52 protein-coding genes, 1 tRNA gene, 1 rRNA gene and 1 pseudogene are annotated in these 52,689 nt (G+C 65.5%); 43 read left to right on the forward strand and 12 right to left on the reverse strand.

Annotated features, from left to right (window positions below):
• Nucleotides 1-164 precede the first annotated feature (164 nt).
• Nucleotides 165-281 (forward strand): 5S ribosomal RNA (rrf, locus tag BLR03_RS19355).
• A gap of 137 nt (nucleotides 282-418) precedes the next feature.
• Nucleotides 419-1,033 (forward strand): TetR/AcrR family transcriptional regulator, encoded by a 615-nt coding sequence (locus tag BLR03_RS19360; RefSeq protein ID WP_091255752.1) that lies wholly within the window; start codon nucleotides 419-421, stop codon nucleotides 1,031-1,033.
• Between the two features lie 22 nt (nucleotides 1,034-1,055).
• On the opposite strand, the gene BLR03_RS19365 is transcribed toward BLR03_RS19360, so the two are convergent.
• From BLR03_RS19365 to BLR03_RS24980, 3 genes and pseudogenes are all read right to left on the reverse strand, one after another.
• On the reverse strand, nucleotides 1,056-1,301 hold the full coding sequence (locus BLR03_RS19365) for a family 43 glycosylhydrolase (protein ID WP_091255753.1): 246 nt from the start codon (nucleotides 1,299-1,301) through the stop codon (nucleotides 1,056-1,058).
• Between the two features lie 28 nt (nucleotides 1,302-1,329).
• On the reverse strand, nucleotides 1,330-1,740 hold the full coding sequence (locus BLR03_RS24520; RefSeq protein ID WP_091255755.1) for an alpha-L-rhamnosidase C-terminal domain-containing protein: 411 nt from the start codon (nucleotides 1,738-1,740) through the stop codon (nucleotides 1,330-1,332).
• Nucleotides 1,741-1,760: 20 nt separating this feature from the next.
• A pseudogene (locus tag BLR03_RS24980) lies at nucleotides 1,761-2,087 on the reverse strand (MFS transporter); the annotation flags it as partial.
• A gap of 359 nt (nucleotides 2,088-2,446) precedes the next feature.
• Here BLR03_RS24980 and BLR03_RS24985 point away from each other — a divergent pair.
• From BLR03_RS24985 to BLR03_RS19435, 13 genes are all read left to right on the forward strand, one after another.
• On the forward strand, nucleotides 2,447-4,399 hold the full coding sequence (locus BLR03_RS24985; protein WP_091255834.1) for a hypothetical protein: 1,953 nt from the start codon (nucleotides 2,447-2,449) through the stop codon (nucleotides 4,397-4,399).
• A 4-nt stretch (nucleotides 4,400-4,403) separates the two neighbouring features.
• On the forward strand, nucleotides 4,404-5,393 hold the full coding sequence (locus tag BLR03_RS19380) for an HAD-IIA family hydrolase (protein ID WP_091255756.1): 990 nt from the start codon (nucleotides 4,404-4,406) through the stop codon (nucleotides 5,391-5,393).
• 9 nt (nucleotides 5,394-5,402) lie between these two features.
• Nucleotides 5,403-5,777, forward strand: coding sequence for a hypothetical protein (locus BLR03_RS19385; RefSeq protein WP_091255758.1), 375 nt, complete (start codon nucleotides 5,403-5,405; stop codon nucleotides 5,775-5,777).
• The gene (locus BLR03_RS19390; protein ID WP_254788597.1) at nucleotides 5,774-6,586 is read left to right on the forward strand and encodes a TlyA family RNA methyltransferase; all 813 of its coding nucleotides are present in this window, start codon (nucleotides 5,774-5,776) and stop codon (nucleotides 6,584-6,586) included. The genes BLR03_RS19385 and BLR03_RS19390 overlap by 4 nt, the downstream gene beginning before the upstream one ends.
• A 22-nt stretch (nucleotides 6,587-6,608) precedes the next feature.
• Nucleotides 6,609-7,634 (forward strand): NAD kinase, encoded by a 1,026-nt coding sequence (locus BLR03_RS19395; protein ID WP_091255761.1) that lies wholly within the window; start codon nucleotides 6,609-6,611, stop codon nucleotides 7,632-7,634.
• A 3-nt stretch (nucleotides 7,635-7,637) separates the two neighbouring features.
• Complete coding sequence (gene recN, locus BLR03_RS19400) at nucleotides 7,638-9,374, forward strand: DNA repair protein RecN (RefSeq protein ID WP_091255763.1); 1,737 nt, start codon at nucleotides 7,638-7,640, stop codon at nucleotides 9,372-9,374.
• Nucleotides 9,375-9,461: 87 nt separating this feature from the next.
• Nucleotides 9,462-11,261 (forward strand): CTP synthase, encoded by a 1,800-nt coding sequence (locus tag BLR03_RS19405; protein WP_091255764.1) that lies wholly within the window; start codon nucleotides 9,462-9,464, stop codon nucleotides 11,259-11,261.
• A gap of 27 nt (nucleotides 11,262-11,288) precedes the next feature.
• Nucleotides 11,289-11,954, forward strand: a complete 666-nt coding sequence (locus tag BLR03_RS19410; protein ID WP_091255766.1) for an NUDIX domain-containing protein — start codon at nucleotides 11,289-11,291, stop codon at nucleotides 11,952-11,954.
• A complete protein-coding gene (gene xerD, locus BLR03_RS19415; RefSeq protein ID WP_302846604.1) occupies nucleotides 11,951-12,985 on the forward strand; it encodes a site-specific tyrosine recombinase XerD in 1,035 nt (344 codons plus the stop codon). Before BLR03_RS19410 ends, xerD begins: the two co-directional genes overlap by 4 nt.
• 67 nt (nucleotides 12,986-13,052) lie before the next feature.
• A complete protein-coding gene (locus tag BLR03_RS19420; protein WP_091255770.1) occupies nucleotides 13,053-13,541 on the forward strand; it encodes an 8-oxo-dGTP diphosphatase in 489 nt (162 codons plus the stop codon).
• A 66-nt stretch (nucleotides 13,542-13,607) separates the two neighbouring features.
• Nucleotides 13,608-14,117, forward strand: a complete 510-nt coding sequence (locus BLR03_RS19425) for an RNA polymerase sigma factor (protein ID WP_091255772.1) — start codon at nucleotides 13,608-13,610, stop codon at nucleotides 14,115-14,117.
• Nucleotides 14,110-15,444, forward strand: a complete 1,335-nt coding sequence (locus BLR03_RS19430; protein ID WP_139184603.1) for a RodZ family helix-turn-helix domain-containing protein — start codon at nucleotides 14,110-14,112, stop codon at nucleotides 15,442-15,444. Before BLR03_RS19425 ends, BLR03_RS19430 begins: the two co-directional genes overlap by 8 nt.
• 179 nt (nucleotides 15,445-15,623) lie before the next feature.
• On the forward strand, nucleotides 15,624-16,535 hold the full coding sequence (locus tag BLR03_RS19435; RefSeq protein WP_091255775.1) for a hypothetical protein: 912 nt from the start codon (nucleotides 15,624-15,626) through the stop codon (nucleotides 16,533-16,535).
• Between the two features lie 84 nt (nucleotides 16,536-16,619).
• Here BLR03_RS19435 and BLR03_RS19440 read toward each other — a convergent pair whose 3' ends face one another.
• The 4 genes from BLR03_RS19440 to BLR03_RS19455 form a co-directional block, all read right to left on the reverse strand.
• Nucleotides 16,620-17,759 carry a bifunctional 2-methylcitrate synthase/citrate synthase gene (locus tag BLR03_RS19440; protein ID WP_091255777.1) on the reverse strand — a complete coding sequence of 380 codons (1,140 nt, stop codon included), beginning with the start codon at nucleotides 17,757-17,759 and terminating at the stop codon, nucleotides 16,620-16,622.
• 62 nt (nucleotides 17,760-17,821) lie between these two features.
• A complete protein-coding gene (prpB, locus tag BLR03_RS19445) occupies nucleotides 17,822-18,724 on the reverse strand; it encodes a methylisocitrate lyase (protein ID WP_091255778.1) in 903 nt (300 codons plus the stop codon).
• The gene (locus tag BLR03_RS19450) at nucleotides 18,724-20,244 is read right to left on the reverse strand and encodes an MmgE/PrpD family protein (RefSeq protein ID WP_091255780.1); all 1,521 of its coding nucleotides are present in this window, start codon (nucleotides 20,242-20,244) and stop codon (nucleotides 18,724-18,726) included. The genes prpB and BLR03_RS19450 overlap by 1 nt, the downstream gene beginning before the upstream one ends.
• Before the next feature lie 10 nt (nucleotides 20,245-20,254).
• Nucleotides 20,255-20,896, reverse strand: coding sequence for a GntR family transcriptional regulator (locus tag BLR03_RS19455; protein WP_091255782.1), 642 nt, complete (start codon nucleotides 20,894-20,896; stop codon nucleotides 20,255-20,257).
• A gap of 189 nt (nucleotides 20,897-21,085) precedes the next feature.
• On the opposite strand from BLR03_RS19455, the gene BLR03_RS19460 reads away from it, so the two are divergent.
• A complete protein-coding gene (locus BLR03_RS19460) occupies nucleotides 21,086-22,984 on the forward strand; it encodes a propionyl-CoA synthetase (protein ID WP_091255784.1) in 1,899 nt (632 codons plus the stop codon).
• Between the two features lie 157 nt (nucleotides 22,985-23,141).
• Here BLR03_RS19460 and BLR03_RS19465 read toward each other — a convergent pair whose 3' ends face one another.
• Nucleotides 23,142-23,876, reverse strand: coding sequence for a response regulator (locus tag BLR03_RS19465; protein ID WP_091255786.1), 735 nt, complete (start codon nucleotides 23,874-23,876; stop codon nucleotides 23,142-23,144).
• Nucleotides 23,873-25,570, reverse strand: coding sequence for a sensor histidine kinase (locus BLR03_RS19470; RefSeq protein ID WP_091255788.1), 1,698 nt, complete (start codon nucleotides 25,568-25,570; stop codon nucleotides 23,873-23,875). The genes BLR03_RS19465 and BLR03_RS19470 overlap by 4 nt, the downstream gene beginning before the upstream one ends.
• Before the next feature lie 136 nt (nucleotides 25,571-25,706).
• Here BLR03_RS19470 and BLR03_RS19475 point away from each other — a divergent pair, with 136 nt between their 5' ends.
• From BLR03_RS19475 to BLR03_RS19520, 10 genes are all read left to right on the forward strand, one after another.
• Nucleotides 25,707-27,065: a cation:dicarboxylate symporter family transporter gene (locus tag BLR03_RS19475; protein WP_091255790.1), complete on the forward strand. Its 1,359-nt coding sequence runs from the start codon at nucleotides 25,707-25,709 to the stop codon at nucleotides 27,063-27,065.
• A 322-nt stretch (nucleotides 27,066-27,387) separates the two neighbouring features.
• A complete protein-coding gene (locus tag BLR03_RS19480; RefSeq protein ID WP_018772307.1) occupies nucleotides 27,388-28,287 on the forward strand; it encodes a ParA family protein in 900 nt (299 codons plus the stop codon).
• Nucleotides 28,288-28,331: 44 nt separating this feature from the next.
• The gene (locus BLR03_RS19485) at nucleotides 28,332-29,210 is read left to right on the forward strand and encodes a segregation and condensation protein A (protein WP_254788598.1); all 879 of its coding nucleotides are present in this window, start codon (nucleotides 28,332-28,334) and stop codon (nucleotides 29,208-29,210) included.
• A 137-nt stretch (nucleotides 29,211-29,347) separates the two neighbouring features.
• Nucleotides 29,348-29,950 (forward strand): SMC-Scp complex subunit ScpB, encoded by a 603-nt coding sequence (locus BLR03_RS19490; protein ID WP_368086984.1) that lies wholly within the window; start codon nucleotides 29,348-29,350, stop codon nucleotides 29,948-29,950.
• Nucleotides 29,951-30,067: 117 nt separating this feature from the next.
• The gene (locus BLR03_RS19495; protein WP_091255792.1) at nucleotides 30,068-31,303 is read left to right on the forward strand and encodes a pseudouridine synthase; all 1,236 of its coding nucleotides are present in this window, start codon (nucleotides 30,068-30,070) and stop codon (nucleotides 31,301-31,303) included.
• Between the two features lie 2 nt (nucleotides 31,304-31,305).
• On the forward strand, nucleotides 31,306-32,415 hold the full coding sequence (locus BLR03_RS19500; protein ID WP_091255793.1) for a prephenate dehydrogenase: 1,110 nt from the start codon (nucleotides 31,306-31,308) through the stop codon (nucleotides 32,413-32,415).
• Nucleotides 32,415-33,188: a (d)CMP kinase gene (gene cmk / locus BLR03_RS19505; RefSeq protein ID WP_254788599.1), complete on the forward strand. Its 774-nt coding sequence runs from the start codon at nucleotides 32,415-32,417 to the stop codon at nucleotides 33,186-33,188. Before BLR03_RS19500 ends, cmk begins: the two co-directional genes overlap by 1 nt.
• A gap of 73 nt (nucleotides 33,189-33,261) precedes the next feature.
• Complete coding sequence (locus BLR03_RS19510; RefSeq protein ID WP_091255796.1) at nucleotides 33,262-33,942, forward strand: lysophospholipid acyltransferase family protein; 681 nt, start codon at nucleotides 33,262-33,264, stop codon at nucleotides 33,940-33,942.
• A complete protein-coding gene (gene der, locus BLR03_RS19515; protein WP_091255797.1) occupies nucleotides 33,939-35,489 on the forward strand; it encodes a ribosome biogenesis GTPase Der in 1,551 nt (516 codons plus the stop codon). Before BLR03_RS19510 ends, der begins: the two co-directional genes overlap by 4 nt.
• A gap of 148 nt (nucleotides 35,490-35,637) precedes the next feature.
• Nucleotides 35,638-35,714 (forward strand) — tRNA-Pro (locus tag BLR03_RS19520).
• Nucleotides 35,715-35,773: 59 nt separating this feature from the next.
• Here the strand turns inward: BLR03_RS19520 and BLR03_RS19525 are convergent.
• Together BLR03_RS19525 and BLR03_RS19530 are read right to left on the reverse strand one after the other, a co-directional pair.
• The gene (locus BLR03_RS19525) at nucleotides 35,774-37,018 is read right to left on the reverse strand and encodes a tyrosine-type recombinase/integrase (RefSeq protein ID WP_175460623.1); all 1,245 of its coding nucleotides are present in this window, start codon (nucleotides 37,016-37,018) and stop codon (nucleotides 35,774-35,776) included.
• Nucleotides 37,008-37,736, reverse strand: coding sequence for a helix-turn-helix transcriptional regulator (locus tag BLR03_RS19530; RefSeq protein ID WP_139184604.1), 729 nt, complete (start codon nucleotides 37,734-37,736; stop codon nucleotides 37,008-37,010). Before BLR03_RS19530 ends, BLR03_RS19525 begins: the two co-directional genes overlap by 11 nt.
• 143 nt (nucleotides 37,737-37,879) lie before the next feature.
• Here BLR03_RS19530 and BLR03_RS19535 point away from each other — a divergent pair, with 143 nt between their 5' ends.
• The 15 genes from BLR03_RS19535 to BLR03_RS24535 all read left to right on the forward strand — a co-directional run bounded on the left by BLR03_RS19535 (nucleotide 37,880) and on the right by BLR03_RS24535 (nucleotide 49,302).
• Nucleotides 37,880-38,101: a helix-turn-helix domain-containing protein gene (locus tag BLR03_RS19535; protein ID WP_091255803.1), complete on the forward strand. Its 222-nt coding sequence runs from the start codon at nucleotides 37,880-37,882 to the stop codon at nucleotides 38,099-38,101.
• The gene (locus BLR03_RS19540; protein ID WP_139184605.1) at nucleotides 38,098-38,346 is read left to right on the forward strand and encodes a hypothetical protein; all 249 of its coding nucleotides are present in this window, start codon (nucleotides 38,098-38,100) and stop codon (nucleotides 38,344-38,346) included. Before BLR03_RS19535 ends, BLR03_RS19540 begins: the two co-directional genes overlap by 4 nt.
• A gap of 124 nt (nucleotides 38,347-38,470) precedes the next feature.
• A complete protein-coding gene (locus tag BLR03_RS19545; protein ID WP_091255807.1) occupies nucleotides 38,471-38,746 on the forward strand; it encodes a hypothetical protein in 276 nt (91 codons plus the stop codon).
• A gap of 181 nt (nucleotides 38,747-38,927) precedes the next feature.
• Entirely contained in the window at nucleotides 38,928-39,200 is a 273-nt protein-coding gene (locus BLR03_RS19550; RefSeq protein ID WP_139184606.1) for a hypothetical protein, read from the forward strand.
• Nucleotides 39,197-40,282, forward strand: coding sequence for an AAA family ATPase (locus BLR03_RS19555; protein WP_139184607.1), 1,086 nt, complete (start codon nucleotides 39,197-39,199; stop codon nucleotides 40,280-40,282). Before BLR03_RS19550 ends, BLR03_RS19555 begins: the two co-directional genes overlap by 4 nt.
• A gap of 313 nt (nucleotides 40,283-40,595) precedes the next feature.
• The gene (locus tag BLR03_RS19560) at nucleotides 40,596-40,796 is read left to right on the forward strand and encodes a hypothetical protein (RefSeq protein WP_091255813.1); all 201 of its coding nucleotides are present in this window, start codon (nucleotides 40,596-40,598) and stop codon (nucleotides 40,794-40,796) included.
• Nucleotides 40,796-40,978: a hypothetical protein gene (locus tag BLR03_RS19565; RefSeq protein ID WP_091255815.1), complete on the forward strand. Its 183-nt coding sequence runs from the start codon at nucleotides 40,796-40,798 to the stop codon at nucleotides 40,976-40,978. Before BLR03_RS19560 ends, BLR03_RS19565 begins: the two co-directional genes overlap by 1 nt.
• A gap of 16 nt (nucleotides 40,979-40,994) precedes the next feature.
• Nucleotides 40,995-41,273 (forward strand): hypothetical protein, encoded by a 279-nt coding sequence (locus BLR03_RS19570; protein ID WP_139184608.1) that lies wholly within the window; start codon nucleotides 40,995-40,997, stop codon nucleotides 41,271-41,273.
• A 71-nt stretch (nucleotides 41,274-41,344) separates the two neighbouring features.
• Nucleotides 41,345-41,767: a hypothetical protein gene (locus tag BLR03_RS19575; RefSeq protein ID WP_091255820.1), complete on the forward strand. Its 423-nt coding sequence runs from the start codon at nucleotides 41,345-41,347 to the stop codon at nucleotides 41,765-41,767.
• A gap of 103 nt (nucleotides 41,768-41,870) precedes the next feature.
• Nucleotides 41,871-43,250 carry a terminase large subunit domain-containing protein gene (locus tag BLR03_RS19580; protein ID WP_302846605.1) on the forward strand — a complete coding sequence of 460 codons (1,380 nt, stop codon included), beginning with the start codon at nucleotides 41,871-41,873 and terminating at the stop codon, nucleotides 43,248-43,250.
• A 209-nt stretch (nucleotides 43,251-43,459) separates the two neighbouring features.
• The gene (locus BLR03_RS25360) at nucleotides 43,460-43,678 is read left to right on the forward strand and encodes a helix-turn-helix domain-containing protein (RefSeq protein ID WP_368086985.1); all 219 of its coding nucleotides are present in this window, start codon (nucleotides 43,460-43,462) and stop codon (nucleotides 43,676-43,678) included.
• Nucleotides 43,675-44,469 carry a hypothetical protein gene (locus BLR03_RS19590; RefSeq protein WP_091255827.1) on the forward strand — a complete coding sequence of 265 codons (795 nt, stop codon included), beginning with the start codon at nucleotides 43,675-43,677 and terminating at the stop codon, nucleotides 44,467-44,469. The genes BLR03_RS25360 and BLR03_RS19590 overlap by 4 nt, the downstream gene beginning before the upstream one ends.
• A gap of 33 nt (nucleotides 44,470-44,502) precedes the next feature.
• Nucleotides 44,503-44,856, forward strand: a complete 354-nt coding sequence (locus tag BLR03_RS19595; protein WP_091255828.1) for a hypothetical protein — start codon at nucleotides 44,503-44,505, stop codon at nucleotides 44,854-44,856.
• Nucleotides 44,857-45,021: 165 nt separating this feature from the next.
• Complete coding sequence (locus BLR03_RS19600) at nucleotides 45,022-47,742, forward strand: hypothetical protein (RefSeq protein WP_091255830.1); 2,721 nt, start codon at nucleotides 45,022-45,024, stop codon at nucleotides 47,740-47,742.
• A gap of 66 nt (nucleotides 47,743-47,808) precedes the next feature.
• Nucleotides 47,809-49,302 carry a GDSL-type esterase/lipase family protein gene (locus tag BLR03_RS24535; protein ID WP_175460626.1) on the forward strand — a complete coding sequence of 498 codons (1,494 nt, stop codon included), beginning with the start codon at nucleotides 47,809-47,811 and terminating at the stop codon, nucleotides 49,300-49,302.
• A gap of 115 nt (nucleotides 49,303-49,417) precedes the next feature.
• Here BLR03_RS24535 and BLR03_RS19610 read toward each other — a convergent pair whose 3' ends face one another.
• Nucleotides 49,418-49,792: a hypothetical protein gene (locus tag BLR03_RS19610; RefSeq protein WP_091255831.1), complete on the reverse strand. Its 375-nt coding sequence runs from the start codon at nucleotides 49,790-49,792 to the stop codon at nucleotides 49,418-49,420.
• A gap of 329 nt (nucleotides 49,793-50,121) precedes the next feature.
• Between BLR03_RS19610 and BLR03_RS19615 the strand changes: the two genes are divergently transcribed.
• Nucleotides 50,122-50,943, forward strand: coding sequence for a hypothetical protein (locus BLR03_RS19615; protein WP_091255833.1), 822 nt, complete (start codon nucleotides 50,122-50,124; stop codon nucleotides 50,941-50,943).
• Between the two features lie 444 nt (nucleotides 50,944-51,387).
• A partial coding sequence (locus BLR03_RS24540; RefSeq protein WP_175460627.1) for a polysaccharide lyase family protein occupies nucleotides 51,388-52,689 on the forward strand: 1,302 nt, incomplete at its 3' end.

The raw sequence follows: 52,689 nt of genomic DNA on the forward strand, positions 1-52,689 counted from the left end.
TGTGGTTCCCAACCAACAAACCCGCACCCGCGGCACGTTGCAACAGGAACAAACCACAACAACATAAACAACACCACAACTGCACCAGCACCACCGGTGCAGCAGGTTGTAACCACAGATTTCCCCGCCACACCCCCCCGGGTGCAAGGCGGTGGAGCAAGGGTTACGGCGGTCATAGCGTGGGGGAAACGCCCGGTCCCATTCCGAACCCGGAAGCTAAGACCCACAGCGCCGATGGTACTGCACCCGGGAGGGTGTGGGAGAGTAGGTCACCGCCGGAACACTATTACAGGTCGAGGACCCCCAACACACGTTGGGGGTCCTCCCGCATTTAACCGCACTCCCAGAAAGTTCTGCCCAGGCCTGGAGCCGGACCGTTGATTCCTTGTTTTTGCCACCTTGCGTTACGGTGAAACGCATGGGACTGAAGGCGAGCGGCGGCAGTTATCCGACCGGGGTCCGGCGTCGCGAAAAGATCATCGACGTGGCGACGAAGATGTTCGGTGCGGACGGCTACTACGCGACCCCCATGTCGGCCATCGCGGAAGCCGTGGGCATCAGTGAGAGCGGCCTGGCCCACCACTTCCCGAGTAAGAACGTGCTGCTTCAGGCGGTGGCCGAGCGGCGCCTCATGGAGACGGCGTCCTGGTGGGAATCCCTGCCCGGCTCGGATTCCGGGCTGGACGCCCTCGACGAAATGGTGGAAGCCACACGTCGCTTTACCGAGCAGCCGGGTCTGATTGAACTCTTTGTGCTGTCCATTTCAGAGGCGGCAGACACGCGCAGCCCCGCCCACGCCCGGCTTGCGGCGCAGTACGAGGGCGTAGTGGCATCACTGGTTGCCCGGTGGCAGAAGGCCGTCGACAAGGGCGAGATTCGCCATGACGTGGATCTGGAGCTCGTGGCCAGGGAATGCATAGCAGTCAGTGATGGACTGCAGGTTCAATGGGTCCTGTCCAACGGCAAAGTCGACATCGTCGCCGGCGTCGCCGAATTCTCCGAAAGCCTCAAGGAACGCCTCCGGGCTGTGTGATTCGTTGAGGCTGTGAAGTTGCCTAGTACGGGATTTCGAACGCCGGGGGCACTGTCTTGAGGGGTTCCTCGATGAGGACCCGGCCGAACCGGGCAGTACCACCGTTTGATCCCTCATCGCGCCACGTGACCAGATCGGTGGAATGCGAGATCGGAATTCCCGGGAGGAACCCGAAGCTCGAATTAGCCAGATAGAAGTCATCACCAACACGAACGACGCTGGGGTCCGGAGCGTGGCCGCGGAGGACGGGATTTGTGAAGCTGCTCATGTTCCTCCTTTGTCAGGCGCGGACTGTGTCAGGCGCGGACACTCAGATGAAGTGGAACGCTGAAGGTCCGCTGACCGCCTTCTGCCGCCAGAACTGTCCCGTTCGGCAATTCGACGCGGGCACGGGTTCCGGGCGGGAGCGAAACGTCGAGGACGAAGTCGCCGTCGACGATGCGCCATGCAGAGGACAGCAAGCCCTGAGGGGTCTGCAGTGATGCCTGTGCCCAGTCGAGTCCGCCGCCGGGGACAGGTGAGATCGTGACCTGACGGTAGGCTGCCTCGTCGGCAGCGGGGTGTTCGGAGAGCCGAATGCCTGCCACCTGCGTGTAGAGGAAGGACAGGACGGCGGCTTTGCTGTAGTGGTTGAGCGAACCCCGGACCTCGCCTTGGTCGATGCCGTCCCACCGCTCCCAGACCGTGGTGGCGCCGTTCGCGAGCATACCGAGCCAGGAAGGGGTGCCCCTGGAAGCCACGGCCGGCGTCGGCCGAAGCGCCCTCGAGTGCGGTCAGACAGGCTGCCGAACAGCGGCAACATGACGACGGAAATCAGCGCGCCGATCAGAATGACAGTGGAGAGGCCCAACGCCTTGCCTGTCGGATCGACCCCGAAGATCCGAATGGAGAGGCTCGCGATCGACGGCGTGAGGAACGCGAAGTAGATGGCGACAGCCGTCAGGATCAGGGTCACAGCGAAAAGCCCGGGCCGCTTCAGGGGGAACGCGGGATGCCGGGCTACGGGAGTTAAGGCAGTAGCTGCCGGCGCGTCCGCGCCAATGCTGATGGTCACGGGGACTCCTGTGTCATTGTGGTTTCAACCGGTTGCCAGACGGCGCCGACGGTCACTGGGCTCTTTCGGCAAAAACCTTAGCGAAAGTATGACATAAAAAACCGAGGAGTCACTGTTTTTTCTATTGAGGTGATGGACCCGGCGACCCGGGACGGAACTGCGCGGCCGGCTGCTGTGAGTCCTGCCACCGCGGGGCCCTATTGGTGTGATGCCGTTAGTCCGTGACGGGTTGCTCGCCTAGAATTGGGGGAGATGTACGGACTTCGAAGCGCTTGATTTCGGGTTGCGTAGGAAACGAAACACGGAACAGAGCGGCTGCGATTGCGCCAGTGGTCAGCTCGCAACAGGAGGATTCCAGCATGGCTGAGCACAACGACGGAAACCGCGGCGGCAAAGCCCGCGACAACACTGGCGGGGCCCCCTACCGCGGCACGAGCAACTCGGGCGGCGATCCTCGCGGCTTCCGCGCCAGGGATGACCGTAAGCCGTATGGCGATCGTGCCCCGCGTGAGGGTGGAGAGCAGCGCAGCTATGGCGGCGGCGACCGCAAGCCCTACGCCGGCGGCGACCGGAAGCCGTATGGCGATCGTGCCCCGCGTGAAGGCGGAACGGGCCGCAGCTATGGCGGCGGCGACCGGAAGCCGTATGGTGATCGTGCTCCGCGTGAGGGTGGCGAGCAGCGCAGCTACGGCGGCGGTGACCGCAAGCCGTACGGCGGCGGTGACCGTAAGCCTTATGCCGCCGGCGGTGACCGCAAGCCGTATGGTGATCGTGCTCCGCGTGAGGGTGGCGAGCAGCGCAGCTATGGCGGCGGTGACCGTAAGCCTTATGCCGGCGGCGGCGACCGCAAGCCCTATGGCGATCGTGCTCCCCGTGAAGGCGGAGCGGGTCGCAGCTTCAGCGGCGGCGACCGTAAGCCTTATGCCGGCGGGGATCGTAAGCCGTATGGTGATCGTGCTCCGCGTGAGGGTGGCGAGCAGCGCAGCTATGGCGGCGGTGACCGTAAGCCGTATGCTGGCGGCGACCGCAAGCCGTATGGTGACCGTGCTCCGCGTGAAGGCGGAGCGGGTCGCAGCTTCGGCGGCGGCGATCGTGACCGCAAGCCGTATTCCGGTGGCGACAACCGCAAGCCCTTCGGTAACCGTGAAGACCGTCCGGCACGGAGTTTCGACCGCGGCGACTCGGGTCCGCGCCAGTACGGCCGTGACCGCCCCGAGGACCGTCCCGTGCGCGTGCCGAACGCCGCCGATCTCCGCAGCGCCAACCGTCCCGACCGTGAGCGATCACCGCAGATCGACGAGGACGTCACGGGCAAGGAACTTGACCGCGCCACGCAGCACCAGATCAAGACCCTCGAAGGTACCAGCGCAGAATGGGTGGCCCGCCACCTGGTCATGGCGGGACGGCTCCTGGACGAGGAGCCGGAACTTGCCTTCCAGCACGCCCTCGCAGCCAGCCGCCGTGGCGGCCGCCTTGCGTCCGTCCGCGAAGCTGTCGGCCTGACCGCCTATGCCGCCGGGCACTACGGTGAAGCCCTGCGGGAATTCCGCACCTACCGGCGAATCAGCGGCTCCAACATGCACCTGCCGGTCATGGCCGACTGCGAGCGGGGCCTTGGCCGCCCGGACCGTGCCCTGGATATGGCCCGGTCCGAAGAAGCCAAGGATCTCGACGCCCCGGGCAAGGTGGAACTGGCTATCGTCGCCGCCGGTGCCCGCACCGACCTCGGACAGCTCGATGCCGCGGTATCCGAGCTGGAGATCGCGCAGCTGGACATCAACCGTGCCTTTTCTTACAGCCCTCGTCTGTTCCGTGCATACGCCGAAGCCCTGACGGCCGCCGGCCGCGCGGCCGAGGCCGCCAAGTGGCAGCGGCAGGCCGTCGTGGCCGAAAATGCACTGGGCCTCGGGGCGGAAGAGGAACCCGACATCATCGACCTCGGCTGGGACGAGGAAGAAGAAGCGCGTGAGGAAGAGCGCCAGCGCCGGCTCCGCGTCCAGGAAGCCCAGGAAGTCGCAGCCGCGCACGCCGGGGCCGACGAGCGCGCACCCCGGGCCGCCGGCGCCGCTGTTGCCGCCGAAGCCACGGGCGCCGCTGTGGCGGAGACCGCCCTGAACCCGATCGACGAAGGCTCCGACGACGCCGAAGCCGGCTACTTCGAGTCCGACGACGCCGAGTCGGACCAGGATTCCCTCGAAGCCGACGTCCTCGATGACTCCGACGACGAAACCGACGAAGAGTCGGACGCCAACACGGATCAGGAAGTCGTCGAAGACACCGAGACGGCCCAGCGCGAGCGGGTGGAGGACTAGTCGCATGACCGGACCCGCACTGATCTCCACCTTCGATGCCCTCCTTTCCGACCTGGACGGTGTGGTCTATGCAGGACCCCACGCCATTCCCGGGGCGGTGGAGTCGCTGCGCCGGCTGGCCGGTGTAGGCGTCGGACTCGGCTACGTCACCAACAACGCGTCCCGCTCTCCCGCGCAGGTGGCGCAGCACCTGCGCGAGCTCGGCGCTCCCGCCGAGGACCACCAGGTGGTGAGCTCCTCACAAGCGGCGGCAGCCCTGCTGGCATCGCTGCTGCCGGCCGGAGCGCGCGTGCTCATCACGGGCAGCGCCGCACTGGCCCACGAGATCGAGCTGGTGGGCCTGGTTCCCGTCCGCGGCGCGGCGGAAAACCCCGTCGCCGTCGTCCAGGGCTTTAGCCCGGACCTCGGGTGGAAGGATCTTGCCGAGGCGTCGTACGTCGTCGCCGGCGGTGCACTGTGGGTGGCGACCAACACCGACATGTCCATTCCCCAGGCGCGCGGAATCGCGCCGGGTAACGGGACCCTCGTGGCGGCCGTGGCCGCCGCAACCGGCCAGGCCCCGATCGTGGCCGGCAAACCCGAGGCGCCGTTGTTCCACACCGCCGCCAAGCGGCTGGCCGCCGACCGGCCGCTCGTCGTCGGCGACCGCCTGGATACCGACATCCTGGGCGGCAATAACGCCGGTTTCGCCACCGTGGCTGTCCTGACCGGCGTGGACACCAAGGAATCGATCCTCGCCGCACGGTCCAGGGAGCGCCCCGATTTCCTCATCAATGACCTGACCGGCCTGTACGCTCCGTACCCTGCTGTGGAGCACGACGCCGGGCGGTTCCGCAGCGGCACCGCCTCGGCGATCGTCCGTGGCCAGTCCGTCCACATCACCGGCGACCCCGCCGATCTCGATTCATGGCGTGCCGCCTGTTCGGCCTGGTGGGCTGCGCACCCCGAGACGACCAGCGCGCTGGCTCCGGTCCTCGAGTGGCTCGATCACTAGACTGGACCCATGACCGAGCAGAACCAGCAGCCACACCCGGCGCCAAACGTGGAGCCTGACCAGACGCCGCATGACGCGCCGGACCGCGACTCCGGGTCCGGAGCGGCACGTGACGCCGCTGGGGAAGCGCCGGCACTCGCGGCCGACATCGACTGGCCCGCGCTGCCGTCCCACCAAACACAAGGGCGGCAGGCGCAGGTCCAGGACCCGGCTGTCAGTGCCGTGCTGGACCGGCTCGCCGCTGTGCGGCTGACGCCGGTCTTCGAGCACGGCGAGGCCTATGCTGGCATGCACGATGCCCTGCTGGAGGCCCTGAACGAAGACGTGGCTTCGGACGCCGGCATAGCGCGCCGCATTCATGGCGCGGGGGACGGGGGATCGTGAGCCGACTGGACCAGGCCCTCGTCAGCCGCGGGCTGGCGAGGTCCCGCACCCACGCCGCCCGCCTGATTTCCGAGGGCAAGGTGAGCTCCGGCGGCGAAGTCCTCGCCAAGGCCTCCCTGCAGATTCCGGAGGACACCGCGCTGGCTGTTGCTGCCTCCGCCGAGGACGGCTACGTCAGCCGTGCAGGGCACAAACTGGCCGGCGCCCTGGACGCCTTTCCCGCCGTCGACGTCGCGGGCAAACGGTGCCTTGACGCCGGCGCGTCCACCGGCGGGTTCACGGATGTGCTGCTCCGGCGCGGAGCCGGCCACGTGGTCGCAGTCGACGTCGGGCACGACCAACTGGTCCCGGAAATCCGGCACGACGCCCGGGTCTCCGTCCATGAAGGCCTCAACGTGCGCTACATGACGCCCGCGGAGATCGGCGGACCCGCTGCCTTGACCGTGGCGGACCTGTCCTTCATCTCGCTGACCCTCGTAGTGGCGCCGCTGGCAGCCTGCACCGAACCCGGCGGCGACCTCGTCCTCATGGTCAAGCCGCAATTCGAAATCGGCAAGGATCGCCTGGGCAGGACCGGTGTGGTCACCTCGGAGCGGGAGCGCCGGCTCGCCGTCGGCAAGGTGGCCGCCGCAGCGGTGGATGCGGGCTTGGACCTCAAAGGCCTCGCCCAAAGCCCGCTACCGGGCCAGGACGGCAATGTCGAGTACTTCCTGTGGATAAAACGCGCGATGTCGGAAGTCCCGCCTAAGATCGAGGAGCGGGACGCAGCCGTTGCTGCGTTGCTCGGAACAATCTGGCCGAACCACTAGTACCACCAGAAGGCGGAACCCGATGAGCAGGCGTGTCCTCATCCTTGCCCACACAGGGCGCGAGGAGTCCCTCAAGGCTGCCTGGGAGGCGTGCGCCCAGCTGCATGGCTCCGGCCTGATCCCCGTGATGCAGAAGACCGAACTCGGGGACATGGTCCGCTTCTTCGGCCGGCTCGACCACCCCGTCGAGGTCCTCCACGACCACGTGAAGCTGCCCGACGTCGAACTCGTCATGGTGCTGGGCGGGGACGGCACCATCCTCCGGGCCGCCGAGCTCGTCCGGGAAGTCGACGTCCCGCTGCTCGGCGTGAACCTCGGCCACGTGGGTTTCCTGGCCGAAAGCGAGCGGGCCGACCTCGCCCAGACCGTCGAATGGATCGCGAGCCGTGAATATACGGTGGAAGAGCGGATGACGATCGACGTCCAGGTCTGGGTCCGCGGCCAGAAGATCTGGCACACCTGGGCCCTCAACGAGGCGGCGATCGAAAAGGGCAACCGGGAACGGATGCTCGAGGTGGTCACGGAGGTCGACGAACGCCCCCTGACCTCTTTCGGCTGCGACGGCGTCGTCCTGGCCACTCCCACCGGCTCCACGGCGTACGCGTTTTCCGCCGGCGGCCCCGTGGTGTGGCCCGAAGTCGAGGCCTTGCTGATCGTGCCCATCAGCGCCCATGCCCTCTTCGCCAAACCGCTTGTGGTCTCGCCCCGGTCCAGGCTCGCCGTCGAGATCCTGAACCGGACCGACGCCCAGGGCGTGCTGTGGTGCGACGGCCGCCGCTCCGTGGACCTGCCGCCCGGCGCGCGCGTCGAAGTGACCCGCTCCGCCACACCGGTGAGGCTGGCCAGGACGCACCAGACCCCCTTCTCCGGCAGGCTGGTCCGCAAATTCGAGCTGCCAATCCAGGGCTGGCGGGGCCCCATGCCGCAGGCGGGGGCCATCCACACCGGACCCGTCCCGATTATCCGCACACCCCGTCCCATGCCGCCGCTGCCCTCGCCGCGCCACGCAGGGCACGGCGACGCACCCGATCCATCGACTGCGAAGTGAACCATGCTTGAAGAACTGAGAATCCGCGACCTCGGCGTCATCACCGACGCCATCCTGCCGCTGGGCCCGGGCCTCAGCGTGGTGACCGGTGAAACCGGCGCCGGCAAGACCATGGTGGTCACCGCCGTCGGCCTGCTCCTCGGTGCCAGATCGGACGCCGGCGCCGTCCGCAGCGGCGCGAAGAGCGCCTCCGCGGAGGCCGTGCTGAAGCTCGACGCCGGACACGCCGCCATCGCGCGGTCCCGCGAGGCGGGAGCGGAGATCGAGGAGTTCGACGGCCGCGCGGAGCTGCTGCTGGCCCGCAGCGTCGGGGCCGACGGCCGCAGCCGCGCGTACGTGGGCGGACGCGCCGCGCCGGTCGGCGTGCTCGCCGAAATCGGCGAAACCCTTGTGGTCGTGCACGGGCAATCGGACCAGATCCGGCTCAAGAGCGCGGTGGCGCAACGCGGCGCTTTGGACAAGTTCGCCGGTGACGGCCTCGCCAAAACACTGGCTGCCTATCAGGAGCTCTACGCCCACTGGCATGCCAGCCAGGGCGAACTGGATGCCTTGCGCAGTGCCGCCCGGGAGCGCCTCCGCGAGGCCGAGTCGCTGCAGGCTGCCCTCGCCGAGATTGACGGCGTCGACCCGCAGCCGGGGGAGGACGAGGCCCTGAAGGCCGAGGCCGTGAAGCTGGCCAACGTCGAGGAACTGCGGATTGCGGCCAGCACCGCCCACCAGGCGCTCATCGCCGAGGACTTCGGCGAAGATGCCGACGCCACCACCTTGGTGGATGCCGCCAAGCGCACCCTGGAGCACGTCGCCGAACACGACGGGGAGCTGGGCTCGGCCGCGGTACGCCTGGCAGAGGTCGGTTTCCTGCTCAACGACATCGCCACCGAGCTGGCCAGCTACCAGGCCGCCCTTGACACCGAGGGGCCGGAGCGGCTCGCCGAGATCGAGGACCGCCGGGCGGTGCTGGCTAAGCTGGTTCGGAAGTACGCGCCGAGCATCGACGAGGTGCTGGTCTGGGCCGAGCAAGCCCGCGCCCGGTACGACGAACTGCAGGACGACTCCACCCGGATCGAGGCGCTGGACGCCGAAGTCACCCGCGCCGAAGCCGGACTCCGCAAGCAGGCCGCCGCGATCAGCAAGGCGCGCACCAAGGCCGCGAAGGACCTCTCTGCCCGGGTCAGCGCGGAGCTGACGGCCCTGGCCATGGCCGACGCCACCCTGGTCATTAATGTGGAACCAACGGAGCAGCTGGGACCCTTCGGCGCCGACGAGATCTCCTTCCTGCTCCAGCCGCACTCCGGGGCACCGGCCCGGCCGCTGGGCAAGGGGGCCTCGGGCGGTGAACTCTCCCGCGTCATGCTCGCCATCGAGGTGGTGCTGGCCGCCGTCGATCCCGTCCCGACGTTCGTCTTTGACGAGGTCGACGCCGGCGTGGGCGGCCGCGCCGCCGTCGAGATAGGGCGCCGGCTGGCGATGCTGGCCCGGCATGTCCAGGTCCTGGTGGTGACCCACCTGCCGCAGGTGGCCGCCTTCGCGAACCAGCACATCCGGGTCACGAAGACCTCCGTCCGGGGCGCTGACGGCGCCACCGCCACCGGCTTCACCTCGAGCGACGTGCAGCTGCTGGACGAGGGCGAACGCGTCCGCGAGCTGGCCCGCATGCTCGCCGGCCAGGAGGACTCGGAATCGGCCCAGGCCCACGCCCAGGAGCTGCTGGACGACGCCAAGCTCCTCCCGCAGATCTGAGGGGCCCGCCACTACCGCAGCAACGACCGCCGCTAGGACAACAATCACATCGGGATCCCGCCAAAGAACCCGTGGAAGGCCGAATTGATGATAAGCTCAAACCCCGTGGTGCAGCGATCAAACTCTCGTGTAAATTCCCGGTTTCCGGGCTCGTCCAAGACGACCAAACACATCTTCGTCACCGGTGGTGTAGCGTCCTCGCTCGGTAAGGGACTGACGGCTTCGAGCCTCGGCCACCTCCTGCGGGCTCGCGGTCTGTCTGTAACAATGCAAAAGCTCGATCCCTATCTGAACGTGGATCCGGGCACGATGAACCCCTTCCAGCACGGCGAAGTCTTCGTCACTGACGACGGCGCCGAAACGGACCTGGACATCGGCCACTACGAGCGTTTCCTCGATGAAAATCTCGAAGGCTCGGCCAACGTCACAACCGGCCAGGTCTACTCGACCGTCATCGCCAAGGAACGCCGCGGCGAATACCTCGGCGACACCGTCCAGGTCATTCCGCACATCACCGATGAGATCAAGCGGCGCATGCGGCTGCCGGCCGAGGGCAAAAACGCCCCGGACGTCATCATCACCGAAATCGGCGGAACCGTGGGCGACATCGAGTCCCAGCCGTTCCTCGAATCCGCCCGCCAGGTCCGCCAGGACATCGGGCGCAACAACGTGTTCTTCCTCCACGTATCGCTCGTGCCGTACATCGGGCCGTCCCAGGAGCTCAAGACCAAGCCGACGCAGCACTCCGTTGCCGCGCTGCGCTCCATCGGCATCCAGCCCGAGGCAATCGTGATCCGTTCGGACCGCGAGGTCCCGCAGCCGATGCGCGAGAAGATCGGCCGCATGTGCGACGTCGACATCGACGCCGTGATCGGCTGCCCGGACGCGCCCAGCATCTACGACATCCCCAAGACCCTGCACTCCCAGGGCCTGGACTCCTACATCGTCCGTGCCCTGGACCTGCCGTTCAAGGATGTGGACTGGACCAGCTGGGACAAGCTGCTCGACGCCGTCCATAACCCCAAGCACGAGGTTGAGATCGCGCTCGTCGGCAAGTACATCGACCTGCCGGACGCCTACCTGTCCGTCACGGAGGCCCTGCGCGCCGGCGGCTTCGCCAACGACACCAAGGTCAAGATCCGCTGGGTCCCCTCGGACGAATGCGAAACCCGTGAGGGCGCCGTGCAGTCCCTCGCCGGCGTCGACGCCATCTGCGTGCCGGGCGGCTTCGGCATCCGCGGCCTCGAAGGCAAGCTGGGCGCCCTGAAGTATGCCCGCGAAACCAAGCTCCCGGTCCTGGGCCTGTGCCTGGGTCTGCAGTGCATGGTGATCGAGTACGCCCGCAACGTGGTCGGCCTCGAAGGCGCATCCTCCTCCGAGTTCGAGCCGGACTCCAAGTACCCGGTCATCGCCACGATGGAAGAGCAGCTGGACATCGTTGACGGCAAGGGCGACCTCGGCGGCACCATGCGCCTGGGCCTCTACGAAGCCAAGCTCGATGAAGGCTCCGTTGTTGCCGAAACCTACGGCGCCACCAAGGTCAGCGAACGGCACCGGCACCGTTACGAGGTCAACAACAAGTACCGGGACCAGATTGCCGCCAAGGGGCTCTCCTTCTCCGGTACGTCGCCCGACGGCAAGCTGGTCGAGTTCGTGGAACTTCCCCGCGACGTCCACCCGTACTACGTGGCCACGCAGGCACACCCCGAGCTCAGCTCGCGGCCCACGCGCCCGCACCCGCTCTTCGCGGGCCTGGTCAAGGCCGCCCTGGATCACCAGCACGCCGCCGACGCTGTATCGACGGCCGGCACCAGCGCCACGGCAGAAGCCCTGGCTACTGCCCCGGGTGTTGCCCCGAAGCCCTCGTCGGCAGCAGTGTCCAAGTAATTTCCAACTGAATCAAAGGACGGCGCGATGCCCGGTATGTCTGAGACCCCCAATGCTGCACGGCAGGTTTCGGATGAACCGAGCCCGCGCCGTCTTTTGTCTTCCCACAAGGTGTATGAAGGCAGGATCTGGGACGTCGTCAGTGACAGCTTCCAGCTCAACGACGACGGCGACACCCTGGTGCGGGATTACATCGACCATCCCGGTGCCGTAGCCGTTCTCCCGATGAACGACGCCGGCGACGTCCTGCTGCTCCGGCAGTACCGGCACCCCGTCGGCATGGATCTCTGGGAGATCCCCGCAGGGCTGCTCGACGTCGAAGGCGAGGACTTCGTCGTCGGCGCCGCCCGCGAGCTCGCCGAGGAGGCGGACCTGGTGGCGGACCGCTGGAACGTGCTGGCCGACTTCTTCAACTCCCCGGGGTCCTCCAGCGAGGCCATCCGCATTTACCTGGCCCGCGGCCTGAGGGAGGTGCCGGGACACGAGCGGCACGTCCGCACCGAGGAGGAAGCCGAAATCGAACTGCACTGGACGCCGCTGGAGGAGGCCGTGCAGGCAGTGCTGGACGGCCGCCTCCACAACCCGTCCGCCGTCGTCGGCGTCCTTGCCGCCGCCGCCGCCCGCGCCGACAACTTCGTAAGCCTCCGCCCGGCCGACGCGCCCTGGCCGGCCCATCCCAGCCAGCGCCGATGACCGACGCGCTGATCGCCCGCCCGCAGACGCTGGAACCGCCCGCCCCGGCGCCGACGGTTCGTCCGCGGACGGAGATTGACCGCGCCATCACTGACTACCTGCAGCACATGGGGGTGGAACGCGGACTGGCGGCGAACACCCTGGCCGCGTACCGGCGGGACCTTGCCCGGTACGCGAGCTACCTCGCCCGTTCGGGCCGCCAGCGCCCGGCGGACGTCACCCGGCATGATGTCACCGGCTTCGTCCAGGCCTTGTCCGACGGGTCCGACGGCGGATCCTCCCTCGGCGTCCGGTCCGCGGCACGCACCGTCGTGGCAGTGCGCGGTCTCCACAAGTTCTGGGCGCTGGAAGGCATCACGCCCACCGACCCGGCCAGCGACGTCCACCCGCCGATGCCCGGCAAGCGTCTGCCCAAGGCGATCAGCGTCGGGGAGGTCACGAGGATCCTCGAGTCCGTCGGCACGGATACGGCCACCGGACTGCGTGACCGTGCCCTGCTCGAGTTCCTCTATTCCACCGGCGCCCGCATCAGCGAGGCCGTGGGCCTCGACGTCGACGACATCTCCCTGCACGCCTCGTCCCTGCACACCTCGCGCGGGGCCGGTGACAGCGAGGGGCCCGCGATCGTCAGGCTCTTCGGCAAGGGGTCCAAGGAACGCCTCGTCCCCCTGGGATCGTTCGGGGCACGGGCCCTCGATGCCTACCTGGTCCGCGGCCGGCCCCTGCTGGCCGCCAAGGGCAAGGGCACCCCGGCGCTGTTCCTGAACGCCCGCGGCGGCAGGATCAGCCGGCAAAGCGCCTGGACCATCCTGAAGTCGGCCGCGGAAAGGGCCAACATCACCAAGGACGTGTCACCACACACCCTGCGGCACTCCTTCGCCACCCACCTGCTGGAGGGCGGTGCCGACGTCCGCGTGGTCCAGGAACTGCTGGGGCACGCCTCGGTGACCACCACACAGGTCTACACTCAGGTGACGGCTGATACGCTGCGGGAGATCTACGCCGCTGCGCACCCGCGCGCCCTGGGCTAGGACGGCCACCCGGACCAACCGCGGCGGGGCGCCCCCAGCCACCGTGGCCGGGCGCTAATGTTGATCCATGAATTCGACAGCTGTCACTCTGTGCTTCCTGCTACGCGACGAAGCCGCCGGGACGCACGTCCTGCTCGGGACCAAGAAGACCGGGTTCGGCGTCGGAAAAATAGTGGGTCTCGGCGGCCATGTGGAACCGGGGGAGTCCGACGGGGAGGCTGCCTGCCGCGAAGTTTTCGAGGAGGCCGGAATCGTGGTCAGGGAGCACGATCTCCGCGTCGCCGGACTGATCGAGTTCGTCTTTCCCGCCCGGCCGGAATGGAACATGTCCACGAGCCTCTTCACCGCGCGCCGCTGGACCGGCGACCCGGTCGAAAGCCAGGAAATCATCCCGGAATGGTTCCCGGTCACGTCCCTGCCGTTGGCGCGCATGTGGCAGGATGCCGAACACTGGCTGCCGCTGGCATTGGGGGAGCGCGCTGTGGACGCCGTCATCATCCTGAACGATGACAACGAGACCGTGGCCTCGGCGGAATATTCTTTGCGGGGCGTGTAACCCCGGCCCGGAAGCCGGAAACTATACAGTTATCCAGCAGTTCGGACATTTGATTTTGGGGGATGCGTGCTTTCGGAGCGCGAGCTGGCGTTTATCGCCATTCATAAAGACAACTATCCGCAGGTCTACAGATTTGTCCGGCGGCGGGTGGAGCCGGCAGAGCTGGCGGAGGAACTCGCCGCCGATGTCTTCCGGGTGGTGTGGCAAAAATGGGACGACGCGCCCCGGACGGATATCGCGTGGCTCCTGACGGTCGCCCGCAACCTGATCGGGAACGCGTACCGGAGCCGGGACCGGCAGGAGGCGCTCCAGGACAAGCTGCGCTCCGCGGCGGTGGTCCGGTTCGGCGGCGACTCGGACAACGTGGCGGTCCAGGACGCCCTGGCCGCCCTTCGGGAGAAGGACCGGGACATCCTCCAGCTCGCGTACTGGGATGAATTGAGTATCGCGGAAATTGCCGGTGTGCTGCACTGCAGCGAGTCCGCCGCCAAGGTCCGGCTGCACCGGGCACGCGCCGCCTTTCGCAGGCACATGCCCGCAGGCGCTGAAACGATGACACAGAAGATGGGTGCCTGAGATGGATCCGATCAAGAACATGATTTCCGCGACGGACCCCATGCACGGCGATCCGGCCGTTCCCGACGGCGAGGCAACCCTGCGCAGGATACTCACCGAGCCCGCGGAGTTTAGCGACAGCCTGCCGCACAATGTCTTTTCCCTCGCGGACCGGAAGCGCAGGCGGGCCCGGCTGGCCGGCGTGCTGACACTGGCGGCGGCGGCCGTCACGGCAGGCGTCCTCGTGGCGACCAACCTGGGTTCCCTCACCACCGCCCCCGTACCGGCGGGCACCGTCACTCCGACGGCGACCGCTTCTCCGATGGCCTCAGCGACAGCATCGGCTGGCGTGTCGCCGTCGGCGACCCCGACGCCGACGTCAGCGGCAAGCGTGCCGGCCGCCACCGGACCCGTAGCCTGCACGAAGGACAGCGTGGTCGGCGTTCAGAGCTGGTTCGCTGACCAATTGCCTGCCGCACAGGTTGCGGGCTGTGCGGGAGACTGGATGGCCTTGAGCATGACGGCCTCAGGCGGCCAGACGGACACCGGCAGTTGGTTCTGGATGGCCAAGCTGACTGACCGCAAGTACATCATCGACGCTGACCAGCCGTGGGCGAACATGCCCGGCTGGGATCAGGCGGCAGCGAACAATGAGCGGCTGACGGCGGAACAGTACATGGACGGGCAATTCGCATCCAAGGGAATTCCCGTGGAGCTCCGGACGGCTCTGGTCGGGGCCCCGGAACCGGGCAGCCTGGCCGCTCGAGGGATCAAAACCTACCAGTACTGGTCCACGGGCTATAAATTGGCCTTCAACTACCCGGCTGCCTGGCAACTCGCCGGTACCGCGGCGAGCAACGCCCTCTCCAATGGTGAAGGAACTTCTCTCACGGATTCCGCCGGCAAGGAAGTGGCACGGCTGGCCTTCGGCGATACCAATGACTGGACCACCAGCGGGTGTCTCAACAACGCACCCTACAAGGTCCTCGACAGCCAGCCGATGGCAGGACTCCCGGTCGACCCGGAAGCGCCGGCACAGGGAGCCCCGAGGTTCGCTTACGTCGCCATGACCTCAGCAGCAAATGACGGAGGTCCCGTCCAAGCGGGGATAGGGATCACGAACCGCATCGCCGGGCAGGACGGGATCGGCTGCGTCCTTGATTTCGCGGTACAAGGCCCGGATTCTTTGAAGTTCTACAGCTTCGCGGATCGTCGTCCCCTCGGCGGAGCCACGTGGGGCCTCTACAAGTTCCAGACCATGGACGAGGCCCTGGCCTTCACCCGCACCCAGGCCTACAAGGACCTCAAGACGGTCATCACCTCGCTGACCGTCACCAAGGTCAGCTAGGACCAGCAGCCACGACGTCTAACGGGTGGACAAAGCAAGCCGATCCGTGTGGCAAGCACCGCACCGGGCCGGCCGGCAGCCTGCGGGGTGGAACCCGGCCGGGCAGCAAGTGCCCGGCCGCACCCGACAAGAACCAGTTTCAACAACGCCAAGAACCAACAGCACGATGGGGGACGTACATGAATTCGACCAAGGACAACATCACAACAGAGGCTGCCGTCGGCGGAGCGGAAACCGCACAGCATTCCGCCGCGAAGCCTGCCCGCCGCCTCCTATGGCCCCGGGTGGCAGCGGGGCTGGCTCTTTCCACGGCCATGATGGTAAGCACCACAGCCTGCGGCCCGGCCGGTGCAGGATCGCCGGCTGCCGGGCAGGCAGCCACAGCGGCATCCCCGGCCACACTGACACCGACGGCGACGGCGACGGCGACGGTGACGGCGACTGCCACGGAGACGGAGCGCCCGTCGTCGTCAGCGTCAGCCGCCGTGACCTCTGCCGCGCCGGCGCCGGAACCGGAAGAGTGGCGGACCTACACGAGCGCCGGTGGAAAAGTCAGCTTCGACTACCCGGCCCAGTGGACTGTCGCGCCGACGCCGGGCACCGGCGGGGCACCGAACGTGGATGTCGACGTCGCGGACGCCACGGGCATGGTCGTGGCGTCACTGCACTTCGGGGCCGGCGCCGGGCTCGGCGGCGCGTGCCAGAATCCTGTCCCGTACAGCGTCCTGGATTCGATGGAACTGGCGCTGCCTTACAACGCGTCCGCCGCCGACACCATCACCCCGCGGTTTGCTATCCGGGCCCTGCAGGAGCCTGGCCGCGTGACGGCCTCGTACGGCATCACAGACAGGGTGGCCGGGAAGGACGGCACGTCCTGCATGTTCTACAACGTGGTCACCGGGCCGGCCGAATCGCCGTTCTACTATTTCACCGACGCCGTCCAAGTTAACTCCGGCGGGACCGAACAGAACGGCAACCGAAAGGGCGCCAAGATCTTCCCCTCGCTGGAAGCGGCGAAGGCTTACATGCAGACGCCCGAGTACGTGAACGCAAAGCGCATGATTACCTCCCTGAAAATCAACGTAGGCTAACGCAACAGGCAAATCGCCGAGGCACAACGCCGCGGGCCGGCCACCTGAAGGGTGACCGGCCCGCCGTCGTGCGTTGTTCGAAAGTTACGGCAGGTGCCGTTCCTCGACGCCGTTGTACTCGCTCAGGGGCCGGATCAGGGAGTTCGATTCCAGCTGCTCCATGATGTGCGCCGTCCAGCCCGTGATGCGGCTGGCGACGAACAGGGGAGTGAAGGTGGGGGTATCGAAGCCCATGAGGTGGTACGTCGGGCCGGCCGGGTAGTCCAGGTTCGGCTTGATCGCCTTGGCCTCGTCCATCGCCGTTTCCAGGCCGTTGTAGAGACCCAACAGCTCCGGGCGGCCGTAGTGCGCGATCATCTTGTCCAGCGCCGCCTTCATGGTGGGCACCCGCGAGTCGCCGTGCTTGTAGACGCGGTGGCCGAAGCCCATGACCTTGCGCTTGTGGGCCAGGGCGTCTTCCATCCATGCCTTGGCCCGCGCGTGGGCCTCGTCCAGCGACTCCTCCTGCCGGATACCGATCTCGTCGAAGGTGTGCATGACGGCCTCGTTGGCGCCGCCGTGCAGCGGGCCCTTGAGCGCGCCGATCGCCCCGGTCACGGCCGAGTGCAGGTCCGAGAGCGTTGAGGTGATCACGCGGGCCGTGAAGGTCGAGGCGTTGAACGAGTGCTCGGCGTAGAGGATCATCGAGACGTTGAAGGCGTCCACGACTTCCTGGACCGGTTCCTCGCCGAAGGCCATCCACAGGAAGTTCGCCGAGTAGCCCAGATCGTCGCGGGGCGCCACGACGTCCTGACCGTGCCGGCGGCGCTGGTCGTAGGCCACGATCGCCGGCATCGCCGCGAAGAGGTCGATCGCCTTGGCCATGTTGGCCTCGCGCGAGGAGTCCTCCGCGAGCGGGTGCCGTGCGCCCATGACGGAGGCTGCCGTGCGGCAGACGTCCATCGGGTGCGAGGTGGTGGGCAACGCGTCCACCACCTGTTTGACCACGGGATCGATGGGGCGTCCGGCGCGTTCCCGCGCGGTGAACTCGGCCAGCTGCTCCGCGGTGGGCAGTTCGCCGTTCCAAAGCAGGTAGGCGACTTCCTCGAAGCTGCACTTGGCTGCCAGTTCCTGGACGGGATAGCCGCGGTAGAGCAGCGAGTTGGTGTCCGGGTTGACCTTTGAGATCGCGGTGTAGTCCACCACGACGCCGGCGAGGCCCTTCTTTATGTCCTGTTCAGCCATGCTGAAACTCCTTTGTTCCTAACGCCTGTATACCGGCGCGTGCCGGCGGTTCCATGCGGGGCTTACTGACCTGGGATATGGAAATTAAAGACTCCGGTATCGAAACGGTTGTAAGCCTCATAATCAACGAGATCGTACAAACGCGCACGGGTCAGCATGCTCCCAACCTGTGCCTCTTGGGTTCCGTCGGCCTTAATCGATTCCAGAGTACGCTCCGCAGCCCCCATGGCACTACGGAGAAGGGTGACCGGATAGATCACCATGTTGACTCCGACCCCGGCGAGCTCGTCCACTGTGAACAGTGCGCTCTGGCCGAATTCGGTCATGTTGGCCAGGATGGGGACGTCGACGGCGTCGCGGATCGCCTGGAATTCGCTCAGGTCCTTCATGGCCTCCGGGAAGATCGCGTCGGCCCCTGCCTCGACCAGGGCCTTGGCCCGGTCCTGGGCGGCCTGGAGACCGTCGGTGGCGCGGATGTCGGTCCGGGCCATGATCAGGAAGTTCGGGTCGCGGCGCGCGTCGGCCGCGGCGCGGATCCGCTTGGTGGCGGTCTCGAGGTCCACCACATTCTTGCCGTCGAGGTGGCCGCAGCGCTTCGGGTTGAACTGGTCCTCGATGTGGCAGCCGGCCAGGCCGGCATTCTCGAGTTCCTGGACGGACCGTGCCACGTTCATCGGCTCGCCGAAGCCCGTGTCGGCGTCCACGATGGACGGCAGGTCTGTCATCCGGGCGATCTGCCCGGCCCGGGTGGCGACTTCGGTGAGCGTGGTCAGCCCGATGTCCGGCAGGCCGAGGTCGTTGGCCAGGACGGCGCCGGAAATGTAGACGCCGGCGAAGCCCTTTTCCTCGATCAGCCGGGCCGAGAGCGGGTTGAATGCGCCCGGGAATTGCTGGATGGTGCCGGAGGCCAGGAGCTCCCGGAACCGGATCCGCTTCTGCTCCGGTGTGGTCTTCGAGTACAGCATTAGAAGAGTCCCTTCGGGGCGGCGGCGAGGTCGATCACGCCGTCGGCCGCCTGGATGTTCAGCTGGTCCAGCTCACCGGCGGCGAGCTCGGGAAGCCGCGCGGCGGCGGCGAGGAAGCGCTCGATCTCCTCGTCGGCCACGAGACCGGCGGCGAGGGTGCGGAACTTGTTGACGTACTGCTCCCGCGCGAACGGCCGGGCCCCCAGCGGGTGCGCGTCGGCGACGGCGATCGACTCCGTGATGACGGTGCCGTCCTTGAGCGTGATGACCACGGTGCCGCCGAACGCCTTCTCGGCGATGTCCAGGGAGTGGTAGCGGCGGGTCCATTCAGGGTCCTCGACGGTGGTGACCTTGTGCCACAGCTCCACGGTGTCCGGGCGGGCAGCGCGTTCCGGGGCGTAGGAATCGACGTGGTGCCACGCGCCGTCCTGCAGGGCGACGGTGAAGATGTACGGGATGGAGTGGTCCAGGGTTTCGCGGCTGGCCGTGGGGCTGTACTTCTGGGGGTCGTTGGCGCCGGAGCCGATCACGTAGTGCGTGTGGTGGCTGGTCTTGATCAGCACGGAGTCGACGTTGGCCGGGTCCGTGACCTCGGGGTGTTCACCGTGCAGCTTGCGCGCCAGGTCGATCCAGGCCTGCGCCTGGTACTCGGCCGAGTGCTCCTTGGTGTAGGTGTCCAGGATGGCGCGCTTGGCCTCGCCGGCCTCGGGCAGAGGCACCATGTAGGAGGCGTCCGGGCCGTCGAGCATCCAGGCGATCACGCCGTCTTCGCCCTCGTAGATCGGCACGGGGGAGGTCTGGCCGCGCATCGCACGGTCCGCGGATTCGACGGCCATCTTGCCGGCGAACGCGGGGGCGTGCGCCTTCCAGGTGGAGATTTCGCCCTTGCGGGACTGCCGGGTGGCGGTGGTGGTGTGCAGGGCCTGGCCGACGGACTGGAAGATGGTCTCGACGTCGAGACCCAGCAGGGTGCCGATGCCGGCCGCCGCGGAGGGGCCGAGGTGGGCCACGTGGTCGATCTTGTGCTTGTGCAGGCAGATGGCCTTGACCAGGTTGACCTGGATTTCGTAGCCGGTGGCGATTCCGCGGATCAAGTCATGTCCGCTGGAGCCGACGTGCTGGGCGACGGCGAGGATCGGCGGAATGTTATCGCCCGGGTGGGAGTAATCCGCGGCCAGGAAGGTGTCGTGATAGTCGAGCTCACGGACTGCGACGCCGTTGGCCCAGGCGGCCCACTCCGGGGCCACGCGCTCTTCGATGCCGAAGACCTTCGATCCCTTGCCGCCGGTGGTCGGGCCGTGGGTGAGGGCCTGGGCCCGGGCCGCGACGATCGGGGCACGGTTCAGCGAGGCGATGGCCACCGAGGCGTTGTCGATGATCCGGTTGATCACCATGTCCGTGACCTCATCGGTGACCTCCACGGGATCCGCGGCTACCGTGGCGATCTTGTGGGCAAGCTGGTCCTCGCGGGGCAGGTTTTCCTCGCTCTTGTAAACGCGGACGTGGTGTTCCTTGACCATGGTGCTCCTTTTAGTGAGGTGTATGCGTGGCTTTGACGTGGGAAAGACTACGGTGCAGGTGAAGCGTGGTGGCGGCCTCGGCCAGCCGCGGGTTGCCGGCGGCGATCGCCTCGGCGATGGCGGCGTGCTCGGCGGCGGCGGCGGTCAGCCGGGCGGCGTCGTCGGCGGCCAGGCGCCGGACGCGCACGAGGTGGACGCGGAGGCTGCGCATGGCCTGGGCGAGGTACGCGTTGGAGATGGCTGCGTCGATGGCAGCGTCCAGCCGCCCGACGAGTTCGTAGTACTCATGGAGGGCCGGGTCCTCGCCGCCGATCAGTTCCGGGGCCTGGAGCAGCTCGTGCCGGAGCTGGTCGAAGGTCGCCCGGTCGCCGCGCTCGGCGGCCAAGGCGGCGGCCTTCCCTTCGAGGGTTTCACGCAATTCGAACAGTTCGTCGATGTCGTCCAGGGAAATATCGGTCACGACGACGCCGCGGCCGCCCGCCGTCGTCGTCAGCCCTTCGGCCGTGAGCCGGCTCAGGGCCTCGCGCAGCGGGGTGCGCGAGATGCCGAGACGCTCCGACTGTTCCACCTCCGCGAGGACCGTGCCGGGCAGGAGACGCCATTCGATGATGTCGTCGCGCAGTGCCGCGTAAGCCTTGTCGCTGGCGCGCATCCTGCCTCCTTCGTTGCTGAGCCCTTTGGGGGTGGCCACAAACCAGTGTATACACGCAAGGGCACTTTGCCCAGTAGTCGGTGGATAGAGTGCAGAAATTGGCCATGCTTGTATACATAACCCTTGTGGTGCCCGTCCGCCACGGTTTACCATGGGCTGCATCACACCGTCGTGGACAGGATGTATCTCATGGTCACCAAGAGCTACCGGGACGCCTACAAACGTAGCCTCGAACAGCCCGCAGAGTTCTGGCTGGACGCTGCCCGGGGGATCTCCTGGTCCACCGGGCCCCAGCAGGCCCTCGATGCCAGCAGGGCGCCGCTCTACGACTGGTTTCCCGACGGAGTCCTGAACACGTCCTACAACGCGCTCGACCGGCACGTGGCGGAGGGCAGGGGCGCACAGGACGCCCTGATCTACGACTCCGCCATGCTCGGCACGCAGAAACGCTTCAGCTATGCCGAACTGACGGAGCTGGTGGCACGGTTCGCCGGTGTCCTACGCCGCAGCGGGGTCGGCAAGGGCGACCGTGTGGTGATCTACATGCCGATGATCCCCGAGGCCGCCATCGCGATGCTGGCCACGGCCCGGCTCGGCGCCGTGCACTCCGTGGTGTTCGGCGGCTTTGCCCCGAAGGAGCTGGCCGCCCGCATCCGGGACGCCGCCCCCGCAGCCGTGGTGACGGCGTCGGGCGGTATCGAACCCTCGCGCCGGATTGAATACCTGCCCGCCGTCGCGGAGGCCCTCGGCATCGCCGGCGCCCCGGACACCCCGGTGCTGGTCAAAGCCAGGGAAGACTTCGCCGCGTCGGTGACCGACCACCCCGGGTGGCTCGACTGGGACACTGAGATGGCGTCCGCCGAGCCCGCCGCGCCTGTCGATGTGAAGGCGTCCGATCCCCTCTACATCCTCTACACCTCGGGCACCACGGGAACGCCGAAGGGCGTGGTGCGGGACAACGGCGGCCATGCCGTGGCCCTGAGCTGGACCATGGCGAACATCTACGACGTCGCCCCCGGCGACGTCATGTGGACGGCCTCGGACGTCGGCTGGGTCGTGGGGCACTCCTACATCGTGTACGGGCCGCTGCTGGCCGGTGCCACCACGGTGCTGTACGAGGGAAAGCCGGTGGGGACCCCCGACGCCGGCGCATTCTGGCGGGTGATCCGGGACCACAAGGTCAACGTGCTGTTCACCGCGCCCACCGCTCTGCGGGCCATCCGGAAAGCCGACCCCGAGGCGCAGCTGCTCAAGAACTACGACATCTCCAGCCTGCGCACGCTCTTCGCCGCCGGCGAGAGGCTGGACACCGACACCTTCCACTGGGCCTCCCGGATCCTCGGCGTCCCCGTGGTGGACCACTGGTGGCAGACCGAGACGGGCTGGGCCATCTGTGCCAACCCGCGCGGCCTGGACGGGCTGCCGATCAAGGCAGGATCGCCCAGCGTCCCGATGCCCGGCTTCAGGCTCAACGTCGTCGACGGCGGGGGCGAGGACGTCGAGGCCGGCACGGAAGGAAACATCGTCCTGGAACTGCCGCTCCCGCCGGGCACCCTGACCACGCTCTGGCGCAACGACGAACGCTACATTTCCTCCTACCTCCAGGCATTCGAGGGCTACTACGCCACGGGCGACTCGGGCTACCGGGACGAGGACGGCTATCTCTTTGTCATGGGCCGCACCGATGACATCATCAACGTCGCCGGACACCGGCTCTCCACCGGCGCTATGGAACAGGTGATCGGCCAGCACCCGGCCGTCGCCGAATGCGCCGTGATCGGCCTCGCCGACCCGCTCAAGGGCCAGCGCCCCAGCGGCTACGTGGTCCTCAAATCCGGGGTCGACATACCGGAAGAGATCCTGGTCAAGGACCTCATCGCCCTGGTCCGGAGGGACATCGGCGCCGTGGCCGACTTCAAGCACGTCACCGTGGTGGAAGCCCTGCCCAAGACCCGCTCCGGAAAGATCCTGCGCAAGACCATGCGCCAGATCGCCGACGGCGACGACTACGTGGTGCCGTCCACGATTGAGGACGCCGGCGTGATTGACCGGCTGCTGGGCACCCTGCGCCCCGCCGCCGCCGACTGACGGGCTAGTCCCGCGTCACGCAGGGCAGGCTTTTGGGCTCCTCCGCAGGCCCTTCGTAAGGCACGAGGGCGGGAATCCGCCGTCGTGCCGAAATAGCCATCCCGAAACTCTGCGCTGCGTGACGCCCGGTGGGGGAGTGGCCGCGGGGCAGTGCTGGTTATGGCCGCGCCGCTGACGACGGCGGGCGGTTCCAGCGGTATTCGTTCTCCGGGCGGCCGGGAGTGCCGTACCGCGCGGCGCGGGATACTGTTCCGGCGTCGGCAAGGTACTCAAGGTAGCGCCGCGCGGTGACCCGGGACATGCCGAGCGCCGCCATGACCTCGCTGGCTGACACCGCCCCGGACTGCCGTGAGATGAAGTCCTTGACGGATTCCAGCGTGGAGACGGACAAACCCTTGGGCAGCGACACTTCGGAGGGGGCCCGCAGGCTCGCAAATGCCTGGTCCACATCACTTTGGGAGGCCCCGGCCCCGGGCTTTCCCGTCCGGGGGCCGGCGAGCTGTTCCCGGAACAGCCGGTAGCTGGCGAGTTTGTCCGCGAACGTGGCGTAGGTGAAGGGCTTGATCAGGTACTGGACCACGCCCGTGGCCACCGCGCTGCGGACGATGTTCAATTCCCGCACGGCGGTGATGGCGATGATGTCCGCGAAGAGGCCGGCCGCCCGCATCCGTCGTGCGATGTCCAGCCCGTGCAGGTCGGGGAGGTTCATGTCCAGCAGCACCAGCTCCACCGGGTTGCCTGCCGCCGCGAAGTCCGTGAGCAGGCGCAGGGCGGACTGCCCGTCGGGCGCGGTTCCGGCCAGGGTGAAACCGTCAAGCCGCTCGATGTAGGCGGCGTGCGCCGCGGCGGCGATGGGCTCGTCTTCGACGACGAGCACCCGGATGTCGCTCATGGCTGTTCCTCTGTTGTGACCGGCAGTGTTGTGACCGGCAGCGTGACGCGGAATAGGGCTCCGGCCGGGCTGGTGATTGTCATCGTACCGCCCAGTCGATGCACGGCCTGGCGGACCAGGGCCAGGCCCAGGCCCCGCCCGAAGGGTCCCGGCGTCTTCGTGCTGAAGCCGTGCCGGAAGACGTCGTCCACGGCCGCGGGGTCAATTCCCGGGCCGCTGTCCTCCACCGTGATCTCGAGGGCGGCCCCGGTGGTCACGACGGACAGCTCCACGAGCCTGGGAGGCGGTGCCTCGGCCGCGGCGTCGATCGCGTTGTCCAGCAGGTTCCCCAGGATAGCCACGAGGTCCTGCACGGCGAGCCCCGTCACGGCCGTGGATCCGCCGGTATTGAGGGTCAGTTCGACGCCGCGTTCGTGCGCTTCGGCCGCCTTGCCCATGATCAGGGCGCCGAGTACCGGCTCCTCGATGGAACCCACCAGGTCATCGGTCAGGCGCTGGCTCAGTTCCAGGTCCTTCGTGGCGAAGTCCAGTGCCTCGGGGGCCCGCCCCAGTTCCATCAGGGAGACGATCGTGTGGAGCCGGTTGGCGTGCTCGTGGGTCTGGGCGCGCAGGGCGTCTGAGAGCGTGCGCATCGTTTCCAGTTCGCTGCCGAGGGATTCAATTTCGGTCCGGTCCCGGATGGTGGCCACCGTCCCGTAGACGTGTGCGCCGTGGACCGAGCCGCCGACAGCCGCTCTCCGCTGGCGGCCCGCGGCCGATGCAGGGCCCACCGCCGGTCCCTGGTTCACCACCAGGACCCGGGATCCGGTCAGGTGGATCTCATCGAGGGCGGTCCGTCCTGATTCGAAGAGTTCCTTGAGGCTGGGTGCAAGCGGCAAATCCGAAAGGGACGGCGCCGTCTGGCGCCCGCGTCCTGCGGTGCCGGCAGCGGGATTGCCATCGGAAGACTGCTTAGGCAGCCCCAGCAGCTCGGCGGCCTGGTCGTTGTACATCACCACTTTGCCCTTCGGATCGATCAGGATCACGCCCTCACGCACCGAATGCAGCACCGATTCGTAGTAGGCGAAGAGCTGGCCCAGTTCCTCAGGACCCCAGCCTCGTGTCACGCGGCGCAGGTACCGCCCCAGGAGCCACGACGCCACAGAACCGACGACCAGCAGTGCCAAGGCAATGGCCAGCAACGCCGGCAGCCTGCTGGAGACCGCCACATCCACCGTCCGGACGGTCACGCCCGCGGCCACGAGCGCCCGGACCTTGCCGTCGGCATCCTTGACCGGGGCGATCGTGCGCACCGACGGACCGAGGGTGCCGGCCACCACCTCCGTGAACACCCGGCCGCTGAGGGCCTCATCGATCGACCCGATATAGGCCTTGCCCAGTTCCTCGTCCCGGGGATGCGTCCACCGGGTCCGGTCCGGCGCCATGATCGTGATGAAATCCGCGTCGGCATCATTCATGACCTTCAGGGCATACGGCTGGAGCAGGGCGGACGGGTCGGCGGCGCTCGCCGCCTGCACGACGAAGGGAGCGTCCGCCACGGCGGTGGCAATGCCTTCCATCCGGCGTCCGGCCTCGTCGTAGGCGTGATCGCGGGCGTCGACGAAGGTGGCGGTTCCCACGATCGCCGTCAGCGCCACGATGAACAGCAGTTGGGCCACAAACAGCCTCCGCGCGATGCTCCAGCGGTGGATCATCAACACCTTCCATGACCAATATGAACGCAAGGGTGATGTGCGTCACCCCGTCAACAATGATGGGTTACACACACGAATGGCCGCGAGGACCACAGCCGGGACCGCGCGAAAGTCCAGCCTATCCAAGGAGAACACCATGGCCTCTCAACGAGGAGAGTCAGTAGCACCGGCGGCAACGCCAGCCAAGAAGCGCAAGGGGCTCGACAAGTCCCACTACCTCTACATTGCAGTCATCGTCGCCGTGATCGCAGGTGCCCTTGTCGGACTGCTGTTCCCCGAGGCCGCCAAATCCCTCAAGCCGCTGGGCGACGGTTTCATCAAACTCATCAAGATGATGATCGGCCCGGTGATCTTCTGCACCATCGTCCTAGGCATCGGCTCGATCGCCAAGGCCGCCACCGTCGGCAAGGTCGGCGGCCTGGCCCTCATTTACTTCATGGTGATGTCCACCTTCGCCCTGGCCATCGGCCTGGTCGTCGGTAACCTGATCCATCCGGGCGCGGGCCTCAATCTCGCCCCCTACGATCCGAACAAGAAGGTGGCCGTCGACAGCACCGTCGACTTCCTGCTGGGCATCATCCCGGGCGACATCCCCGTCCTGCCGACCCTCCTCGCCGCGATCCTGGTGGGCTTCGCCCTGCAGAAGATGGGCCCGCAGGGAGCCCCGATCCTCAAGGCCGTCGGCTACGGACAGGCCCTGGTGTTCCGCATCCTCATCATGATCATGTGGCTGGCCCCGGTCGGCGCCTTCGGCGCGATCGCCTCCGTCGTCGGTGCTACCGGCGTGCAGGCCATCTTCAGCATGTTCACGCTCATGGCCGCCTTCTACATCACCTGCGCACTGTTCATCGTGGTGATCCTCGGTGGCCTGCTCAAGGTGGTCGCAGGCGTCAACATCTTCCGGCTCATGAAGTACCTGGCCCGTGAGTACCTGCTGATCTTCTCCACCTCCTCCTCCGAAGCTGCGCTGCCCCGCCTGATCGCGAAGATGGAACACCTCGGTGTGTCGAAGCCGGTCGTGGGCGTGACGGTTCCCACCGGCTACTCCTTCAACCTGGACGGCACGGCCATCTACCTGACCATGGCCTCGCTCTTCGTCGCCAACGCCATGGGCACGCCCCTGGACCTGGGCGCACAGATTTCGCTGCTGATCTTCATGATCATCGCCTCCAAGGGTGCCGCCGGTGTCACCGGTGCCGGTCTCGCCACCCTGGCCGCCGGACTGCAGGCGCATGCCCCGCAACTGCTCGGCGGCGTGGGCATGATCGTGGGCATCGACCGCTTCATGTCCGAGGCCCGGGCACTGACCAACTTCACCGGCAACGCCGTGGCCACCGTGCTGATCGGCACCTGGGTCAAGGAGATCGACGGCGGCCGGGTGGACCGCGTGCTTGCCGGTGCCGAGCCGTTCGACGAAGAGACCATGATCGCCGGCCACGGCCCGGCCCGGGAGCCGCAGGCCGAACCCGCCCCGGCCGCCCCGGCCTACGCGTAGCCGGGTACGCCTGACCCGCCAATCACGGAATACTGCCCGGACGCCCACCAGCATCCGGGCAGTTTCTTTGCCGTTGCAGACCGGGGTCCCGCCGCGGCGGGCCGGCGCCCCGTTCGAGGCGTCCATGCCATTTCCGGCACCAACCTTCGACTTCTACCGGAAGGTCAAGGCTCAGATGACGGCGGTTGTCAAGGTCCGCCGAATACCGTGTCGGGCGCTGTAACCTTGGGAGGAAACACGCTCGGCTCCGGAGCCTAGTCCGGGAGCTTGGCGAGCAATACCGAGCACGACAATCACCGTCATCGAAAGTGTGGATAGATACGTGAGCAGCGAACAGGGTTCAGCAACTCTGGAAGGCACCGAACTCGATCTGGAAGACGCCGTCATGGGCCCCACCGGGCGCCCCCAACGCGACTTTCCGGAGCCCGCGCCGCTGTCCTCCCACGGCCCTGCGCGGGTCATCGCCATGGTGAACCAGAAGGGCGGAGTGGGTAAAACCACGTCCACCATCAACCTCGCCGCCGCCCTGGCCGAATACGGCCGCCGCGTGCTCCTGGTGGACTTCGATCCGCAGGGCGCCCTGTCCGCAGGCCTGGGCACCAACCCGCACGAACTCGACCTCACCGTCTACAACGTGCTGATGGACCGCAAGGTGGACATCCGCGACGCCATCCAGAAGACCGGCGTGGAGAACGTGGATCTGCTGCCGGCCAACATCGACCTCTCCGCCGCCGAAGTGCAGCTGGTCAACGAGGTCGCCCGCGAGCAGGTCCTGGACCGTGCACTGAAGAAGGTGGAGGACGACTACGACGTCGTCCTGATCGACTGCCAGCCCTCGCTCGGGCTCCTGACGGTCAACGCGCTCACCGCCGCCCACGGCGTCATCATTCCGCTGATCTGCGAATTCTTTGCCCTGCGCGCCGTCGCGCTGCTCGTGGAAACCATCGACAAAGTCCAGGACCGCCTCAACCCGCGCCTGCAGGTGGACGGCGTCCTCGCCACGATGTACGACGCCCGGACCCTGCACGGCCGCGAGGTGATCGCGCGCCTCGTCGAGGCTTTCGGCGACAAGGTCTTCGAAACCGTCATCAAGCGCTCCATCAAGTTTGCCGACGCCACGGTGGCGGCCGAACCCATCACCACCTACGCGGGCAACCACGTCGGTGCTGACGCCTACCGCCGCCTGGCCAAAGAGCTGATTTCGCGCGGCGGCGCGCCCTAGCCAGGAACATGGCAGGCGCCTTCTCTCCGCCAGCGGAGCTCGACATGCCCGTGGAACCCGCGGATCCGGCAGTTGCTGACGTCCCGGAAGCTGCTGAGGTCCCGGACGGGCCCGCCGGGAAGAAGCCCGGATTCGAAGTGCGCCTGGCTAACTTCACCGGTCCCTTCGACCTCCTGCTCGGCCTGATCTCCAAGCATCAGCTGGACATCACCGAGGTGGCGCTGTCCACCGTCACTGACGAATTCATCAAGTACATCAGGGGCCTGCAGCGGCTGGGGGAGGAGTGGGCCCTCGATGAGGCCAGCGAATTCCTGGTGATTGCGGCCACCCTCCTTGACCTCAAGGCGGCCCGGCTGCTGCCCGCGGGCGAGGTCGAGGACGAGGAGGACATCGCCCTGCTGGAGGCCCGCGACCTCCTGTTCGCGCGGCTGCTGCAGTACAAGGCCTTCAAGCAGGTGGCCGGCATGATCGGCTCGACCCTCGAGCTCGAAGCCCGGCGCTTCCCCCGGCAGGTCGCCCTGGAGGGGCACTTCGCGGCCCTGTTGCCGGAACTGCTCTGGCGGCACACCCCGGAGCAGTTCGCCGGTTTGGCCGAAGCCGCCCTCAAGCCCAAGGAAGCGGCCCCCACTGAAGTGGGCCTGGCGCACCTGCACGGCGCGCCCGTGAGCGTCAAGGAACAGGCCGAGCTGCTGGGAAACAGGCTGCGGCTGGGCACGCCGCTGACGTTCCGGGCGCTGATCGCCGACGCCGAATCCACCCTAGTGGTGGTGGCGCGGTTCCTGGCGCTGCTGGAGCTGTTCCGCGACCGCGCAGTGGGCTTTGACCAGCTGCTGCCGCTCGGGGACCTGACCGTGCACTGGACGGCCGATTCCCACGGGTGGAGCAGCGAAAATCTGAGTGAAGAATATGAGGACCAGCCGTGAACGAACGACTCCCTGAGGCGCCACGGGGCGAAGCCGAAGACGCCGGACTGGACGCGGGACACGAAGCCGGGCCGGACACGGGACCCGACGTCGCCAGCCTGCCCGGCGGCGCCCGCGCGGCCCTCGAAGCTGTCCTGATGGTGATCGACGAGCCGGCCACCCCCACGGCCCTGGCGGCCGGACTGAACCTGACGGTCGACGTCGTCGACTCCCTGCTGGCTGAACTGCAGCGGGAGTATAACGGCTATACTGTTAATGCCCCGGATACGGACGTCGCCAGCCAGACCAGCACCAACACCAGTAGTAACACTGGCAACACTGACGGCAATGCCGCCCCCCGGGGTTTTGAATTGCGGAATATCGCCGGAGGCTGGCGGATCTATTCCCGTGCGGAGTTCGCCGAGATCGTGGGTGGGTTCGTGCTGGAAGGCCAAACAGCCAGGCTGACGCAGGCGGCGCTCGAAACGCTCGCCGTCATCGCTTACCGCCAGCCCGTTTCAAGGGCGCGGGTGTCTGCAATTCGAGGAGTCAATGTTGACTCTGTCGTGCGGACGCTGACGCAGCGGGGGCTGATCGAGGATTCGGGAACCGATCCCGAATCCGGAGCAATCCTGTACCGGACGACATCGTATTTCCTTGAGCGGATGGGAATCGGCTCGCCGGCTGAATTGCCGCAGCTTTCCCCCCACCTTCCAGGCCTGGAAGGCATCGAGGAGTTTTACGACGCAGGAAGAATGTAAGCAGTATCAGTGCAGGCAAACGCCTGCACACGAGTATCGACCGGGCAGAACAATTTGCCCGGCCGGCGGGTGTTGTCGGGAGACAGCGGCCGCAGGCCACCAACGTAAGGACGGGTCATGACACAGGCGGGACGCCAGGGTTCACCACGTAACAGTTCGGGACGCAACAGCGCCGGACAAAGCAAGACCGGCCAGGGCGGCACCGGCCGCGGTCCGGTCCAGGGCGGCGCACCGCGCGCAGCCGGCGGCAAGGGAGGCCGTGACTTCTCCAAGGGCGGCGGCGACCGCCCCTTCAAGCACCCCAAGCCTCGCGAAGAGGCCTTCATCGATCCGGACCTGCAGGCTCCCGGCGCCCCGGCGTCCCGGCCGGCCTCCGGTGACTGGAAGTCGAAGGGCCCGACCGGCACGGGCGCGGCCCGCAAGCCCGGAGCCCGGAAGCCCGGTTTCGGCAAGGAGCCCGGCACTCCCGGTGCACTGAAGCCCAAGCCGCGCACCGGGGCCGCCAGGGCTGCCGGCCCCCGCGCCTTCGGCAGCGAACGTTTCGGCCAGAACCTCGGACCGGTGCGTAAGCCCGCCCGCAACCGGGGACCGCGCCGTGAGGTGCCGCAGTCTGAGCTGCATGACGCCGACGGCATTCGCCTGCAGAAGGTCATGGCCTCCGCCGGCGTCGCCTCGCGGCGCGTATGCGAGGAAATGATCGCCGAAGGCCGCGTCGAAGTCGACGGCCACGTCGTCACCGAGCTCGGTATGCGCGTTGACCCGAAGACCGCCGTGATCCACGTCGACGGCCTGCGCATCCAGCTGGACGAGAACATGGTCTACATGGTCTTCAACAAGCCCAAGGGCGTTGTCTCCACCATGGAGGACCCGGACGGCCGCCCGTGCGTCAGCGACTTCGTGCGCAACCACCATGGCGAACGCCTCTTCCACGTGGGCCGTCTCGACGTCGCCACCGAAGGGCTGCTGCTCCTGACGAACGACGGCGAACTCGCCAACCGCCTGACGCACCCCTCCTACGAAGTCCCCAAGACCTACCTCGTGCAGGTCCGCGGTCCGTTCCCGCAGGGCATTGGCGCCGAACTCAAAGCAGGCGTCGAGCTCGAAGACGGCATCGCCTCGGTGGATTCCTTCAAGCTCGTTGACTCGACTCCGGGCCACGTGCTGATTGAGGTCGTGCTGCACTCAGGCAAGAACCGGATCGTCCGGCGCATGTTCGACGCTGTCGGCTTCCCCGTGCTGCGCCTGGTCCGCGTCAAGGTTGGTCCCATCGGGCTGGGCGACCAGCGCCAGGGCAGCATTCGCAACCTCGGCAAGCAGGAAGTCGGCCACCTCCTGGCATCTGTGGGGCTGTAGGCATGTCCGCCTTTCGCATGCACGGCCGCGGACACCTCAACGGTCCGGTGGTCGTTCTGGGCGCCGGGCTCCTGGGCACCAGCATCGGGCTGGGGCTGCGGGGGCGCGGCGTTGCCGTGTTCCTCTCGGATCCCTCGCCCACCAACCAGGCCGTCGCCGTCGACATCGGCGCCGGCCTGCCATTGGCGCGCCTTGACGGGGAACAGCCGGAGCTCGTCGTGGTGGCTGCGCCGCCGGACGTCACGGCCGACGTCGTCGCCAAAGCGCTGCAGGACTACCCGAACGCCGTCGTGGTGGACATCGCGAGCGTGAAGGCAGGCATCCTGGCCGACCTCCGCGGCCGGGGTGCCGACCTGGGCCGCTACGTGGGTACCCACCCGATGGCCGGCCGCGAGAAATCCGGCCCCGTCGCAGCCCGCGGCGAGCTGTTCACATCCATGCCGTGGGTCGTGTGCCCGGCGGAAGAAACGCTGCCGGAGTCCCTGCAGGTGGCGCGTGCTCTGGCCGTCGATCTTGGCGCCGTCGTGTCCGAATTCGCCGCCGACGAACATGACGAAGCCGTGGCGCTGGTGTCCCACCTGCCGCAGGTGATGTCCTCGCTCGTGGCCAGCCGCCTGCAGGGCACCCCCCTGCACGCGCTGTCCCTGGCCGGAAACGGCCTGCGGGACGTCACCCGGATCGCCGCGAGCGATCCCACGCTCTGGGTCCAGATCCTGGGTGCGAACGCGGACAAGGTGGTTGCGATCCTGCACGGGGTCCGCGAGGACCTCAACCGGCTGATCGCCACGCTGGAGGCACCGACCGCCCCCGGCGCCCGGCTGGACCTTGCCCAGCTGATCAGCGAAGGCAATGCCGGCCAGTCCCGGATTCCAGGCAAGCATGGCGGACCCCCGCAGGCCTACTCGTGGCTGACGGTCCTGGTGGACGACACGCCGGGCCAGATCGCGAAGCTCTTGACGGAGATCGGCGAGATCGGCGTCAACGTCGAGGACCTCCGTCTCGACCACTCCTCGGGACAAAACGTGGGTATGGTGGAAATTTCCGTCCTGCCGAACAAGCACGACCTCCTGATAGAAGCCCTTAACGACCGTGGATGGCGGGTACTCCAGTAATGACCCAGGAACTCATCGAGACAGTGACCGTGGTCCGACCCGGAAAAAGCCTTGTGGTCGCCATCGACGGACCCTCTGGTTCCGGCAAGTCCAGCGTCAGCAAAGAGGTGGCCCGACGGCTCAAGCTGGCTTACCTCGACACCGGCGCGATGTACCGCGCCCTGACATGGTTCTGCCTGCAGAACGGCATGGACCTGGAGGACCGCGCCGCGGTGGAGGCCGCATCCAAGGCCCTGCCGCTGGAGGTCAGCACGAGCCCCCAGGAAGAATATGTCCGCGTGGGCGGTGACGACGTCACGCTCGCCATCCGTGAGCCCGCCATTTCCGCCGCTGTCAGCGCCGTCGCCACTACCCTTGGCGCGCGCACGGAACTGATCCGCCGGCAGCGCGAACTGATCGAAAAGCATCACCGCCGCATGGTGGTGGAGGGCCGGGACATCACCACCGTCGTTGCGCCCGGGGCCGAGGTGCGGATGCTGCTCACCGCCAGCGAAGAAGCGAGGCTGCGCCGCCGCGGCATCCAGCTGGGCGGGAGCCAGAATGCCGAGCAGCTGGCGGCCCAGGTCACCCGCCGTGACGCCAAGGATTCCACTGTGGTGAACTTCACCACGGCCGCCGACGGCGTAGTCACCCTGGATTCCTCGGACCTGGACTTTGACGAGACGGTTCAGGCCGCCCTCGACATCGTGGACACCGTCATCAACCACCCGGCCGTCAAGCCAAGCGGCGTCCAGCCAAATAGCGTCCAGCACAGGGCCGCCCACGGTGACTGACGGGCGCACCGGAACGCCGGCGACACTGCAGGCCTCCGTGCCCGGCCGCTGGACGACGGCGTGGAGCCGGCCCGTGGGCTGGCTCCTGGATCACATCGTCTACCGCACCTCGGTGACGGGCCGGTCCAACGTCCCGGCCACCGGCCCTGTGATCTTTGCAGGCAACCACATCAGCTTCCTCGACGGGCCCGTCATGTTCGGCGCCTCGCCCCGGGCCATGCACATCCTCGTCAAGCAGGAGATGTTCACCGGGTTCGTCGGCCGGGTACTCACGGCGTCGGGCCAGCTGCCCGTCGACCGCCGCGGCGGCCGTGCGGCGCTGACCGCCGCCCGGAGCCTGCTCGACGCCGGACGGTGCGTGGGGATTCTGCCCGAAGGCACGCGGGGGAGCGGTGCGGCGGCCGCGATCAACAACGGCGTCGCCTGGCTGGCGCTCAACTCCGGCGCCACCGTTGTGCCCGTGTCGATCCTGGGCACAAGGATTGATGGCGAACACCTGGACAGTGTTCCCGCACCCCGCCGCCGGCTGCACGTCAGCTTCGGCGGGGCCATCAACGTCAGCCGCAGGCCCGGTGAGACCGGGCGTGTTTCAATGGACAGGGCGGGAACCGAAATCCGGGCCGCGCTGGCCCGTCATGTCCAGGACTCGATCCAAAGAACCGGGCAGACCTTGCCCCACGCGGAATCCCCGCACCAACGTCATGAAGCAGTAGCCGGGACGCCGGCAGATCACCACCTAAGGAAAGTGCAATGAGCGATACGACTCAAACCTCCGGCAATTTCGGCGCCGGCGAAGACGAATACACGCCCACCGGCACCGACCAGGTGGCTGAGCACCTCGCCGCCCTGGACGACGATGAGGCGGAGCTCCGCGCCGCCTCCCTCCGGGCCGGCCTGGACGACTACGAGCTGGACGAGGACGATGCCGCCCTGCTGAGCGGCCACTTCGACGACGAGGACTTTGACGGTCCGGTCAAGCTCGATCCCGTCCTGGCCATCATCGGCCGGCCCAACGTCGGCAAGTCCACCCTGGTCAACAGGATCCTGGGCCGCCGCGAGGCGGTCGTCGAGGACACCCCCGGCGTCACCCGCGACCGCGTCATGTACTCGGCGCACTGGAACGGCCGCAACTTCACCGTGGTGGACACCGGCGGATGGGAACACGACGCCCGCGGCATCCACGCCCGCGTGGCAGAGCAGGCCGAGATGGCCGTGGAACTTGCGGACGCCGTCCTGTTCGTCGTCGACTCGGCCGTGGGCGCAACCGCCACCGACGAAGGCGTCATGAAGATGCTGCGCAAGTCGAAGAAGCCGGTCATCATGGTGGCCAACAAGGTCGACGACTTCGCGCAGGAAGCCGACTCCGCAACCCTCTGGGGCCTCGGCTTCGGCGAACCGTACCCCGTCTCGGCCCTGCACGGCCGCGGCGTGGCCGACCTCCTGGACCACGTCATGGACACCCTCCCGGAGTTCTCCACGATCGAAGGCCTCGAGCGCTCCGGCGGACCCCGGCGCGTCGCCCTCATCGGCCGCCCGAACGTCGGCAAGTCTTCCCTGCTGAACAAGCTCGCCGGTTCCGAGCGTGTGGTGGTGGACAACACCGCCGGCACCACCCGCGACCCGGTCGATGAGTTCATCGAACTCGGCGGACGTACGTGGCGGTTCGTGGACACCGCCGGCATCCGGCGGCGCCAGCACATGGCCCAGGGTGCCGACTTCTACGCCTCCCTGCGGACGCAGAGCGCGCTCGAAAAGGCCGAGGTCGCCGTCGTGCTCCTGGCCGTGGATGAAGTGCTCAGCGAGCAGGATGTGCGCATCCTGCAGCTCGCCATCGAATCCGGCCGCGCTCTGGTGCTCGCCTTCAACAAGTGGGACCTCCTCGACGACGAACGCCGCCGGTACCTGGAACGCGAAATCGAGCAGGACCTCGCGCACGTGGCCTGGGCCCCGCGCGTCAACATCTCCGCCAAGACCGGCTGGCACAAGGACCGGCTGGTCCCGGCCCTGGACACCGCCCTGGAAAGCTGGGACAAGCGCATTCCCACCGGACGCCTCAACGCGTTCCTCGGCGAACTCGTGGCAGCACACCCGCACCCGGTCCGCGGCGGCAAGCAGCCCCGCATCCTGTTCGGCACACAGGCTTCCAGCCGGCCGCCGAAGTTCGTGCTCTTCACCACCGGATTCCTGGATCCCGGATACCGCCGCTTCATCACCCGACGGCTCCGCGAGACCTTCGGTTTCGAGGGCACGCCGATCGAAGTGAACATGCGTGTGCGCGAAAAGCGTGGCAAGAAACGTTAATTCCGACACACCTTGCCGTGACAGCGCGAAATTGTCACAGGCACCCTCCGGGATCGTGTAAGCTTTTGGAGGTGGTTCGGCCGGACTGCTTGGAAGAAATCATGGAGATAATCCAGGAGGAATTCCCGGCGGAGAACGGTGGAACCAGCGGGCTGTAGCGCAGCTTGGTAGCGCACTTGACTGGGGGTCAAGGGGTCGCAGGTTCAAATCCTGTCAGCCCGACCAACAGAAACCGCTCCATCACTGGGAAGTAACCTGGTGGTGGGGCGGTTTTTTCTTTGCCCTCAAGCCGTAATGGGGGCTTGTGTGTGCAGTGTGTGTGCACGGACCTTTTTTGCCGGCACCAAAGCCGCCGCATTCTCCGCCGCATTGCGTGATGCTGAGCCGATCAGATGGCCGTAGATATCCGAGGTGACACTGATGGAGCTGTGCCCCAAACGCTTCGACACAACGGCGATGTCGACCTCCGCGGCAAGCATCAGGGAAGCGTGCTCGTGCCGCTGCCCGTGGAAGGTCAACTTCGGCAGTTGAGCCTTCAAGCGAAGGCTGTCGAACAGCCTGGTGGCGTACTGAGGCTTCAGCGGCAACCCGTCATCCATGGTGAAGACATACCCGGACGCGGTATAGGCTTCCTGTCCCGCTTGCTGCTCAGCCGCTTGCTGGATCTGCCACCCGATCAAGGCCCCGACTGACCTGTCGTCAAGGTCCACGTACCGGGCGCCGGCTTCCGTCTTGGTGTCGTGCTCCAGAATGCGCCCCGCTGCTTGCACGCGGTTGTTTCGGATCGTGATGACCCTCTTGGTCAGGTCGATGTCAGTCCAGCGTAGGCCGATCAGTTCCCCGCGGCGCATTCCCGTGAACATGGCCAGCTCGAACAATGCACCCAGTCGGTGCTCAGCGGCGACGTCGAGGAACGCGCCCACTTGGGCGGGCTCCCAGATATCGACCTTGTGTTTCTGAACGGTGGGCAGTTCAAGCTCTGTAGCGGGGTTGTGGTCGATCCTGTGAGCCCGCGCAGCGGCCCGCAGGGAACCTTGCAGAACGGCGGCGATGCGACGGACCGTGACAGCCCCACGTCCGGCCTCAGACAGCCCGCTAAGGAACTCGTTCAGGTGGTAGCGCCGAATATCCGTCAGCACCATTCTGGACAGCGCAGAGGGCTTTATATCGTTGCGGATGTAGCGGGCATAGTTGTCGACAGTCGTCTCTTTCAAGCCCTTGCCCGTTGCGGCGTGGCGGGGGAGCCACTTGTCCAGGTACTCCCCGTACGTTTCCTTCGACGGCGGCACGTATGTGCCCTGGTCAACCTTGACCGCAACCTTATTTCGGGCCTCCCGCGCAGCCTTCTGCGTAGTGAATCCCGTCTTACGGAACTGCTGGCGCTTGCCCGTGGATGGATTGACCCCGCCGGCAACGTAGTAGCCCCAGGACCCGTGCTTAGGGTCCGACGCGAGCAGGGGACACCTACCGCCCAACTGCTTTTTGTTCTCGTCCCGGCACCCACAGCGCCGGAAAATGTCATTTGCCATAGTAACGGCCACCTTCTTCGAAAACACCGCTTTCCGGAGCGAAGTCGTCCTTGTGCCGGTAGACCAGGTAGGGCCGAGCCAATTCATCGCCCGAGTCTGCGGTCGGTTCTTTCAGCGCATCTCGTGCTGCCGCGATATCGGTCGGTAGGTCCGCTTCGAGTTGGCGACTGATAAATTCTTCGGACGGGTGCTCGTAGATCCAGATGGGACTGCCTTCCTCATGTGTTAGCTGATTTCCCTCTTCATCGAGTGAGGGGTGGCTGTAGCTCAACTGCTCATACAGTCTGTTCCGATGGAATTTCGTAGCGCTGTCCAGCTGTTCTTGGAGTCTCTGGGCCATCTCGGGGCTATCGCTGGCCACGCGACGGACATTTTCTATCAGCGACTCATATTCCCGTCTCACGTGCTGAGCTATCTTGAGCACCCTTTCCGCTGCGTTGAAGTCCCGCCATGCCGCAGAAAGCCCTGCGTCCTGACTCTCCCCTCCCCAAAGCGACTCAACGGGGACCCCGAAGATGGCGGCGTAGGCAACCATCTCGGCGATGCTCACCTTTCGCCCGGACTTCTCTGATTTTTGTATTGCGCTCGGGTGGATCGTCACGCCGTGTGCCTTCATACGGTCGGCCAAGGCTTCGTATGTCAGTCCGGATTCCGTGCGGTGTCGGGCGATGGCGGTCGCGACCATTTCTTCCGGGCTTGGTTTTCCAAGTGTGCTCATAGTCCCTACTTCATCGGTTTTTCGATTTCGGAAAAAGTCTATGCGGAAACGGGTTGCACTTCAAGGGCATCCGGGTTAACGTTGAGATATGAGGTTACGCGATTACGGAAAATGCGAAACCCAAAAAGAAATGGAGGGCGGCAATGACCGTCGCAATGTCACAAGAGGTCCAGGGCATCCTCAGTAAGGCCACCGTCACGGTTGAGGAACTCGCGAAAGTCTTGGTAATCGGCCGCCGACAGGCCTACGAAGCTGTTAACCGTGGTGACATCCCCAGCATTCGACTCGGGCACCGCATCCTGATCAGTACCCGGGTGGTCAATCAGATCCTCGACGCCGGCACGGTTCCTAATCAGGCCGCGTGATGGCAACCACCGTCCGCAGCACCACAGGTACGTCGCCGCTGATCTTCGATGTGATCAGCCCGGACCGAGTCCTCATCATTCTTGAGGACGAATCCCAGCAGGTATACCGGATGGCCGACCTCCGGGCAGCACTCGGCATCGAGTCGGCAGCCGTTGCTTGGTCTTCTGGCTACTGGCGCGGCACTTCACACACAGGGCCGCTGACAGACGCCATCGTCGAAGCAAAGAACCCGTACACCGTCTAAGGATTCCTGCCCGCTTCACTGGGAGGCGAGCATACGAAAAAACGGCCCCGAACTTGGCAATTTGCGCTGCCAAAATTCAGGACCGTCTACAGAACTACCAACTACCACGAAGATAGGTCTCAAAATGTCTAACTCCACTGTACTGAACAACGCTGAAGAAGTCACGTCTGCCAAGCGCCTGACCATGGAGCAGGCACAGGCACTCTATGGACTGATCGCGACTTTCCGTCCCGACTGGGACCGTAGCGCCGTCCTCCGGCAGATGCAGATCACGGCACTCTACGGCCCGCTGGAAGCCCACGAAGTTGCCGTTGCTTTCATTACCGCAGCCGCGACAGTCAAGCCCTTCGAAGAACTCACGTTCCCCGGCGTCGACCCGCTGCGAAACCAGAACAGCTGACCAACCGCGCAGCCGGCCATGGACTGAGCAGAGACCATGGCTGGCACACCGGCAGAACACCAACACAGCAACGCCATCCGACCCGCAAACCCTCAGCACTAGGACACACTGTGACCCTCAACGACTCTCCGCTCAGCCAGGCGGCCAACGCAACCACCAAAGCCGGTGAACGCTAATGACCGTGCGTCCCGTACTTGAAATCGACCTTCGCCAGTTCACTAAGCCAGGCGACAAGATCCCGAATTATGCCGCACTGTCGCGCAAGCTCTCAGGCTTCGACCTTCCCGGTGGCACAGCCATCAACCTCCGCGTCTACGGATACGAGGTCTTCGAGGAGAACCTCGTTGACTGGATTCGGCCAGACCTTCACATTCAGCCGTGCAGTGCCGACTGGGCCAATGCGATGGAGTGGACCCGCGCGATCTACCGCCTACAGCGCGGTGAGGCCGCGTGACCGAAACCGTAGAAGCCGTACAGCCATCATGGGCACCCATCGACCTCACATCGGTATTGGATGGCACGTACAAGGTTCAGCCGCCCACCTTCATGCTCCGCACTGACTCCGCGGCGCTCCTGTACCCGGCAAAGGTCCACAGCGTCCATGGAGAGTCGGAGTCCGGAAAATCCATGCTCATGCACGCCGTAACCGCCCAGGAGCTGCAAGCGCAGCGCGACGTCCTATTCATCGACTTCGAATCCGACCAGGGGACAGTCGGCAACCGCCTCCTCATGCTTGGCGCCAGCGCAGACAACATCCAGAACCACCTCAGCTACGTCCGGCCCGATTGCAGCCCCTTCGGCATGATGGAGGAACTCGCATCCTGGCACAGCATGCTTGCTCGGCGGTTCTCCCTCGCAGTCATCGACGGAGTCACGGAAGCCTTCACCGTCTTCGGAGTCAAGAGCATCGATAACGACGAGGTGTCCTCCTGGGGGCGCATGGTGCCCCGTCAGATCGCCGAACGCACCGGGGCAGCCGTCGTAGTCATCGACCACGTCACCAAAGACTCAGAAGGCCGCGGACGGTTCGCCATCGGAGCACAAGCCAAGATGAGCTACCTCACCGGAGCCTCATACAGCGTCGAAGTCATCCAACCTCTCGGCGTCGGCATGGCCGGCAAGCTCGCAATCCGCATCGGCAAGGACAGGCCCGGACTCGTCCGACCCCATGGGGGAGCGTGGCGTAAATCAGACCGCACCCAAGAAGTGGCTGTAGCCCTGATCGACTCCACGGACCGCAAGACCATCCGATACGTGCTCGTGCCGCCCGGAGAAGTCGCAGAGAGCCCCAAGGTTGTCCGCCACGAGGAACTGATGCTCAACATCTCGCAGGCTGTCATTGATTCACCCACCGCCCCAAGCTTCCGCAACCTCGACTCCATCGTCCGCGGCAAACAAGAAGACAAGCGAGCAGCCATCACGGAACTCGTAAACACCGGCTACCTCGTCACAAGCAACGGACCGCGCAACGCGACACTTCACCACTCAGTGAAGCCCTACGCCACGGATACACACGAGCTCAAAAAAGCAGTGTGACCGTATCTCTCCTAAAGAGGGGAGAGAGAGATACAGACACTCAACGTATCCCAGATACACACGGGATACACCGGGATACACAGACCGAAAGGACACCCAAAATGCCCCACCAAAACACCAACACCACAACAGCAAGAGCCGCAAAGGAAAGGGCCGGACGGCTGAGCCTCGACTGCTTGGCTGTCCGCTCAAATGCCGCGCACGAGATCCGAGCCTGCTTTAGTGCTGGATCGACTGCACTCACAACTGCACACACAGGGGTAAAACCGCAGGTCAGAGGCTCGCGACTTGATATGGCATCAAGGGGCCTCAAGTGAGTGCCGGCGTGATGACCGACGCCGAACTCCTGAGCTTCTACCGCTTCCAGGCAACGCACTACCGGAACCTCGCACTCCGCTACCACCAGGAGCTACAGGCGGCCAGGAACGTCCCCGAGTCCCACAAGGGCAGGACCATCACTTACTCAGACCCCACCGGCAACCGTGCCGCCGCGCACGCAGACAAGGAACGCTAATGCCTTACGACTACACACCGCGCCAGCTCGAAACGTGGGACTGGCCAGCACAGGCCGCAGCGTGGCGACTGAAGGCAGAGCACGCCCAGCGCGAGACGAAGTACTGGAAGGGCGTAGCCGCGGCACTACAGACGCGCATGGCAGATGGGGGAGGTGCGCACGATGACGGCGCCGGGTTCTGATTTTGGCATCCACCGCATGCATTTCCTTAGTAACCCTGCGTTGGCCGGTCTGACCGATGACTTCCGCGACATGGGCGTCATCGTTGGTACCGCCGCAGAGAGCGGCGCCAAGGCAACGCTGCTGGTCGATCATGAGTACGCGGTGACGGCTCTTACAGCCGTGCGCAGCCTCGAAGGTCACATCTCGCTCTCTGCTCTCGCTGTTCGGTGGATACGTGCCGGGTGGCCTGAGGAGTGGGGTGCCGACCTAGACCCGTCATGGGTCCAGGTTTACCCCGCGGGGGGTGGGCTGTGAAGGCGCCCGATGGGTGGGTGCCGGAGTTCCCGGGCCAGCGTCCCCCGTTCCAGCCCGGTCATGAGCTGAGCATGAAGCACGGTGCGGGCAGTCCTCGGAAGCGTGACCCTATCGCACAGGCGCTCGCCGCTGAGCTGCTGCTGGATGAGGCGGTGGCCTACCTACGGGCACCCCGCTACGCCGCGGCTGTGCAGGCGTGGGCTGTCGCTGAGGCGAAGTGCGCCCTGATCTCAACCTGGTGCGACTCCATGCCGATTGAAGTTGCCGCTAGTTCACCCAAACCGGGTACCAGCGCGCCTCTTGAGCTGCTGCGTAAGTGGGAGACGACGGCACAGAGTCACCGGTCCCGTCTGGGGCTGGACCCCTTATCAGCGGCCCGGTTGGGCTTGAGTGTGGCGCAGACCCGACAGGCTGACACGGCAACCGCGCTGACGCTGATGCGTGAGGACTTTGAACGTTCGATGAAGGGGGAAGTCGTTGACGACGACAAGTGAGTTGAGCCCGGCTACAGATCCGGGGGCGTTCGGTGTGCAGGTGCTTGGGCGCCCGTTGTGGCCTCACCAGTTGGAGGTGGCGAGGTCTACGGCCCGTTACCGGGTGATCTGTGCCGGGCGCCAGGTGGGGAAGTCCACGACTCTGTCGACGGTGGCGCTGTTCGAGGCGGCGACTCGACGGAATATCACGGTGTTGCTGGTGTCGGCGGGTGAGGTGGCTTCGAGGCGGCTCTTGGAGGAGTGTCAGACGCTCGCTCACGGTTCGCCGTTGCTGGGTGGTTCGGTGTTGGATGATTCGAAGTCGTTGCTGACGTTGTCGAACGGGTCCCGCATTATCAGTGTGCCGGCGTCGTCGCGTCAGATCCGTGGCTGGCCTGTTGATGTCCTGATTCTGGATGAGGCGGGGTTCATTGATACGGAGATTTGGCGGGCTGCTGAGCCGGCGATCATTGCCCGTCCGGGGTCGCGGGTGATTCTGGTTTCTACGCCGTGGGGTGGTGTGGATCATTTCTTCCGGGCTTTGTGGCAGCGGGGGATGGATCATCCGGATGATCAGGTGGAGTCGTGGCATTGGCCGTCGTCGGTGAGCCCTCTGGTTGATGCTGGGCTGTTGGAGCAGATCCGACAGCGCGAGTCTGCGGAGTATTTCCGGCGCGAGTTCCTTGCTGAGTGGACTGACGACGCCGGTTCGTACTTTTCTGAGGCCGAGATCATGAACGCAGTCGCGGATTATCAGATGTGCCCCCCGGAGGACCTTGAGTCGTGGCTGGATCGTCCTTTTGCGGCTGCTGCCGGGCTTGACTGGGGCTTTGCTCAGGACGCGTCGGCTATGGCGCTGGTGTCGGTCCTGGAGGATTACGGGACTAACCGGGATTTGTTGGGCGACGGGCTTGCTTTGTTCATTCCGTGGCTTGAGGTCCGGCATGGGTGGCCGTACAGCCGTTTCATTGACCGGGTCGTTGAGACTGCGGGGAAGTACTACCTGAAGGTTGTTGCTTCGGAGGTCAACGGCCCTGGGGAGCCCGTGACGCAGAACTTGCGGGAACGTGCGGCGGCGGCGCGTCGGGATTGCAACGTGTTCAAGGTTTGGACGGATAACCGGCGGAAGATGTCGGGTTTTTCGAAGATCAAGGTCTTGTTGCAGCGGAATGAGTTGGTGTTGCCGCGGGAGCCTGAGCTGTTGAAGCAGTTGCGGAGTCTGGAGTTCGAGCAGTTGCAGACGGGAAGTCTGCGGATTTCGGTTCCCGAGAGGGCCGGCCATGATGACGCTGTCATGGCGCTCATGCAGGCTGTGTCCAGTGTCGATATGCGCGGTGCCCTAAGGTCTTACGGCCCGTTTGGGGCGCTCCAGGGGGTTCCTGACGGGGTGGAGATGACGTCGACGAAGTCCGGGCTCATGGTCCCAGTTCGCCCGCGTCCTGTGAGGTTTCATCAGACGGCCTTTACATCGCCCACGGGTTCGGAAAAGGGCACTACGTGGTGACGGGTCGGATACCTCCGGAGTTCGCCCGATTGGTGCGTCCGGATGGTTCGGTTGTAGTCCCTGCGGCGGTGGCTGATGGGATGCTCCGCTTACTGGTGCTGGGCGTGACCACGGCGTCACGGATGAATGCGGGCGGGAGCCCTTCTGTGGCCGTGCTGGAGGTCCTTCACGCGCTAAATATGGCAGCGGTCAAGGCAGATGAGGTCCCCATGTCCGTTAGCGGACCCAAGTCTGACGAAACCGGCATCATAGAGGTACAGGGTGTGACATGGCAAACCTGCTCGGAAGTTGCCGCCCTGCTCCAGTGCACCGAACGCTCCGTTCGTAGGGCCTGCGAGCAGGGCCGGCTACCGGCCAAGAAGACGGGCCGTCAATGGCTCATCCGCGAAGACCACCTCGATACCTACAGATTTGGAAAGGCAGCATGATGTCCGACAGCACCACAGACGGCCTGGCTGTGATAGACGCGGAAGTCGCAGCAGCAGAATCGGAGGCCCGTGAAGCGGAAGCCCTGGTGCGCCAGTTGGAGAACCGTGTCATCGAGGGCGACGCCACAGTTACGCCCGATCAGATCAGCGCGCAGGAGTCACTCTCACGTTTCGCACGACTGCGCGCACAGTTCACCGTAAACAAGGCGGCGAAGGCGCAGGAGGCGGCACGCTTGCAGGCGTGTGAGGCCCTGAATGCCGAGATCGCGGCTCATGCCAAGGACGACGGGCGGCGCTTCAGCGACCAGCTCAAGACTGCAGTGGACGCACTCCGGGCCTTTCATGACGCCGTGGAGGAACGTAACGTGAAGGTCCGGGAATTCCGGCAACGCGCCCAGGCTCTCGGCGTTCCGGAGCAGTTGCACACCGGGCCGGTTCCCGCCACGCACGGCGGCGTGCGGCTAACCCCCGGCGGCGACGCGGGCATGTCCGCAGGCGTCAAGGTTGGCCGGTTGCGGGTGGACGGAGTGGACGCGGACACCTTCATGAACCGGGCGCTTGACCTGCTCGTGAGGGAGGGAAAGCTGAAGATCCTGGGCTTCATCGACGCCGGAGAGGACCTGTTCGGGGATCTCGTTCGGATCGATGAAGAGGTGCCCGAGAACACCGCGAAGCACTTCTACCGCGGCCCGAACGGCACGGTGTTCCGTAAGGATGACCCGTTCACCGCCGATGAGATCAAGCGCGCCGAACTGACCGTGATCACCAAGGCTGAAGCGGACGCAGAATGAGCGCCGCCGAGTCCAACGGTCAGCGCCGGCCTCATGGGTAGCGAAGGCTTCGATGCACTCATTGATGACATCACCGCACGTGTAGAGGAAGCAATCCCCGGCGCATCCTTCAAAGCCATGGAACACGTCAGAGAGATTGCCGTGAGCCGGGCCCTGCTCGAAACCGGCAATCTCCGCACGTCAGCGGAAACCATTCCGGCACCAAACGGCGCGGCCGTGTACTTCCCCGGGCCTTACTCCAGGTACCAAGAGTTCGGCATCTCCCACAGCGGGGAGCAGTTGAGGCACGAAACCGGGCAGTCCCTCTACCTCACCTCAACGATCATCCAAGAGGCTCCAAAAGTCTTGGAAATCCTCGAAACCGAGATCCGCAGCGCCATCGAGTAGTACCCACCACAACCGCATAGCCGAAGCTACGTCGAAGACCCAGCAGGGGGCCAGGAGCCCCCGCTGAAAAGCCAGTAGACCTAACGGACTCTCCAGGAGGGAGCCGAGCGCGAAACGCCCACACGGGCGCGTCGTCCTTGGCTTCCTTCATTTTTAGGAGTTTCCATGACTGGCCCCACAACTACCGGAAGTATCGATGCGAAACTCGGCATCGATCTCGACGCGTTCAGACGCGGTGCGGCTGAGGCGAAGGCCGAGGCTAAAGAGCTAGGGGACCTGTCACCGACTGTCCGAGTTGACGCGAACGTCGGACCCGCACTGGCGAAACTCGACGAAGTAGTCGCACTGGAGAAGGCGCTGGAGGCGCAAAACGTCCGCCTCACCGCGACCGAGAAGGGTCTCAACCAGGAGCAGGTCAACTCCACGAGCGGCGCGCTGCGGCTCGCCACGGTCGAGAAGATGCTCGGCGAGTCTAGGCGTGCCGAGACCATCGAAACGGGCAAAGCGGTCGAGGTTACCCGCACCCACACGGCGGAGACGGATAAGAACGCCGCCGCGGTGAACCGGGGCGCGCAGGCACAGAAGCAGAACATCTCCGGTGTTGCTGTCCTCATCTCCATGGCCCCGGCACTGCTCGCCGCAACAGCACCTATTGCGGCGTCGACAGTCGGGCTGGGTGCGGCGTTCGGCGTCATGGGCATCTCTGGCGTCCTGGCTATCAAGGGCATCAAGGATGCGATGGTTGTCGGCGACACTGTCGGCAACACCTACGCGACCGGGATCGGGGTCCTCAAAGGCAACCTCGACCAGCTCGCCGCGAACAGTGCCAACGGGATGCTCGCCGGATTCTCCACCGCCGTCACGGACATCAACTCTCGGATGCCGTTCCTGAACCAGCTCGTCCGGGAAGGGTCCGGGCTGTTGGGGCAGATGGGCTCCACCGCCCTACGTGGTGTGTTGGATGGGTTGCAGCAGATGAACCCGCTGATCCAGCAGGGCGGTGTGGAGCTCGGGCGGTTCGTGACGTGGCTGTTCAGCTTCAACGGCACGAACGGGTTCACCGGGTTCCTGGCGTACGCTTCCTCGAACCTGCCCAGCGTGATGCACCTCATCGAGAACCTGGTTGTCACAGCCGGGCATATCCTCGCCGCGTTCGCCCCCCTCGGGCCGGTCGTCATCACCGCCCTGTCTGCTATCAGCGACGGGCTGAACAACCTCCCGCTTCCGGTCCTAGCCGGTCTTGTCACGACGGTGACGAGCCTTGCCCCGGCACTCAACATCGCCCGGGTTGCTATGGACATGGCCGGAACCGAGGCGGCGATCTTCGGCATGAAAGCCAACCTTGCCGTGCCGGTTGTCGGCGTCCTGCTTGCCGCCCTTTCAGGCCTGGGACTCATGGCTATTACCGCCGCGCAGGGGACCGACCACGGCACCGCATCCGTCCAGAACTACACGCAGGCGCTCCGGGATGACACAAATTCCATCGGCGAGAATGTCCGGGCGCAGGCCGCTAAAGCGTTGGTGGACTCCGGCGCGATTGACGCAGCCCGCAAGCTGGGCGTGTCCATTGAGGACGTGACCGCAGCGGCGACTGGTAACGGTGACGCGCTGGCGCGTGTCAAGACGGTTACGGACGCCGCATCCTCAGCGGTGACGCGGGCGAAGGACGCGCACCAGTACGCTTCGCAGGCTCAGCGCGATCAGGCCGACACGGCAAAAATCCTAACTGACACAATCTCGGGCACCAACGGCGCGATCAACGACGGCATCCAGAAGAACAAGGAATACGACGCCACACTCGCGGCGACTAAGGGCGGGACCGACGCCAACACCCTCGCCGCACAGGCCCAAGCTCAGGCGTACGGGACGACAGTAGCCGCGCTACAGGCCGCGAAAACCGCGCAGGAGGGTCATGCCCAGTCAGCAGCAGCAGCCACCTTGCAAATGGCGTTGGAAGGTGATGCGGCGGGTTTGTTGAAGCAGGCCTTCGACGCGCTGAACGGAAAGTCGTTGTCGCTGGAGCAGGCCCAGACTAGGGCGGCTTCGGCGGCGAACTCGGCAACGAAGTCATTCCAGCAGAACGGGACCGCGATCAACGGGACCACGGACGCCGCTATCGCGAACCAGCAGGCCTTGCAGAACAAGGTCGCGGCGGATCAGGCATCGGCTGAGGCGACGGCGAAGTCGACCGGCTCCACCGAACAAGGCACCGCAGCATATGCCGGGTACAAGACCGCGTTGGAGGACCAGCTTCGGGCGCACGGGCAACTCACCCCAGCGGTGCAGGCGTACCTCGACAAGCTCTACGCCGTGAACGACTTCAAGCCTGTCCCTACGAAGCTGGAGGTCGACAAGGCCCAGGCTGAAACGGACCTGGCCGCGTTCAAGGCATACCTTGACACGGTCGCGGGGAAGCGGTTCACGTCGTACATCGACATCATCACGAACCGGATTGAGACGTCCACGAAGGACCCGGCAGGTACAGGCTCATCGACTGGCGGTCGTGCTAACGGTTCGCTCGCTGGTGGTGCGGCGACGGGTGGCCTGATTCATGCGGGGTTCTCGGCGTCGTCTCCGGCGTACTTGTCTGAGGGCGGGTCCCCGTTCGTGCCTCGTGGTACGGACACGGTTCCGGCGATGCTCACCCCGGGCGAGATTGTCATCAAAAGGGCGTCCGCGCAGTCGCTCGGTACAGCCAACCTCCTGGAGGCGAACCGCACCGGCAAATGGCCCGACCAAGGACACCAACAGGCCGCGCAGCTCCCGCCGATCTACGTGCAGAACCCGTTCACGGGCGAATACCTGCTCGCACAGGTTGACTCCCGCACCTCCCAGGCGATCAGCGCCGCCGACAACAGTTCGCAGTACAGGCGGCGAGGGCGCTAGGCGCCCGTAATCGCCGCAAGCATCACCCAAAAGCAGACCACTCCACCCCATCTAAGGAGCTATCCAATGCCCAATCTCCGCCGCGAAGACACCTCCGCCGGCTTCATATCAGGTAACCCTGTCCTCGCGGCGGGGGAGCATGGCTACGAGACCGACACTGAGGCGTCCAAGATCGGTGACGGCGTCACGCCTTGGGCGAACCTCCCCTACAGTGGCGCCAACCCCACCAACGCGGCACTCAATGCCACCTATGACCCTCTCGGCGCGGCCACGGCAGCAGCCGCGCCAAAGCTCGATAGTGCTACCGCCGCGCTCACTTACGGTCGACCGCATGTGGGGACCGTTGCCCTGCTTGGTGACTCAATCCTCAAACAAGGATCACTGTCCCAGGGTTCAGGGGCAACACTACAGAACATGACAGTAGCAATGGGTATCTGGCCAAGAGCAAATGCCCTCATGGGGCAGCGGCTTACCCTTATTCCCGGCCCATCTTGGGACTCGTTTGGTGATTCCGGTCTGACCATTCGCCAGATCATTGATAATGGCCATGTCGCTGCACTCATTGCCGCTAACCCCGAGTGGGCTATTTGCCACTTTGGCACCAACAGTATTGTTGCAGGTAATCAGTCGGCAGCTTCCACATTTGCGGACTACCGGGAGGCTGTCACTGACCTCACTAATGCCGGTATCAAGGTAGTTGCTACAACTATTCTGCCGCGCATGGTGGGCGGCAACGTCGAATCAACGGTAGCTCAGCGTGCAGCACTGGCCGCAGCGAATAAACTAATTGTTGATTGGGCACGCTCGGCTAAGGGTGTCTATCTTTGCAACTGGTCTGGATCGATGATTGACCCTACGGACGGTAACGGACTGCAAACCTATTCCCGAGACCTGACCCACCCCAACAGTATCGGGGCATCACGTCTGGCAAAGGTTCTGGCAGATACCATGTCAACCTTTATACCCGTCTCAGACTGTCTCCCGTCAGCCATGGCAACGGGGGTTATGTCCATCGGAAGAGTATTGCAGGCAGGCACTACAGGAAGCTTCTCAGGAAGCAATCCCGGCGGTGGATCAGGTCAAGGGGCCGCAAATAGTGTCACCTATGTAGACACAGGAACAACGGTAGTACTGTCCAAGGTTGCACGCACCGATCTTTGGCCTGGGGAGTGGCAGCAGTTCGCCGTTAGTGCAGCCACAGCAACAGCAGGATTCAAATACAGCATTCAAAATGCCAACGTAGGAACGGACTGGAATATAGGTGACAACGTATACGCTGTTGTCGAATTTCAGACCGATGCCGCGTCATGGCAGGGGCGCCAACTCAGCGTTCAATGCACCTGCAACGGAACATCCGCATTCGGCGGGGACGGGATCATATCCTCCGCCGACCTCGCCGCCCTGACAGCAGCACTCCATCAACCCGGTGTTGCAGGCGGCACGTTCCGCACCAAACCAATCGTCATACCCACAGGCACCACCCGTCTTCAGATAGACGTATTCTTCGCGGGCGGCACCGGGACCATACGAGTAGGCAGGGCACAAATCTATAAGGTATGACCCTTATGCAGTGGGTCTAGGTTCGACCGGTTAAGTTCCCCAACATGAGAAGCCCCGCCATCCGGCGAAGGATGGCGGGGCTTTTTTGCGTTCAGCGGGTTTCGCGTGGTGCGGTCTAATGGGTTGGGTGTAGCTCGATGGGCGCGCCATCAGCCTTGCACTTTTCCGCCACAGTGTCCGTGGTCATAAAGAAAGCGGTACCGGCGTCGCTGTCTCCGGACGCGAGGCCAGGGGCAAGTTCTTTGGACTCACGGATAGCTACTGCTACGTCGCCCTCTGCCTTATCCAGAGCATCCTTAATACGAGACGGAAGCATGTTGCGATCAGACTTCACGATGTCCGCTCCGAGGTTCAATCGGACGGAATCGGCGAGCTGATTGTAACCGTCCTCGTACAGTTTGCAAGCGGTGGCGTTCTTGGATGCGCCACCGCATGCCACGAGTGCAATAGCCAGCACCGCAGCGCCGGCGACCCCCAATATTGTTTTCATTGCCTGATCCTAAGGGAGCCGACCGACAATCAAAAGAGCGTGGCTCGGACACGACGGCGCCGGTTACGGTAGCGTCGGCCTCATGTCGTCACTCGAGCAACTCCAAACCATGGACTACGGGCAGATTGAATATGAAGTCCGGGAGGTGATCCGCGGTTGGAAGATTCGTAATACCGGCCAACACCGGTCAAGAGCCGCACTGCACGAGGACTGGTGGAAGATTCATCAGCCAGAGTCCCGGGCTGGAGTGTCGGACTGCCTGAAGTGCGGTGTCCGGTGGCCGTGCAATGTGGTGGCTGGCATGACGGTTGGCTCGTAGGCTCTAATTTATGGAGCCAAACGAGATATGGGCCTACCGTGAGACTGGGAAGCACCCGTTGGAACCCGTCCGCTTCTTACGTCACCGCCGCAACACCAACAAGAGCAACGCTCACGCGCAAATTCGTTTCGAGGACGCGGACGCGGACGGCCTGGAAACTTGGGTGCCGACCGGGCGTCTCAAATGCCTTTGGGCGGATGCCGAGGCGTTCACTGCACGGGAGCTCAGGTGGGCTGAGCTCAGACGTGTCTCGATGGTCGGAGAAGACGTAGAACATGCAGCTGCCGTCGTCCTGGATGCGCTGACACCGTTGGATGTGCTTGGCAGCAGTGCCGGTGCCGGCGGTACGTATGAATACGCGATCAAGGACGTCAGCACCCTTTCCAGGTTGTGCGGAATCCCAGAGATCGAGCTCACGTCGGCGCCGACCGCTTTCGAGGAGGACGGTAACTTCATGGTCCCCTTCCAGACGGCAGAGCGGGTGGCCCGGGCCCTTGCAGGGAAGCATCCAGAGGCTGTGCTGCGCGTCGTCGTGCGAGAGGAACGGGACCTCGAAGAGAAGCAACTGGAATGGCGCCAACGCGGCTCTCCCCCCAGAGGGGAGCAGTCCGAGGACTGGGATGAGGCGCTTCGTCGGTCATTCGAGATACGGCGCGAGTGGGTGGGCGCGGAGGCCAATACGTTCCAGGCCGAGGTGCTGGCCTCGCATGGGGAAGTGCAGGAGTTGCGGGACCTAGTTGAGTATGCCGCCAAGTTTTTGCAGGCGAACGGCCACACGACGGTTGCAGCCAAGCTGCGGCGCTCCCTGAAACCGAACGACAAGCCCGAGTAGCGGATGTGTGCACGCTTGTGTGTGCACACTGCCGGACGGGGGTGGCAGACGGGGGTTTCAGGCGGAAAGTGAACCCCCCGGTATATAAGGCACGAAACCACCATGAACCCCCACGGGATCATAGGGGACATGGTGGCCTCGTTACTGGGGGTCAAGGGGTCGCAGGTTCAAATCCTGTCAGCCCGACCAACAGAAAGAACCCCGCCATTCCTGACAAAGGAATGGCGGGGTTTTCTGTTTCCCGGATCAGCTCCGTGTCCAGCCCGTGTCCAGTCCGTATTCAGGCAAGTTTTCCCAAAGGTGAGGCTCGGTAACCTGCACTCAGCATCGCAGGAACAGCGCCATCGGGGCGGCGGTCAGGCCGCATCCCGGGCCGCCGGCAACTGCAGACGAAGAATCGGGTCTTTCACCCGACATGAATATCTCGGCTGGGTGGGTAGACGAATGAACACACTGTTGCGGGCCGGCGTAATGGCCGCGCTGAATGTCTTGGTTCTGGGACTGGTCGTTGGCGCGAGTCCAGCTTCCGCGGTTACCTGCCAGCCCGGGACGCCGGGGCCCACCAACCAGTACCCGGGAAAGACCGTGGTGGCCGCCAACTTCGAGTCCGGCAGCATCACCGCCGAAGGGTTCGGAACGCCCGTCACTGGCGGGACCGGCACGGCTGTCGTCTCCTCCGCCCAGCACCACTCCGGACTTTGTTCGGCGTACCTGCACGTGACCACCGATGCGACGTCCCTGGCCAATTTCTCGGCCCCGCTGCCGTCCGGCAGCGACGAGGTCTACACGGACGGCTGGTTCAACATCACCCGGGCCGGGCTGGCGGGCAACGATGTCCCCTATTTCAGGTTCTTCAATGGCAGCACCAGAATGCTGGATGTGTTCCGCAGCAACGACAACGGCGACCTGGTGCTGCGGGTGACGTCCCCTACCCAGGCCGGGGTGTTTTCCTACCAGACGCTGTCGCCTGCTGTGCAGCTGGGTACGTGGCACCACCTGGTCATGCACGTGGTGGCCAACGGGGGGTCCTCCACCGTGCAGGTGTGGTTCGATGACCTGCCGCTCTACTCGAGCAAGACTGTCGCCACGGGCTTTAGTGCGGTCACCCGGATACAGCTGGGCGCCGAGCACCTGCAGCAGTCCGGCGACAGCTACATCGATGATGTGGTCATCAAGGCAGGCACAGCGGGGGCGGCCGCCCCGCAGCTTCCCGGGACTTACACCCCGGTGCCCCCGACCCGGGCCCTTGATACCCGGAACAGCACACCGGTGGGTGCGAATTCCGCGGTGTCGTTCCAGGTCGCGGGGGTCAACGGGATCCCTGCCTCGGTTTCGGCGGTGGTGTTCAACCTGACGGTGACCCAGCCGCGGTCCCTCGGGTTCATCACGGCCTACGCCTCCGGCGCCGCCCGTCCCAACGCGTCCAACCTGAACTTCTCCGCCGGCCAGACGGTGCCGAACCTGGTCACCGTCCCGGTGGGGGCCGACGGCAAGGTCACCCTGTTCAACAGTTCCTCCGGGTCCTCCCAGCTGATCGCTGACGTGACGGGCTATTACGTCACCGGAACGCCGGCGACGGCGGGTTCCTTCAAGAGCCTCTCGCCGGCCCGGCTCCTGGACACCAGGAACTCCTCGGCAGTCGGCGCGAATTCCGCGGTCTCCTTCCAGGTCGCGGGGGCCAACGGAATCCCCGCCTCGGTCGCGGCGGTGGTGTTCAACCTGACGGTGACCCAGGCGAAGTCCCTG

The organism is Arthrobacter sp. ok909 (assembly GCF_900104405.1).
Classification (GTDB): Bacteria; Actinomycetota; Actinomycetes; order Actinomycetales; family Micrococcaceae; genus Arthrobacter; species Arthrobacter humicola.

Coding starts and splice junctions, on each gene's coding strand:
- BLR03_RS19360 (WP_091255752.1), top strand. CDS start 419: ATGGGACTGAAGGCGAGCGGCGGCAGTTATCCGACCGGGGTCCGGCGT.
- BLR03_RS19365 (WP_091255753.1), bottom strand. CDS start 1,301: ATGAGCAGCTTCACAAATCCCGTCCTCCGCGGCCACGCTCCGGACCCC.
- BLR03_RS24520 (WP_091255755.1), bottom strand. CDS start 1,740: ATGCTCGCGAACGGCGCCACCACGGTCTGGGAGCGGTGGGACGGCATC.
- BLR03_RS24985 (WP_091255834.1), top strand. CDS start 2,447: ATGGCTGAGCACAACGACGGAAACCGCGGCGGCAAAGCCCGCGACAAC.
- BLR03_RS19380 (WP_091255756.1), top strand. CDS start 4,404: ATGACCGGACCCGCACTGATCTCCACCTTCGATGCCCTCCTTTCCGAC.
- BLR03_RS19385 (WP_091255758.1), top strand. CDS start 5,403: ATGACCGAGCAGAACCAGCAGCCACACCCGGCGCCAAACGTGGAGCCT.
- BLR03_RS19395 (WP_091255761.1), top strand. CDS start 6,609: ATGAGCAGGCGTGTCCTCATCCTTGCCCACACAGGGCGCGAGGAGTCC.
- recN (WP_091255763.1), top strand. CDS start 7,638: ATGCTTGAAGAACTGAGAATCCGCGACCTCGGCGTCATCACCGACGCC.
- BLR03_RS19405 (WP_091255764.1), top strand. CDS start 9,462: ATGATAAGCTCAAACCCCGTGGTGCAGCGATCAAACTCTCGTGTAAAT.
- BLR03_RS19410 (WP_091255766.1), top strand. CDS start 11,289: ATGCCCGGTATGTCTGAGACCCCCAATGCTGCACGGCAGGTTTCGGAT.
- xerD (WP_302846604.1), top strand. CDS start 11,951: ATGACCGACGCGCTGATCGCCCGCCCGCAGACGCTGGAACCGCCCGCC.
- BLR03_RS19420 (WP_091255770.1), top strand. CDS start 13,053: ATGAATTCGACAGCTGTCACTCTGTGCTTCCTGCTACGCGACGAAGCC.
- BLR03_RS19435 (WP_091255775.1), top strand. CDS start 15,624: ATGAATTCGACCAAGGACAACATCACAACAGAGGCTGCCGTCGGCGGA.
- BLR03_RS19440 (WP_091255777.1), bottom strand. CDS start 17,759: ATGGCTGAACAGGACATAAAGAAGGGCCTCGCCGGCGTCGTGGTGGAC.
- prpB (WP_091255778.1), bottom strand. CDS start 18,724: ATGCTGTACTCGAAGACCACACCGGAGCAGAAGCGGATCCGGTTCCGG.
- BLR03_RS19450 (WP_091255780.1), bottom strand. CDS start 20,244: ATGGTCAAGGAACACCACGTCCGCGTTTACAAGAGCGAGGAAAACCTG.
- BLR03_RS19455 (WP_091255782.1), bottom strand. CDS start 20,896: ATGCGCGCCAGCGACAAGGCTTACGCGGCACTGCGCGACGACATCATC.
- BLR03_RS19460 (WP_091255784.1), top strand. CDS start 21,086: ATGGTCACCAAGAGCTACCGGGACGCCTACAAACGTAGCCTCGAACAG.
- BLR03_RS19465 (WP_091255786.1), bottom strand. CDS start 23,876: ATGAGCGACATCCGGGTGCTCGTCGTCGAAGACGAGCCCATCGCCGCC.
- BLR03_RS19470 (WP_091255788.1), bottom strand. CDS start 25,570: ATGATCCACCGCTGGAGCATCGCGCGGAGGCTGTTTGTGGCCCAACTG.
- BLR03_RS19475 (WP_091255790.1), top strand. CDS start 25,707: ATGGCCTCTCAACGAGGAGAGTCAGTAGCACCGGCGGCAACGCCAGCC.
- BLR03_RS19485 (WP_254788598.1), top strand. CDS start 28,332: ATGCCCGTGGAACCCGCGGATCCGGCAGTTGCTGACGTCCCGGAAGCT.
- BLR03_RS19490 (WP_368086984.1), top strand. CDS start 29,348: ATGGTGATCGACGAGCCGGCCACCCCCACGGCCCTGGCGGCCGGACTG.
- BLR03_RS19495 (WP_091255792.1), top strand. CDS start 30,068: ATGACACAGGCGGGACGCCAGGGTTCACCACGTAACAGTTCGGGACGC.
- BLR03_RS19500 (WP_091255793.1), top strand. CDS start 31,306: ATGTCCGCCTTTCGCATGCACGGCCGCGGACACCTCAACGGTCCGGTG.
- cmk (WP_254788599.1), top strand. CDS start 32,415: ATGACCCAGGAACTCATCGAGACAGTGACCGTGGTCCGACCCGGAAAA.
- der (WP_091255797.1), top strand. CDS start 33,939: ATGAGCGATACGACTCAAACCTCCGGCAATTTCGGCGCCGGCGAAGAC.
- BLR03_RS19525 (WP_175460623.1), bottom strand. CDS start 37,018: ATGGCAAATGACATTTTCCGGCGCTGTGGGTGCCGGGACGAGAACAAA.
- BLR03_RS19530 (WP_139184604.1), bottom strand. CDS start 37,736: ATGAGCACACTTGGAAAACCAAGCCCGGAAGAAATGGTCGCGACCGCC.
- BLR03_RS19535 (WP_091255803.1), top strand. CDS start 37,880: ATGACCGTCGCAATGTCACAAGAGGTCCAGGGCATCCTCAGTAAGGCC.
- BLR03_RS19545 (WP_091255807.1), top strand. CDS start 38,471: ATGTCTAACTCCACTGTACTGAACAACGCTGAAGAAGTCACGTCTGCC.
- BLR03_RS19565 (WP_091255815.1), top strand. CDS start 40,796: ATGCCTTACGACTACACACCGCGCCAGCTCGAAACGTGGGACTGGCCA.
- BLR03_RS19570 (WP_139184608.1), top strand. CDS start 40,995: ATGCATTTCCTTAGTAACCCTGCGTTGGCCGGTCTGACCGATGACTTC.
- BLR03_RS19575 (WP_091255820.1), top strand. CDS start 41,345: ATGAAGCACGGTGCGGGCAGTCCTCGGAAGCGTGACCCTATCGCACAG.
- BLR03_RS25360 (WP_368086985.1), top strand. CDS start 43,460: ATGTCCGTTAGCGGACCCAAGTCTGACGAAACCGGCATCATAGAGGTA.
- BLR03_RS19590 (WP_091255827.1), top strand. CDS start 43,675: ATGATGTCCGACAGCACCACAGACGGCCTGGCTGTGATAGACGCGGAA.
- BLR03_RS19595 (WP_091255828.1), top strand. CDS start 44,503: ATGGGTAGCGAAGGCTTCGATGCACTCATTGATGACATCACCGCACGT.
- BLR03_RS19600 (WP_091255830.1), top strand. CDS start 45,022: ATGACTGGCCCCACAACTACCGGAAGTATCGATGCGAAACTCGGCATC.
- BLR03_RS24535 (WP_175460626.1), top strand. CDS start 47,809: ATGCCCAATCTCCGCCGCGAAGACACCTCCGCCGGCTTCATATCAGGT.
- BLR03_RS19610 (WP_091255831.1), bottom strand. CDS start 49,792: ATGAAAACAATATTGGGGGTCGCCGGCGCTGCGGTGCTGGCTATTGCA.
- BLR03_RS19615 (WP_091255833.1), top strand. CDS start 50,122: ATGGAGCCAAACGAGATATGGGCCTACCGTGAGACTGGGAAGCACCCG.